Origin of the sequence: Vibrio sp. YT-16 (genome assembly GCF_033337405.1) — a bacterium.
GTDB lineage: Bacteria > Pseudomonadota > Gammaproteobacteria > Enterobacterales > Vibrionaceae > Vibrio > Vibrio alginolyticus.
Genome location: NZ_JAWOQQ010000002.1, coordinates 519,042 through 576,712 on the forward strand (window position 1 = coordinate 519,042; position 57,671 = coordinate 576,712).

Sequence of the window (57,671 nt, forward strand, 5' to 3'; positions counted from 1 at the left end):
TCCTTCCGGTAATAGTAATGGAACTCGCGTTAACTTTTGCGCAGTAATAAAATCTGTAATGCCTGCTTTTTGATTGCTTAATATCTCTGCACGATAGCGAGAGAGGTATGGCGCGACGTATCGGCAGTAAACGAGCGTCATTTTCCCGCTTAAGGTTTGTTCTAATTTTGAGCCTCGCGAGACGATGGCTTTATCTACTATCGACTTTTCATCCCCTCGATGAAGTGGGTCGATTGCACAAAGCATGTTGGCGTGAGAAGGCCATGAACGCTCACTCAGTAGCAACAAGTCGCAATCTTGTTGTGCTAGTTCTGTGAGCATCGTTTGAATCTCGTGTTTGTTAAAGTGTCCCACGAGCAGTAAGTCAGTGTGGTCAACAAGTCGTTTCGCAACTTGCTCAACCCAATGGCTCCCTTTGAAATGCTCGTAAGAGAGCGTTGGTGTTTCAAGCTCTTCTTCTTCACAAAGTTCGACAATTAATGCGTTGAACTTTAAGGTCCAAGCTTCAAACTCAGCTTGTCTTTTTTCTATATGGTCAGAGTTGAAACTGAGAAAATGAGCGAATGCGTGATCTTCACTTCGGCGATGGTCTTCCACTAAAACTACAATAGGCTGAGCCAGCGCTGTCGAAAATTGAATCACTTTACGAAGCACCTTACGACTTGGTAAGGCGGCCTGCTGAGTCAGAAAAAATACAGGTGCCATTGATTACTCCATTGTCAAACAAGGCGAATGAGCCTGACACACATTCAAGTCTATACCATGAACTGATGCAGAGGCGTTTTGTTTCTGCGAGCGAAATATAAATTCCGCAATTAAGTCAACTATCGCCTAGAATTTTAACATCAAGAATTCATGCCTTCGGATAGCACATATCGTCAATACGGCGAATGTGGTAGTGAAAGCTATAGGTAAAAGTAATGATAGATTCCAACCAATTGCAAATTAACCGCAAAGTGCCACATTTGCTTGCTGAGATCATTAAAGCGATAGAATCGACCGAAGACTTGAGCTTTTTGAAAGACTATCAAGAAGCACAGATTGCGAACATTTTGGAATCGGTCAACATTGCTTACCGTAAGCGTGTCATAGAAGCAGTGCCGCCTGAGAAGTATTGGACGGTATTAAATTTGCTCCGATACGACACCGCCAAGCACATTCATCAATCACTCAATAAAGACTTACAACATGAACGCTTGGCGTACATAACGGATTCAGAACTGATCATCTTTGCGGACTTTCTACCGACCGAATTTGTAGATGAATACCTTATTGATCAAAGTGAAGAGTCTGTCGCGCATATCCAACAAGCATTGTCGTATGAAGACAACAAAGTTGGACGTTATGCCGAGCCTCACTTTCTGGTCGCAAACCCTAAAAACAGCGTAGGAGGCATCAAAACCGAGCTGCTAAAACGCGGGCAAAGTCCAGTGCGGTTGATTATTGTGCGTGATGCAAGTGGTGTGATTGGTACGATAGAGCCGCAAACCCTGTTGCTGCACGAGAATCATATCAAACTTACCGACTTGACCGTAGTTACGCCAATCCTAGAAGATATTCAAACGATTCAAAGTGTCAGCAAACAAGTCTCGATTGATGGTGGAGCACATTGGTTTCCTATCATGGCTGGTGGCAAAATTATGGGCGTCTTGTCGATGGCGACCATCGCGATTACGTTGCGCGAACTCAGCCTACAAGCTGTAGTGGCAGAAAACGTACGAAGCGAAGAAGATTTGTTCACACCATTAAGCGTGGCGACAAGGCTAAGAGCACTTTGGCTGGTGATTAACTTGCTGACCGCTTTTGTTGCCTCTGCCATCATTGGTATTTTTGATAATGTGGTCGAGCAAGTCGTTGCGCTTGCGATCTTAATGCCTGTCGTGGCGAGCATGGGCGGCATCGCGGGTAGCCAAACCTTAGCGGTGGCCATTCGAGGTATCGCACTAAACCACTTGCACCAAAGTAACTTGAAGCTATTGGTGAATAAGGAATTAAAAATCGCCACCATTAATGGTTTAATTATGGGATTGGTGATCGCGGGTGTCGTTTACATGGTGTTTGACTCTTGGCCATTGGCACTTATTATTTGCTGTGCCATTTTCCTCAATAGTTTGGCGGCCGCGGCATCGGGTACGTTGATACCATTCACGTTGAAGAAGTTTAACATTGACCCCGCCGTGGCTGGCTCGGTAGTATTGACGACCGTTACCGATGTCGTCGGTTTCTTTGCGTTCTTAGGCTTAGGTGCCATTTTCTTGATATAGATATTCAATTGACGCGTTAACCATCAGAACCAATCGCACCACTTCCCAACCCATTATTTTGGGCGAGCTTGCTTCGCTCAGCATTCCTCCGTTTTCCATAACCGATGAACACGTCGTTTCGGTTCTTACTTTGTAAATCTCTTCACTGCTCAGTTCTATTCCCCAAATTTCCCACTACCGATCTCGCTTAACGTTAGCATGCCAAATTCCAATTTCAAACGCCAAATGATGCCAATTTTCTTGGCTGTACACGCATTACTTCACTCAAACAAAAAATAAGGAAAAGATTTTGAACAAACTCATCGTATTCACTGGTGGTCCTGGTGCAGGGAAAACTTCGGTAATCGAACAGCTAAAAACACAAGGCTTTATCTGCGCGCCAGAAACCGGCCGTCAAATAATACAAACGCAGGTTGCCAATCACGGTTCAGCATTACCTTGGAATGACAAACAAGCTTTTCGAGACGAAATGATGAAGGTAGAAGTGAGCAATTACCGAGCTTTCAATGTCCACCAAGGGAATGTGTTTTTTGATCGCAGTATTGTGGACGTATATGGCTACAGTAAGTTGGAACAACTGCCAATCTCGCATGAGCTCATCACGCATTGCCAGACGCTTCGTTATCATTCTCAAGTATTCATTTTTCCACCGTGGACGTCGATATTCAGCAACGACGAAGAGCGAAAGCAAGATTTTTCTGAAGCGGTGGCTACGTATCAACAGATGGTCAACGCTTATCACAAATTTGGTTATCAATTGATCGAAGTGCCCAAAATGTCAGTCGAAGACAGAGTAGCGTTTATTCGCGGCTCAATCATCGAATAAGGCTGAAAGATGATTGATGCAAACAAATGCGTAAGGCGATTGTGACCACGACGACAATATGCGTAAAGGGAGTTATTTATACTGGATAAAATTCAATAACTTAATTGAGTGTTATGTCTTTTAAATATCTTACCTTATTGCTCGCAACGACGAGCATGAGCAGCTTTGCTGATGTAGGCCTGCCTTCGGGGGATGATTGGTTAAACCATGTGACGAATGGCCTAGCCCCATATTGGATGATGGAAAGCGCGCATGGACAACCTGCGGGGAATTTTCCGACTTTTCGTTGTGATAACGGTGTCATTCTCGACCCACAAAAGCCGTGTGAAGAATTAAACAAAGAGTGGATTATCCCGCACTTCGATCGCGAATACACCCGCATGAAATCGCGCCAAACTTACGCTTATGGCGTGCTTTTTCATCTTACGGGTGACAAGCAAGCATTAGAGCTGGCAAAGAAAGGGGCTTATTACCTGATTGATCACCTACAAGATGAGAAAAACGGCGGCTTTGTGAGCTTTACGCGTAGTGGGAAACCGGGGATGGAGTGGCAACAACGAACTTCTCAAGACCAAGCTTACGCCTTGGTGGGTTTGGCGATGTACTACTACTTGACTCAAGATCCAAAGGTCGAACAAGCGCTCATCGACCAGCAAGCGTTTATATTTAAACAATACCGACGAAGCGATGATCGCGGTCTGGCTTGGGTTTTGAAAGACGGTGATGGGGAAAGTGCGAAGCAGCAAGAGCTAGTCGCTCAACTTGACCAGATCAATGGCTATCTGTTGTTAACGGCGCCACTTTTACCACCGCCAGCGCAAGCCAAGTGGAAGCAAGATCTGCAATGGCTGACGCAAGTGATGATAGATAACTACCATTCCGTCAAAGAGCAGCGCTTTTATGGCGCGATACACCACAAAGCGGTAATGATGCCAGATGCGAAACACAATGATTTTGGACACACCATCAAGGCGTATTGGATGACGTATCTGACAGGTCAGTTGTTGGAAAATTCAAAGTGGACAGAGTTTGGTTTCAAAGGAATGAAACACACGCTTAAGCAAGCGCAATACCAGCAAAACTTTGAGCAAGTCAAAGCGCTTTTCTCACCAGAATGGCAGAGTAAATGGACGCAAGAGAGCATTCCTGCTTGGCAATCAAGACCATACAAGCACTATAGCTCGTCTTGGGAATGGGCAGAGCTCGATCAAGCGGCAATGACAGTTTCCCTTATTGATGGTTCGATGAAAGAAACGCTTCAATACACGTTACCCACTTTTATGGATGTATGGGTGGATCATCAATATGGAGGGGTCGGTCTAAGCCCTAAATCAACCAAAGCGTTCCATTGGGGAAATGGTTACCACCAGTTTGAACATGCGTTGGTCGGGTATTTGTACGCGCAACAAATGGCAAAACAGCCCGCCAAGCTTTACTACGCGCGACCAGCAGAGAATAAAATGCCACTTAATCCGTATTACTTTAGCGCAGACGTAAAATCGTTGTCGTCACAAAGTGATGGAGTCACCACCGCGACATTCACCAATATTCGACCTTAGGTTGGTCGATGGTGATGTGTTAGTTAAAGTCCGCGTAAAAGCCAAAGCAAAATTGTAGCAGTAATATCAATAAAGGCTAACCAACTGGTTAGCCTTTATTTTTAATAATCTTACATGTAATGGTGACAACACATATAGTTAACGAATGTTTATTTGTAATGACCGCTGAGTGTTTCTAACAAATATCTAACTATAAATTAACTTTCATTGATTAGGGTATATCTCACAACTAGGACAACTTAGAGCTTGGAACTTTATGCAATCCTGTTCATAATAATGGTTTTGAGAGAATCATTATGTACATTTCTATACTAACGCACGAGAGAGATACGCCGTTATCAATCAACTACATTAATTACATGTATCCAGCTGACAAACTATTTAGCTCTTGTGTCGAACTAAGAAGCAAATTAGATAATGAGAAAATTCCCGTTAATACCATAAAAGATACTTCTCTTGCGGGACCATTACGTAAGCTTCCAAATGATATTACAGGTGAGAAAAGGTTACAAAAGCTTAAGGAACAGATAGATCGCAACATGGCGGTTAAGTCTGGTATGTTAACAGATCGAATGCACTGGAAAAATAAAGCTGTTATTCCTTCACGTAAATTTTCGTCTCTAGCTCCAATACAGTCGTCAACTCTAGCTTCTACTGCAATGAAAGCAAATAGTGGAAGGGCCATGGCCTTAGGGATGGTATTACAGAAAGGCAGAGCTATGCTTCTCTTTGATATTATCCGACAAAACGTTAGAGTACTAGCTAATCGAGTACACAATGCAAATCTAGAATCATCTGGCTGCATTTTGATTGTTAATGTGAAGTATTTGAAAGTCGAAAGGGAATATGGGAAAGCTCCTCAACTATCTAGAGTTTCATTAGCAAGTATAATTTCTCAAGAAGACAAGTATAACTTTGATTCGAGTGCTTATGTTCGTGGTCAAATTGCCAATATGTGTGAAGCTAGTGCTAAAGCTCCGATCAATACAAAGTTTCAAATTGTAAGCGGTCAGTATGACGATTCATACTCGACAGCAGTCTTGTTTATCAAATGTACATGGGAATAACATGAGAATTGTTAACGTTTTATTCGTAGTGCTCCTTGTTACGGCATGTAACGATACTACGTCAAAGTTTGAGGCAACTAAAACGACAGAAAGCCTCCTAACTAAGAACCGAGAAGCTCCAGAGCAGTTGTACAGCGAAGCAAATAAATTTTATGAACAAGGTGATGTGCAAGGAGCAAAGTCTTTATTGATCAAAGCTATCGAAGTGGATGATGTTCATAGTAAAGAGCTTTTAGGGGTAATCCTTCTGAAAGAGCCAAAAGTCATGGATGTTAAGCGGGGCTTTTCTTTAATCTCAGAGGCTGCTGATGATGGGTTGGCTAGTGCACAATTTTATTTAGGATCATGTTTGTATGATGATGGCTGTGGTTTACCTGAAAATAAGGTGCTTTCAGCCTATTACTTGACGCAAGCGTTAAATAATGGTGAAGGTGGTGCACAAATGCTACTTGGATTTCTAGATGAAGAAATAGGTGACACTGCGATTGATCAAAAAACATATGCGGTAGAGCTGAATCGCTATATAGAACAACTCAATTAATATTGCGGCTTAATGTTTTATAGGGTTTTAATCGAACCTCAAACAGAGAGTGCTGGACTTCTACAAAGCAGTAGAAGCCACAGCGAAGCTGCAACAATAATCGAGTGTGTAATAGAAAATAAAAAGCCGTCAGAACCAACTGGTTTTGACGGCTTTTTATTCTATGACAGGTAGAGGATTCAATTTTCAGCGCGATAGGTCCATGAAAACTTAAGTGAGATTCCAATCACGTCGCATGATCTCACTAGTGTCATTGGAAATAAATGAATTGTTTCTAATACATAGAACGTATTAACATGGTTGCACTTGGCCCATATGAGTAAATTCATTGAACATACAATTTGAGAGAGGGTTTAGTTGTAAAAATAATAGTTAGTTGGAATCTAGGTTAAATGAAAATAAAACTATTTAAAAAGCTACAAGTTGTATTTCTTGTGGTGTCAGCATCTTTAATGGTGGGGTGTTCGTCTATAGATGCGCATGCTGGTGGCGGATACGGAAAGCCGTTTTCAGGCACCGCGTTATCAGTCGCACGACAACCTTGCTATTTAAGAGCTGATATTACTTCTATCGCGTTATACCCACTATCATTGATTGACATTCCTTTGTCGTTAGCAACGGACGTTGTGTTTCTTCCTGTTGATTTAGTCATGGTAGTTACGCCAACAACGAGTTATGGCGGTGTTGTTTCTCTAGGTTGTCCAAGCGGAAGCATGATCTAAAACGCTTATTTTATTCAAATAAATGGAAGGAAATGAAAGTGGAATTAAAAAATAACTATTCAGAATCAGAAATAAACCAGCCACCATCGGTACTTCTTGTTACGTCTCTGTTGTGTCTGGCGTCCGTTTGTTGGGCTGCATTGCTGTTGGCCATTGAATATATTGTTGGGATAGAAATGAGTGGTACAGGCTTTCTTAGCACGTTAATCCCAGCCATGAGTGTTGGTTATTACTTCGGCTACAAGACTGGAGATGTAATGCCAACAAAAACAAGATGGTATGCTGTTTTACTGTGGACTTTAGCAAGTTTGGTAGTGTTCTCTCTTATCTTAATGTCGTTAGATATTTCTCCGTTTTATTTATTATCTGAGCTCGGTGGGGTAAGTATTTTTATTGCTATCATAATGCTAATAACGATTGGCATCGCCTACTTAATTTTAAAAAGTGGTGAGAAAATGGCGATTAGAGTATTACTCAAAGCCAAGGAAAGTCAGTAGATAAAATACAACAAACGATTCAATTAGGATCATGACAAGACGCCAGCCATAATGTGCTGGCGTTTTAGTTTCCTGTTTGTAGGATTTTTTGTCTAAAAGGCAAACCCATTTATTGTGTTGTCGTTTGAGTTAATGGTTTATGCCTTGTGCGCAAGATAGCTTAGCAGGTTTATGTATCGAGAAACGTGTGTATAATTCGCCACGAATTACGATTTATAGATATGAAAGGTAAGTATGGCAGTCCTCGAAATTCTCTCAATTCCTGATCCAAGGCTTAAAGTAAAAGCAGAAAAAGTCACTGATGTATCGACAATACAAACGTTGATCGACGATATGCTAGAAACACTTTACGCAACGGGCAATGGTATCGGTTTAGCTTCAACCCAAGTAGGCAGAAAAGAGGCGGTTGTTGTCATCGATATCTCTGACGAACGCAATGATCCTTTAATCTTAGTCAACCCAGAAGTGGTGAGCGGAGAAAACAAAGCACTTGGTCAAGAGGGATGCCTCTCTGTTCCTGAGTACTACGCAGATGTAGAGCGTTACACGTCAGTTGTTGTTTCTGCACTAGACCGTGATGGCAACCCGATTACAATCGAGAGTGATGAGTTCTTAGCGATTGTGATGCAGCACGAAATTGATCACCTATCTGGTAACTTGTTCATTGATTACCTTTCACCGTTAAAGCAAAAAATGGCGATGAAAAAAGTGAAGAAGTACGTAAAATCGCAAGCTAAGTAATATGAAAGGAAGTAACTCACAACCGCGAGTTACTTCCTTGTAAATCAAGAATAGGAAGGTAGTGAGAGCGGTTTATCTCTGTTTTTGGGGGACATAACGCTTTACGACCTTCATAAGCTTCTGAAATGAAGAACAGTCCATATGTGACTCATGAGGGCAGGAGGCAACATGGTTTAGGCTGTCTCGCACCGCTTTCAAACGTTTTATTTGCTCATCAATCTCAAGTGCCTTTTTCGTTAGTAAGTCACGATCGATATATGGCTTTGAAACTTCTGATTGATTCAACATTTCTGCCATTTCGTTAAGCGATATTCCAGCGATACGCCCCAAACTAATTAAATTGAGTGTATTGAGTACCTCTGGTGAATATTGGCGTCTCAATCCATTCCTTCCTATCGAGCGAATTAACCCCAGCTGTTCGTAATACCTGAGCGTTGAAGTCGGCAATCCTGATTTTCTAACCACTTCTGCAATATCCATATTATTCCCCATTGACTTCAAGTTGGCTTTAAGTTGTAGCATGCAACTAAGACCTTAACAAATCAAAAACTTGAGGAGAGAAAAATGCTGCTTTTAATGGGATTGCAAGCGGTGCTAATAGGGATTGGTGCCACTTTGATAATGGATTTATGGGCATGGTTACAAAGGAGAGTGTTTGGTATTCCTTCATTAAACTATGCGTTGGTTGCGCGCTGGGTTTTGTACATGCCCCAAGGAAAGTTTATGCATGCGCCAATTATGGCGTCAGAGGCGATGCCGGGAGAAAAGTCACTTGGCTGGTTTTTGCATTATGCCATCGGCGTTACTTTCGCTTTGGCTCACGTTACTGTTTTTGGTCATCATTGGTTGGTAGAGCCCAGTCTAATGCCCAGCTTAATTACAGGCGTGGTAACGTTGATCTTCCCATTTTTGGTCATTCAACCTTGTCTAGGATTTGGTTTTGCTGCGAGTAAAACCCCAACACCTTGGAAAGCCCGTTTTCTTAGCACATTGGCGCATTTGGGTTATGGTTTGGGTTTATTCATAGCCGGGTTTGCAATCAAAGTTACGAGCCAGTATTTTGCATAGAGAACATGAGCATCATGCAAACGAGTGGTTTTTATCTATGATGCTCAACTCTTGGTTGTTTTTTGCGCTTTGATCATAGTTGACCGATATGTCTAAAGTCTGTTGAATTTATACAAGACGTAAAGTCGGCGGACATTTAACATTGCCTTAACGTCAGAATGGCAAACGGTTTACCAAGAAAAACTAAAATTATCTGATTTGACATAAAGAATATTAAGGGTTTCAGATGGCTTCAAAAGTGGCAGGGATATCAATACTGAGTTTATTGGCAGCGCCAGTTGCGATGGGAGAAACAGCCAGTGCTTATGATTTATGTTTGCTAGACAAAATAAAGCAAAGCAAAGTTGAGGAAACCATAAAGAGCATTCGCGCGCAGTGTGAGCTTGACACAGTAACCAGCACAGTGCCCGCAGATCCAGAAATTGAAGAGCCTGAAGAGCTTCAGGAAAGTTTGGTCGACAAGCGTTTGGAATCAGAACGAGAAAACGCGTTCGAACCGTTTAGTCTGGTCGCGCATCGCGTTAACTATATTCTTCCGTTTACATACAGTGATCGTGTAAATAAACGCGCGTATGCCGACACCAAATACGGCGATGAACTGCGTAAGGAAGAGGCGGAGTTCCAAATCAGTTTTAAAGTACCAATGAACTATGATGACTTGTTGTTTGATGGCGATGGTCTGTTTTTTGGAATGACTCTTAAATCATTTTGGCAGGTATACACGGGTGCAGCATCTCGTCCATTCCGTGAAACCAATTATCGTCCAGAGCTTTTTTACTACACCCCAACAGACTGGAAACCACTTGATGGTTCGACTTGGTTAGGTTTTGGTATTGAACATGAGTCTAACGGTCAGAGACAGGAGCTATCGCGCAGTTGGAACCGTGTCTATGCCAACGTAACCTTTGCAAAAGACAATTTTGCGGTTTCTATCCAGCCTTGGTGGCGTATACCTGAAGATGAAAAGACATCGCCTAATGATCCCAAAGGTGATGATAACCCGGATATCGAAGACTATATGGGACACTTTGAGCTATCGAGTGCTTACAAGTGGAATGGTTACGAGTTTACCTTTTTAGGTCGCCAGAACTTTCAAACACATAAGGGTTTTGCAGAACTGGGTGTGTCATTTCCGATTTGGGGCAAAGTTCAGGGGTACGCACAATACTCAGCTGGTTATGGTAAGAGCTTGATCGACTATGATCATAATCAGCAGCGGATTGGTGTTGGTATTGCAATCAACGGTGTTTTGTAGTTTTTCGTAGATGGATAGAAATTAACACTGGCAATTGAAATTTCAATATTTAGAATGCGAGGCTGAAATTGATTTCTAACCTAGAGTGATTTTATGCTTCGTGATTACACCTTCGATTGTCTTGTAACTATGCCTCGCCATGAGCTGGAAGAGTTTAGTGCTCGTATGATCAGTAAAATGGTGCCAGAAGACGTGATGAATGAGCTGTTCACTTTTGATCAAGAAGAAGTGGATAGTGAAGACCGCATGTTGTCTGCACGTCTTGATGCAATGCTACGCATGACAGCAATCGCACTGAGTGAAATTCAACAAGCGTTTGATGACTCAGACAACGCAAAGCAAAATAGCGAGAGAATGACGAGATTGGTGCTTTGGCATTTCTACGCGCTCTCATTCCGTTTGGAAGAGGCCATCACGCTAGAAACACACTGTGCTCTAGTGGAAAAACTAATCGAAAATGCACCTTCGGATGTTTTTGCGTGGGTAAAAACATTGACGGAGCTGCTACACACTTACGCTGAAATCAACGCGAAAGAGAATCCTCAAGACTAAACACCTGTCGTTTATCGTTCAGTAAATTAGAAACAAGGCGAGCCATTTGGATCGCCTTGTTTTTTCGCGTCAGGTAAACCTTCGGGTTTGAAATACCAAACAAGCCTAGACTCAGATTTGTTCGTTCACTAGCGAACGGCGTGATTCCTTCTTACACTAAATCAAGGTGTTTGTTGCTAAACAAGCAAATGCATGACTAAGTCGTGTATTGTTTTCCACTTAAATGCGGATAATTTATGTCGAAGAACCTTCTGGTTTTTAAATTGGAACCGACTATTGAGCGTGTACGCTTTCCAGCTGAGCTTCATCTATCTAAAGGAAGTGAACGATGGATCCGTTAACGCAAGGTTTATTGGGTGCAGCTTTGCCACTGGCCGTGAGCAACAAGCGAAACCTTGCAGTTGTTGGCGTGTTGGGCGTGGTCTCTGGGATGGCTCCGGATTTAGATGTGCTCATCCGTTCTTCAACTGATCCTTTGCTGTATTTGGAATACCATCGCCAATTTACTCACTCGCTCTTGTTTATCCCGTTTGGTAGTTTCATTTGTGCTTTGGTGTTGTATCCATTGTTCGCAAAAAAGCGAGGACTAAGCTTCCGGCAGAGTTGGTTTTACTGCGCGCTTGGTTATAGTACCCATGCGTTATTAGACGCATGCACCAGTTATGGAACACAGCTTCTATGGCCGATAAGCAACACGCGTTATGCTTGGAACACTATTTCGGTAATCGACCCCGCGTTCACACTCCCTATTTTAATATTGCTTTTGTTTGTTGCACTGAAGCGAAGCCCAAACTATGCCCGCATTGCATTTTTATGGTGCCTGGCTTACCTAAGTCTTGGAACGATACAACGAGATAGAGCAGAAGTAGCTGGTTGGGAAATCGTCAAAGAGCGACAACACAACGCTATACAATTAAAAGCCAAACCAAGTTTCAGCAATCTTTTGGTTTGGAAACTAATTTATGAAACGGAAGAGAGCTACTATGTAGATGCCGTAAGGGTGGGGCGTTCAATAAAAATTTACCCTGGCGAATCAACTCCAAAGTTAAATATAAAAGAGCAATTTCCGTGGCTAAACCCGCAATCGCAACAAGCAAGAGACATCGAACGTTTCCGTTGGTTTTCAAACGGTTTTGTAGCGACGGATCCGAATAATGAAATGCGAATTGTTGATATGCGTTATTCCATCGTACCAAACCAAATTAATGCGTTATGGGGCATCAATCTATCCCCAAAAGCCAGCGCAGACGCGCACGTTGAATACACTGCTCATCGAGGAAGTACTGCAGAAGATCGCCAAGTTTTTTTCAACATGCTTACGGATTTTGAGTGATGGTTTTACTTTGGATGTCGATGCGGTTTCGTAATAACTATTACGCAGACTGAAAGTCCTTTACTAGGGTCGGCTTGCTAGCGAAGAAAATCTTGCCAAACAGGGACTTGTACTTCCAGCCAAGAGACAAAAGCCGTTTAGCTAAGTTCTTGTTTTCAATGATTGCAACCTCAACACCTTGGTAGTGGTAAGGATTGCTTTTGATGTAGTCGATAAATGCAGTAAGCACGCCTTGCCCGCGAACGGAGGGTGCAAAGTTGACTGCTACAATAGAAAAGCGTTGGCTACCTGCTGGGCAACGGACTAAACAGTGCCCAAGAGGATGAGTAATAGTCTCAGAAAATTCAGGAAAAGGACGAGACTCAAGCTCTTGAGAAAGCGCATCGTATCGCTGACATAGATAAGAAAATAGTTGTTTCGCTTCGCTGTTCATATCGGTGCCGCTTTTGTGTTGCTTGGTTTGAAGGCATTGATGTCTCAAGCATTGTAACCATAGATAGCAACACAAAACGCGGTAAACTTTTTCAGTAATGATTTCCTATTTTTGAAACCTTAATTGTTACAAATGAAGTTGATTGGGTTTTATATGGTAGTTGTGAACGAGTGTTTCTAGTTGAAGGGAGAATACGCTCGTTACTGGATTCTTACTGGAATTCCTTTGTTAAAAGGCGAGCTGCTTGGTTTAATGCCGCTCGTTTAACTGCGAGTGGCATCTTTTGTATTTCGTCACCTTGTACAGCGACGATGGGACATGATGTGGGATCTTCTATCCTAGCTCTTCATGGTCTAAATTATCTCATTAACCACTCAGCGCACTGCTATCAGATCCCTAGTCTCGCCAGGGTTCACAGGACTGATACAAAAAAACATCGTTAAGCTATTGTTATTAAATTACTTTGTTCGCCTTTACTTACTTTTGAACGCTTAACTAGGCGTTACTCCAAGTGCTTAAATTGCAATGCCACAAGTCGCTGATACAACTCACAGCTTTGCATTAATGATTGGTGGTTACCAACATCGACTAACTCGCCGTTGTCAAGCACCGCAATTTTATCCGCATGTTGGATAGTCGAAAGACGATGAGCAATGATCAGCGTTGTGCGTCCTTTCATTAGAGCTTCAAGTGCTTGCTGAACGTGATGTTCACTTTCACTATCAAGGGCGCTGGTAGCTTCGTCTAGCAGTAAGATTTTTGGATCTTTTAGAATCGCGCGAGCAATCGCAATACGCTGCTTTTGTCCGCCCGATAGCCTAACGCCGCGCTCGCCTAAAAAGCTGTGATAGCCTTCGGGATGCTTCTCAATAAACTCATGGGCATGGGCTTTTTTCGCGGCTTCGATAACTTGTTCATCCGTCGCTTCAGGATTACCGTAGCGAATATTATGAAAAACATCATGGCTAAACAGCGCTGGTTGTTGTGGTACGAGCGCCATTTGGCGTCGAAGCTCGTTTGGGTTGAACTGTCGAATATCTTCACCACCAAACAACACTTGCCCTTGCTGTGGGTCATAAAATCGTTGCAGCAGTTCGAATAGTGTTGTTTTACCTGCACCAGAAGGGCCGACTAACGCCAGTACTTTTCCTTGTTCAGCGGTTAGATTTAATTCTTTGATTGCTGGTTGATTTGGGCGAGAAGGGTAGTTGAAACTCACCGAATTAAAGTTAACCTCAGCAGGCATGTCGGAACGGACAGGCAAATAGTTGTTCGGCGCTTTAATATCGCTGTCTACTTGAAGGATCTCAATCAGCCGTTCGGTAGCACCTGCGGCTCTTTGCAATTCACCCATGACTTCGGAAATGGTTGCAGTCGATGAGGCAACCATAATGGCATAAAACACAAATGCGGCTAGGTCACCCGCAGACATTTTTCCGTGAATCACATCGCTGCCGCCTACCCAAAGCATGCCTGAAATCGCGCTGAACACAATCACAATAACGCCTGATATCAGGATCGCGCGCTGTTTTACTCTCTGTCTGCCTATTTCATAAGCTTTTTCCACCTCGACAGCGAAAGCCGCTCGTTCATGCGACTCTGAGCTAAAACTTTGCACGGTTTTAATATGTTCTACCGCTTCTCCAGCGTAGCTTCCGACATCGGCCATTGAGTCCTGACTTTGGCGAGAGAGAGCACGCACGCGTCGTCCATAAAACAAAATTGGCACCAAAACCAAAGGCACAGAAGCAAGCACAATCAGCGTGAGCTTAACGTTGGTAGCGAATAACATAATGATGGCACCAAAACACATCAAAGCGCTACGCATCGCCATCGAGAACGATGAACCAATAATGCTTTGCAGCAATGTGGTATCGGTAGTCAGGCGCGACATTATGTCGCCACTACTGTTAGTCTCAAAATAGCTCGGATGCAGCGTAATCACATGGTTAAACACCGCAAGGCGAATATCCGCACTAACGCGCTCACCTACGGCAGAGACAAGGTAAAAGCGAAAGAAAGTCCCAATGGCAATACACAATGTGACACCGACAATAAACTGAATCGCATTGGTGAGCTCTTGCAATGATTGCTGAGCAAAGCCTTGGTCGATAAGAATGCGCACTCCATAGCCAACGGATAACGTCAAACTTGCTGTCGCGACAAGGGCAACCAAGGCTGCCGCAACCCGCCATTTATAAGGTGCAATAAAGGTGTTGAGTTTAAGAAGAATGCTGAGATTTTTGTTATTTTTTCTGCTCATGAGTGACTCACAAAGCGTTTTAGGTACCTGGCATAGTAAGCCAGTTTGGTTGGTGAGACCAGCGAACTGCCGCTTTCGGATTAGGAAATTAACTGGGATAACCAATATCGCATGTATATCGAAAATCACTTAAACGTCTAAGAGACTAGAATCAGCTTTTAGTTCGGAGGGGGTTACGCACGGCTTTTGGCGAGTAGCAGGTCGACTTTTCCTTTGGCTGTTTTACTGACCGTTTGCATCAACTGAAAACTTGGTTTTTCGACGCCTGAGTTTTCTATCCCTTCGACCATTAAGAGCCAAAGCTTGGCTGTCATTTGCGCATCGGCTAGTGCTCGGTGGAAAACACCGTCGTTGTCGATATTTTTATAGCGAACAAGTTCACCTAGCTTATGTGATGGGGCTTCTTGAATGAGCCGTCTTGCCACTAGTAAGGAGCAAGCAAACTCACCCGAATAACCACAGTTGATTCGTTCAAGCTCCGCATCTAAAAATCGTTTATCGAAGGACGCGTTGTGAGCGATAAGGTTTTCGCCTGCAATGAACTCACTAAATGACGCCATTACCTCTTCGCAGCTTGGTGCCGATCGCAACATATTGTTGGTAATGCCGGTGTAGTTCTCAATGAAAGAACTCACTCTGAAACCGGGATTCATGAGTTGCTGAAAACTATCGACAACCTCGCCATTGACTAACTTTACTGCACCAATTTCTATTGCGCGATCACCTAAAGTAGGAGAGAGACCTGTGGTTTCAAAGTCGAGTACGACCACAGAGTTTGCTTGAGGCATAAAATTTTCCAGCTGAGTAATATTGCGCAAGAGTATTATCGAAAGCGACAGAAAAAGAAAGGCGAACACAATGGTGAATATCTGTCTATCTTTACTCCACAAAGTCAGTGTTCGTCGTCCACTGTTTATGGACAGGTACGTTCTGGCTTACCCATCGCGGCTTGTGCGGTAGCCTTATATTTCAAATGTTTTTCGGCTTTTCGATTCATTTCAATTAAGCATTAACTTTCGATACAACATACTGATTATAAATTGATTTTATAAATCAACTTCGGCATCATTCACTGCTTGATTTTGAGAATGAACATCTTCACGGCGAAAAATTATAACAACTATAATACGAGGCTAGGGTACCAATGAAAAATCACTATTTAGATATACCTGAAGAAAGAAAATTGCGTATTTTTCGTGAAGAAGATGAAGATTTCTACAGCTTCTGGGAAAGAATGCTTGATGAAAAACAATCTTTTTATAAGCAACCTCTTAAAAGAATGAAAGGCGATGCTTGGGATTCGCTTGAGGCATTTTTTACTGCTTCAAAATATGGACAACATCAGGCCTCGCCAGCTTATATAAAAAGGGCGCTTGAGTTACTGAATAACGTCTACTTGCTGGCCAATCATTCAGACCAAGTGGTTGAATTCTCCGTTGGGCACCGACATTTTTCGGAAGTAGGTAACCGTTCTGTTGCAGGGGGAACGATGGATGCTTGGTTGGATGAAATCTGTTTAACGATGGCCGCGAGAGATTGGCGCTGCGTAGAGCTGATGACCATCATGGATGAGTCGTTAGTGCGTTTAAAAGATCCATTCGATGTTGCGCTAGTCGAGTTCGTTAACGGTGTATTTAGCAATTCATCAGCGTTACCTGAGTTATTGCAAACTGTGATGGAGAAATCTTCTCCGCAATACTTAGAATCAACCAGAGTGCCATATGTACACTCTTTGTTTATTCCATTTGTGAATGTGTTTGTTGCCATTATCGATGGCGATGAGGCACATTATCAAGAGGCACTGAGGGATGCGTTAGAGGCGCATTACCAGTTCTACATGAATGAAGATGTTCGCTATTCGCCAAAAGGAAATGTTTCTTTGAAACTGATTGGTCTTGCTGCATTGGCATACGATAAGTATGGCTGGACAATTCCAGAAACCGCATATTTGCCAAAGTGGCTCGTTTACGGTGAGCATGATCTCTGTTCTAAATAAATCATTAATGGAACACCTTATGTAGTGTCTGCGGCAATGCCGTTCGATGAAAGGTTGGCGCAGCTGCCGGCTCTGTTTGAGCGAACAAAACAGATCTACAAGATCATTGATGAGTTCCCATCTTTGGCGGTAAGACCAACCCAACCGAAAGCAAACATGTTGCACCTTATCCTACCTTTCAGCTGTGAAAAGTTGAAAGAACTCCAACACACGTTTGCCATGGAAAAGGGCATTTGATTTGGTAACCCGCAAGTCACGGCACATCCAAATCAATCGATTGTTGAATGGTATATTGGTGACTACCTGCTCAATCTTGGTGATGACGAATTAAGGTCGTTTTTCAATCAGTTACTCGGTAAGAAGGCATAAACTTATCAATATGCGAGCTTACTAACACGCCATACGCGACACTTCATGTATTCTTAATTGAAGCGAAGAAGAGGATTTATCAATGTCAAAAAGCTCCAAACTTCACAATGAAGACAAACTGGTTAAGAAGGCACTAGAGATTGGTGGGAAGATGGCGAAGCTACAAGGCTTTGACCTTCCTCAGTCACCACAACCTCTAAGAGTAAAAGCGATTTACCTATTCTTGGTTGATGCCAAACAGATCACCCCATTACCGGAAAGCAAGCTAGACGGCGCAAGCATCAAACACCGACTGGCAGTCTGGATACACAGTGCATTGCCAGACAACGACCCTCTAAAGTAGAAAACCTCATAAGTCATATAGGTCATTAATTAACTAGGCGAGCCAAATGGTTCGCCTTGTTTGATATTGGCGAGTGCACCGAGGTCTTTTGGCGTGGCGGTATCATTGATTTACAAAACAGAATCAAAATGACTAAAGATAAATCCCGAGAAGCGCTACAATGCAGGCGTTGCGAGAGTGCAACCAAGATTACTCATTTACAGAAGCCTTGAAGTAACCATACATGTCTAAAGATTTCGAATTCACTACAGAATACACACTCGACAAACCTTTCTTTGCTGAATGTTATGATCAAACTAGCCAGCCAACGAAGTTCCCACAAGCGTACCTAAAAGGGATGCTGTTTCTTATCTTTGGTGTGGTTTTATTGGAGTTTGAACTGCTACCAAACGGTTATGTCGGTTGGTTCTTTATCGTATTGAGTGTGATTGAAGCGTGCAGCGTTTACTTCAAAAGAACTTGGTGGCTGTGGCGTCAAACCATCAGCTCAAGTCGCGGCAGTAAAGTGGTGTTTGAAGTGAATGCAGATGGCGTACGCTACAAAAGCGGTAAAGTTGACCGCAGCCTCGCTTGGAATGATATCGACCAACTCGAACAAACTGATTTGGGCTTTATCCTTCACCTTGGTAAACAACGCCAATACATCAGCAAATCTTGCTTAAACGAAGAAGTGATCGCGTTTATGGTAGAGCAGCACGCGGCATCAAAAGCGAGCTAACCAACTCACATCAAGCTGGAATGAGCGATCGAAAAAGTAGGTGATATATGATCGAACATTGTAACAAGTATATGGTCGATTCTGAATCAATGGGGTTTGATGTAGAAAGCTAATAAGGTTTAGAGGTTTCTCTTTCGGACATACTGCTTCGGTGTCATGCGCGCAATCTGCTTACACTCTCTAGTCATGTGTGCTTGATCGGAAAAACCTTGCTCCAGCGCCAACTCCGATAAAGTAAGATCGGGTTGCGCTCGGAGTTGCTCTAAAGTGTGCTTCACTCGTTTAATGCGTTGGTAATGTTTAGGAGTAATCCCCAACCATTTCTGAAAATTGCGCTCTCTCTGGCGCTGACTGATGGTCCCTGTAGGTTGGTCAATAATGTGGCCGACATACTGCGGTTCATATTCCTCAATCAGTGTTTGAACCCAGCGATATAACGTAGAAATCCTTGCATATGGCGAACGCGCTGTTTGCAGAGACTCAAATGTTGCTAGCGCAGAAGAAGCCAAAGGGTGGTCGTCTTGAATCCGCAATAGCTGTTCTAGACGTTTACCAAATAGTTGATAACCAACAGCAGGATGAAAGCGTACGCCAGTCATCACCGCGCCTGGCGGTAGGCAGACCTGATGTGCGAGAATGCTTATAGGCAGTAGGACAACCCCCGGCGTTTGCCACTCACCATCCATTTGTACTTCATTCTGTAAAATGAATACCACACCTGTACCAGCATCACTGAGTAATTGTTTACGTACGGTTTGCGTCGTATCAGGTTTGACGGATGCTGACCAAATGGCTTGAACATAGCCAGCTAAAGCCTTTTGAGGTTTTAAAATATCAAATTCTAAGTTCAAATGAATCATCCTATTTAACCTCAACTTAAATGAGAAAGTGATACACATGTACTTTTCATCATATAAAGTTGAGGCATAAGCAGTGGCTTACAAGTAAGAACCGTCAAATAGAATTATCGAGGTTTATAGACTCCAACCTTTGGCTTAAATGCCTTAACTATTCGGTTCCAACTGTTGATCGCGTTGATCGCAATTGTTAGGTTGACCATAGCTTCTTCTCCAAAGGTATTCAAGGTCAGCTGATAGGTATCATCATCTACTGGTAGGCCAGCAGTTAGTAATTCAGCCCAGCCAAGCGCAACGTGTTCTGCATCGCTGTAGAATGGCATATCTTTCCATGCACTAAGCCCCCATATGCGTTCCGGCTTTTCACCTAACTTAAGCGCATCTTTACTATGCATGTCGATACAAAATGCACATTGATTGATTTGCGATATGCGTAACTTAACCAGTTCCCATATGATCATGTTCATAGTTTCTGATTGGCTAAATTGTTCATGGAAGTAAGCTTCCTGAGCGTATAGGATTTCTATTGCTTTTGGCGCTACTTCAATATAGTTGAGTCGTTTTTTCATGGTCATTCTCCTCTGTTTTTTACATAGTAAAAAACGCTCTTAGCAAAAGATTGAAGATTTTCGACATGCACTCAATAAAGTTAGATAAAAGAGTGAACGACGAAAGCGAAAAAATGTACCTATTGGAAACCAAGAAAACTTATGCCAATTAACAAAGTATTGCGCTAAATATTGCGACTTAAGGTTGGCGTCTATTTTTACTCCACCACCTTCCGTAAACGAGCAAAAGGTGCTGAGTTACCTATATACACACCAGCCGCAACGATAAAGACGCCTAAAACATTTTCCCATTGAGTCTGCTCACCAGAAATGAACGAAATCAGTAGAGTGAATACCGGCATAATATTAAATAATGGAGACATCTTATCTGGACCAAGAACGATAGCGCCTTTCATCCAAAAGTAATAAGCAATCAAAGTTCCAAACAGGCTCATGTAAGCTATTAATGCTAGGTCTTTAAATGTTATGGCATTTAAGCTAAGGCTAAAGTCGCCGTGGTACATCGCTATAGCGACCATTTGAATGGCACCAATACTTAACACCCAACGTAACTGCTGAGTTACTGGGATATGAGATGTTAAACGCTTAGCTAGAATTGTGTATAAACACCCACTAATTAAAGCAAATAACATGTATAGATCACCAATATTACTATTGCTGCTAATAGAATGAATATTTCCCCCTGTAATGACGATTACCACTCCACAAAAACTGATTAGTGCACCTAAAATAGTTTTAACCGAAATGGAAGTTTTGAGAATAAAGCCCGACAACAAGATAGTGACAAGTGGTAGATTTGCCTGAACAACCGCTGCGTTAACTGGGGTAGTAAAGCTCATTGCAGAGAAAATAGAGAAGTTTTGGATAGTTACACCCACGGTTGCTATAACAAACAACGACAACATACTTTTTCGTGTGAGTTTGGCTCCATATGGAGAGCGTTTAGTACCTCTTATCATTAAGAGTATTAAAGCTGCAACGGAAAATCGTAACGTCGCTGAATCCAAAGGAGAGACATCGCTATTAATAGCCTTTATTACGTTAAAGTTACTAGACCAAAAAAAGATAGCGACAACAACACCGCACCAAATTGATAAATGCTTAGACATAGATCTTCCTGATAAAAATTAACTTGACGCGATAATGCTATATATTTCATATTTGATTTTTAATAGCCAAATTTAAGAGGGTTAATCCCAAATATGGAACGTCACTCTTTGGATGACCTTTTGTTATTCGTTTCTGTTGCTCGCTATCAAAGCCTAACACAAGCATCTGAGCGTCTTAATGTCCCGTTAGCCACGCTAAGCCGGAAGTTAAAAAGGCTGGAAATAAACTTAAATTGCAGACTATTTAACCGCAGTGCACACCACTTTGCGTTAACAACTGATGGCGAAAAATATTATCAACTCTGTGAGCCGTTACTTCTTAGCTTAAATAATGTGACATCGAGAATTGCGACTGAGCGTCAGTCTTTAAGCGGAACGATCAAAATATCAGCGCCAATTAACATGACACAGATGTGGTTAAAGCGGTGCGTTTATGAATTTGCAGAGCAACATCCGAAGATATGTATCGATTTAGATGTACAGAATGAAAAAATCAATCTTGTATCTAACCGTGTCGATGTTAGTTTTCGTCTTGGTGATCTTATTGAACAAGACTGGATTGCTCAGAAATTATGGTCGATTCCATTTGCGCTTTGTGCATCACGAAGCTATTTAGAACAACACCAACCGATTACCCATCCAGAACAACTTGTTCATCATCGCCTAATTACGGTAAACAACGACAGCCAATGGAAATTAGTTAATCAAATCACCAATGAAACATTTGATCATCCGCTAAAGTTTCAATTCACTTCAAATGATGTACTGCTAGTTAGAGACGCCGTCATCCATGGTTTAGGAATTGCGTGGATTCCAACCTATTACTTTCATGAGCTAAATCATGATCAACATAACCTGCTGCCTTTGTTGCCAGAATGGCAATGCTCGGGTAAAGAAGTATTCATTATGTATCGAGACCGCGATAAAAGGCCTGCAAGAGTTGATGCATTTATTGAACATGTCTTAAATTGGAAAAATCGCATTCAAATGTTTGCTTGAAAGAGGTTTATCACATTGTGCTGTGCCGGTAACCTCAATTGAAGCTTCATGACTCTGCTTCAATTGAGTTCATTTATTTAACCTCTAAAAGAATCATGAATACATAGGCAGTTAATGGGATTCGAGTTTACAAGTGATTCGGTCAGCTAAAACTAAAGCTAAGTAGAAAGTATTTGCAGTTGTATTTGCGTCTGAAAATCGTTTAGAGCTTTCTCATCCGCGAGGTTCTATAAGAAATTATTAAGGATATATTTGTGTGTGATTTCGTGAAAAAAATTGTTGTAGGTTTACTTTTAAGTGCTTCGTCTTTTGCTTCTTTAAGTCAATATGTTCCAGCAATGAATGATAAGAACGGTTATGTAGAACCATTTCAAATGTTTGATAATGTCTATTATGTAGGAGACAAGTGGGTCTCATCATATGCCATTGCTACAGACGACGGACTGGTTATCATTGATACGCTTGATTTCCCTTACTCTGAGTGGATACCTATCAACCTAGAAAAGCTAGGGCTAAAAGATAAGCCAATAACGCACATATTGGTAACTCATGGGCATTCTGACCATGTTGGAGGCGCCCAGTTACTTCAAGAGAAGTATGGTTCCAAAGTTGTGATGACCAAAAGCGCTCATGAACTATCTATACAGCAATCAAACAAAAGCGAAGGTGAGAACAAGTTCCTTCCTCCAAATTTAGACATAGAGATAAAAAGCGATAGCTCTATGGCTATTGGTGGACATGAGTTTAAGTTCTATCTCACACCTGGCCACACGGAAGGTGATTATTCCTTAGACTTCACTGTTGAAGATAATGGCGAACAATATCGTGCTTTTATCGTTGGTGGGCATAGCGTAAGTAGCAATGATCCAGAAGTTATTGGCCAGTTCCTGACTAGCATGGAGAAAATTAGAAAAATTTCACTACAGGCACCTATTGTGAACGTTAACCTTTCGAACCATCCACATAAAAATTTCCTTTTTGAAAATAGGAAGAAGCTCGGCACAAGCGGTAACCCGTTTATCAGTGAGGCAAACTTCTTCATGTTCCTTAAGCAACAAGAAGATTTAGCTAAGGGAAAACTAGAAGAACTATAATACCGTGGTATACGAGCAGCCTTCGTTATTAGGTTAGAGATTTGCTCTTGAGTTATAGCTAAGGCTTTGATGAGTTGCTCAATCAAGATTCGACACTTGTGGTAGCTATATTGTTTGTAGGTTCTAGTGGCAAAGGCGCTGTGCGTAAACATTCGTATTGTGTGCCTTAAACATTTGCAAGGCGTTACGTGCTTTCTAGAAAAGTCTCAAAATAGCGTACAATTAGCGTTTTGACACAGCGGAAATCATCATGGCCAAAACTGTTCAGCAGCAAATCGGAAACATTGCTCTAGTCGTTGAAAATTACGACGATGCTATCGAATTCTATACTCGAAAACTTCAATTCACTCTGGTTGAAGATACCAACCTAGGTGGTGGTAAACGCTGGGTTCAAGTTTCTCCTCCAAACTCCAATGGTACAAACCTACTTTTAGCTCAAGCGAGTACACCGGAGCAAACGCATGCAGTAGGAAATCAAACAGGTGGCCGTGTTTTCCTGTTTCTGCAAACTAATGATTTTTGGCGTGACTACGAGTTGATGAAGAAAAATGGTGTTGTATTTAATGAAGAGCCTCGTGTGGAAGAATACGGGACAGTGGTGGTGTTCCAAGATCTCTATGGTAATAAATGGGACTTACTGCAACTGAACTAGAAACTACATAGCACCTGCATAACATAGTGTTCATGAGGAGTTTCCAACAAGCTTTTAAGGCTCTGAGATATTAGTGCTAATTCAAAGGTTCTCAGAAGTCACTGTATTTCTAAATCACTTTTGTGCAAACAATAACTAGCCATCATTCCTTCTCGATGTATCAACAAATGTTAGGGCGGCACACCAAAAACAAAGGCGAACCAAACGGTTCGCCTTTGTCGATTTAGAGACTACAAAAATTAATCTTCGTAGTTATCGATGCTTGGGCATGAACAGATTAGGTTACGGTCGCCGTATACGTTATCTACGCGGTTTACCGTTGGCCAGTACTTCCAAGATTTGGTCGCTTTAGACGGGAAGCAGCCAATCTCGCGAGAGTAAGGGCGGTCCCAATCTTCAGCTGAAAGATCAACTTGAGTGTGTGGCGCGTTAACAAGTGGGTTGTTATCCAGTGGCCATTCACCGTTTTTCACTTTCTCCATTTCTTCGCGGATAGCGATCATCGCATCACAGAAGCGGTCCAGCTCTTCTAGATCTTCCGATTCCGTTGGCTCAACCATTAGCGTGCCCGCTACAGGGAACGACATAGTTGGTGCGTGGAAACCGTAGTCCATTAGACGCTTCGCGATGTCTTCTTCGCTGATACCTGTTTCTTCTTTCAGCGGACGAATGTCGATAATACATTCGTGCGCTACGCGGCCATTTTTGCCACGGTAAAGAACAGGGTAGTGTTGGCGAAGTGTTTCCATCACGTAGTTTGCGTTCAGAATAGCTACTTTTGTAGCATCTGTTAGGCCAGCTTCGCCCATCATTGCGATGTAAGCCCAAGAGATAGGTAGGATAGAAGCGCTACCCATATCTGCTGCTGATACTGCGAAATCTGCGCCTTCTACACCGTCTTCAATATGCCCTGGTAGGAAAGGAGCTAGGTGAGATTTCACACCGATAGGACCCATACCCGGACCGCCACCACCGTGCGGGATGCAGAAGGTTTTGTGTAGGTTTAGGTGAGAAACGTCTGAACCGATGAAGCCTGGTGATGTTAGACCAACCTGCGCGTTCATGTTAGCGCCGTCTAGGTAAACCTGACCACCAGCGGCATGAACCATTTCACACACTTCTTTCACTTTCTCTTCGTAAACGCCGTGCGTAGAAGGGTAAGTGATCATAATGCTTGATAGGTTGTCTTTGTGTTTCTCGATTTTTGCTGCTAGGTCGTCGATGTCGATGTTGCCTTCTTCATCACACTTAACCACAACCACTTTCATTGACACCATAGATGCTGTCGCAGGGTTAGTACCGTGCGCAGAGCTTGGGATCAAACATACGTTGCGGTGACCTTCGCCACGGCTTTCGTGGTAGCGTTGAATCGCGATAAGACCTGCGTACTCACCCGATGCACCAGAGTTTGGTTGTAGTGAGAATGCGTCATAGCCAGTGATTTCACATAGCTTTTCTTTAAGATCTTTTGCGAGTGCTGCGTAACCAGCTGCTTGTTCTGCTGGTGCGAACGGGTGGATCGAACCAAACTCAGGCCAAGTAACTGGGATCATCTCTGCTGCTGCGTTCAGCTTCATCGTACAGCTGCCCAGTGGGATCATGCCGTGCGTGAGTGAGAAGTCTTTGTTCTCTAGCTGTTTTAGGTAACGCATCATCTGTGTTTCGCTGTGGTGCGTGTTAAACACAGGGTGTGTTAGATATTCTGTTGTGCGGCGCAATGCTTCTGGAATGGCTGCAAACTCGTTGCCTGCGATTTCAGTTGATAGTGCTGCGACTTCTTCTTTCACACCGAATACTGCGAATAGGGCTTCTACATCTGCCACGGTTGTGGTTTCGTCGAAGCTCACACCTAGCTGAGTACCCAACTTACGTAGGTTGATGTCTGCGGCTAGTGCTTTCGCGTATAGGTCTTCAGTTTGTGCACCTGTGTTGATAGTGATGGTGTCGAAGAAGCTGTTGTGAGCAAGCTCGAAGCCGCCTTTAGTTAGGCCAGCGGCTAGGATGGCTGTCATGTGGTGCGTACGACGAGCAATCGTGCGTAGACCTTCTGCGCCGTGGTAAACCGCGTAGAAAGACGCCATGTTCGCTAGCAGTGCTTGAGCAGTACAGATGTTTGATGTCGCTTTTTCACGACGGATGTGCTGTTCACGCGTTTGCATTGCCATGCGCAGTGCTTGGTTGCCGTTAGTATCGATAGAAACACCGATAACACGACCTGGCATAGTACGCTTGTGCTTGTCACGTGTTGCCATGAAGGCAGCGTGTGGACCGCCGTAACCCATCGGCACGCCAAAACGTTGTGCTGAACCGATTGCTACGTCTGCGCCCATTTCACCAGCAGGTTTAAGTAGGGTAGAAGCAAGAAGGTCCGTTGCTACAGTCACTAGTGTTTTGTTTGCTTGCGCTTTAGCGATGATGTCCGTTAGGTCACGAACTTCACCTGTTGTACTTGGGTATTGAACTAGTGCGCCGAACACGTCTTGCTCTGGTAGTGATTCTAAAGAACCAACCAAGACTTCAAAGCCGATGAATTTCGCACGAGTTTTTACTACTTCGATGGTTTGTGGGTGAACGTCGTCAGCAACGAAGAATACGTTGCTCTTGCTTTTACCCGCACGCTTACAAAGTGTCATCGCTTCTGCTGCTGCCGTTGCTTCATCGAGCAATGACGCGTTCGCGATTTCCATACCAGTAAGATCCATCACCATTTGTTGGTAGTTTAGAAGTGCTTCTAAACGACCTTGTGAGATTTCTGGTTGGTAAGGGGTGTAAGCAGTGTACCAGCCCGGGTTTTCCATCACGTTGCGTAGAATCACGTTCGGCGTGAAGGTGTTGTAGTAACCCTGACCAATGAATGTACGTTTAACTTGGTTCTGATCGGCGAACTTACGCATTGCTGCCAGCATGTCTGCTTCGCTTTTCGCTTCTGCCAAGCTCATTGGTTGCTCTAGGCGAATTTGTGCTGGTACGGTTTCGTCGATAAGCGAATCTAGGCTAACTGCGTTGATCGCTTCCAACATTTTCTGTTGGTCAGATTTGTTTGGTCCATTGTGGCGAGCAACGAACTCGTTTTGTGTGCTGAGGCTTTGAAGTAATTCAGTCATTGTCCTTTACCTACTCCTTGGTTCGGGTAACGGATTTGCGTTACTGATAAATTAAATTATACGTCCGAACCTAGAAAAAAAGCTGTTCTCTAAACAGGCTAGGGAACAGCTTTCGTCACATCCTAATTACTCTTCTTCGATAGAGTTTAGGTATTCGTCTGCGTCTTTCAGGTTATCTAGTTCAGATACATCAGACATCTTCACTTTTACGATCCAGCCACCTTCGTACGGCTCTTCGTTAATTAGCTCTGGGCTGTCTTCTAGTTCTTCATTGATTTCTACGATTTCACCAGTGATTGGTGCGTAGATGTCTGACGCTGCTTTTACAGATTCAACGAGAGAGAAGCTTTCACCTGCTTCAACTTCGTCTTCTACGTCTGGTAGGTCAACGAATACCACGTCACCTAGCATTTCTTGTGCATGCTCAGAAATACCAATTGTTACTGTGCCGTCACCGTTGTCACGTACCCACTCGTGGCTATCTGCAAACTTCAGTGTTTTGTCCATTGCTTAATCTCCGAATAACTTGTCAGGAATTATTATGATTTTAAAAAAATCGTTTACTGGTATAGAGGAAAGCGACTGCAAAGTTCTTTTACTTCTTTGCGAACGCGTTTTTCAACTTCTGCGTCACCTTCAGGGTTGTTCACTAAACCGTCCAGTACGTCACCAATCCAATTACCGATGAGTTTGAATTCTTCAGCGCCAAAGCCGCGGCTTGTACCCGCAGGCGTTCCTAAACGGATGCCCGATGTAATCATAGGCTTCTCTGTATCGAATGGGATGCCATTTTTGTTACATGTGATCCCAGCACGCTCTAGAGCTTCTTCTGCTTTATTGCCTTTCAACCCTTTCGGACGAAGGTCAACCAGCATTAGGTGCGTGTCTGTGCCACCAGTTACGATGTCGCAACCGCGAGTTTGCAATACTTCCGCTAGGACTTTTGCGTTATTGATCACCGAATCAATATAAGTTTTAAATTCAGGGCCAAGCGCTTCACCAAATGCGACCGCTTTGGCTGCGATAACGTGCATCAGTGGGCCACCTTGTAGGCCAGGGAATACGGCTGAGTTGATTTTCTTAATGATGTCTTCGTGGTTAGTAAGAATCATACCGCCGCGAGGGCCACGCAATGTTTTGTGTGTTGTAGTCGTAACAACGTGTGCGTGTGGCAGTGGGCTAGGGTGCGCGCCTGTTGCGATAAGACCGGCGATGTGTGCCATGTCGACCATAAGAATTGCATTTACTTCGTCTGCGATTTCACGGAATTTTGCAAAGTCGATAGTACGTGGAATAGCGCTACCACCTGCGATGATCATTTTAGGTTGGTGCTCAAGTGCTAGCTCACGAACATCTTCGTAGTTGATTTCCAGTGTTTCGCGATCAACACCGTATTGAACTGCATTAAACCATTTACCAGAAAGTGCAGGGCGTGCGCCGTGCGTCAGGTGACCACCTGCGTCTAAAGACATACCAAGAATGGTGTCACCAGGTTGAAGCAGTGCCAGCTTTACTGCACCGTTTGCTTGTGCCCCTGAGTGTGGTTGAACGTTTGCGTATTCACAATTGAAAAGTTTTTTTGCGCGTTCGATAGCAATGGCTTCCACTGTATCTACGTGCTCACAACCACCATAGTAACGGCGACCTGGGTACCCTTCAGCGTATTTGTTTGTTAGGCATGTGCCTTGAGCTTGCATTACCGCTTTAGAAACAATGTTCTCAGAAGCGATAAGTTCGATTTGTTCGTTTTGGCGAGCGGATTCCGCTTGAATTCCAGCAAAGACAGCATCATCTGTCGCAGAGAGGTTGGTAGAGAAAAAGTTTTCCAAGCTGTGGTTAGGGTAACTCTTATTCATGGTAGTTGACCTTCCAAATCTGAAAATGAACCCGCAATAGATGAGTTATGATTTGCGGTTGTGGTTCATTTGTCCTCAAAAACAGCTGAACTGCGTAGCAGAACAGAGTGAACATCCGGCCCTAAATTTGGGCAAAAACTCCGTTGGATTGCGTGTTTCTTTTACCAATCTCTTACGGAAATATGCATCTCTACATCTAACAAGTTGGTAACATAGCGCCTGTGGCGGGAACAATCAACCAAAAATTTCCTATAGGAAACAAGATTTCAAAATTTGTTAACAAGAGCACGGTTTAATTCACTTGGTGGACTTCTATCCACTATGTGCTTCATGCACAATGCGAGTAAGACAAAAAATATGGATATCTATAGAGGGATTTATGGCAGAAAGTATTTACGATGAATACCCATCGATGACGTTGGCAAAAGAGCAACATGACCAAAATATTGAGCCGTTAAAACTGGGCCAGCGTATTAAGGATATCCGCTCGAAACTCGGTATCACATTAGAAGAGGCCAGTCAGCGAACCGGGCTTGCTCGATCTACACTGAGCAAAATAGAAAATGAGCAGATCTCCCCGACGTTTCAAGCGATGCAAAAATTGGCACTAGGCTTACAAATTGACATGCCACAACTCTTTGAGCCACCTAGAAAAAAGGTAGCGACAGGGCGCAGGGATGTTACCAAGAAGAATGAAGGTAAACCACACCCAACACAAACCTATGAACATGAACTGCTCGCGACACAACTTTCCAATAAGAAAATGATGCCGTTTAAGAGCCAAATTCGAGCTCGTAGTTTTGATGAATATAAAGACTGGGTTCGTCATGACGGCGAAGAATTTTTACTTATCTTATCTGGCGAGGTTATGTTCTATTCTGAGTTTTACGAACCTGTTGTTTTAAGCGAGGGAGACAGCGTTTATTACGATGCAAATATGGGACATATGTTGACCAGTGTTAGCGAGGAAGATGCGCTCATTTTGTGGGTGACAGCCAAATAGTGATAAATACTTGTAAATTTCCTATAGTGAAAGCAAACGATTGCTGTTGGTGGTCGTTATGATGAAAAGGCGCTTTTTTGATGAGAACTTGCTCATTAAAGCGCTTTTTTTGTACGATTTGTTGTGATTAAAATGTTAAGAGTCACACTTTTGCAAGTCGATCTACGTCTTGTTCGTGCAAAATAGAATGAGCCATGTTTATTATTGGAAACACATCGAATGCCGATAGCATTCTCGGGTCTATCTAAATGGAGACGAAAATGACTCAAGAACTACTGAAAACACCACTACACGCACTTCACGTTGAAGTTGGTGCCAAAATGGTCCCGTTCGCGGGTTACGATATGCCTGTTCAGTATCCTCTAGGCGTAAAGAAGGAACACTTACATACTCGTGATGCGGCAGGTCTGTTTGATGTTTCTCACATGGGACAGCTTCGCCTAATTGGTGACGGTGCAGCTGCGTTCCTAGAAACATTAGTCCCAGTGGATATTGTGGATCTTGAGTCTGGTAAACAGCGTTACGCTTTTTTCACTAATGAAGAGGGCGGCATCATGGACGACTTGATGGTGGCTAACCTAGGCGATCATCTGTTTGTGGTTGTGAACGCAGCATGTAAAGCGCAAGATATCGCACACCTACAAGCGCATTTACCATCTGGTGTTGAGCTAGAAATTATCGAAGACCGAGCTCTACTTGCAATTCAAGGCCCTAAAGCGGCGGCTGTATTGGCGCGTTTTGCACCAGAAGTTTCTGAAATGCTGTTCATGGATATTCGTAAAGTCGATATTTTAGGCGCCGAGTGCATTGTTTCTCGTAGTGGTTATACAGGCGAAGACGGTTACGAAATTTCGGTTCCTGCTGACAAAGCGGAAGAGCTAGCACGGAAACTGACTGCGGAAGATGAAGTTGAATGGATTGGCCTTGGTGCTCGTGATTCGCTTCGTCTTGAGTGTGGCCTTTGTCTATACGGTCATGACCTAGACACAACAACAACACCTGTTGAAGCGAGCTTGCTATGGGGTATCCAAAAAGTTCGTCGTATTGGTGGTGAACGTGAAGGTGGTTTCCCTGGCGCAGACATTATTCTTAAGCAGATTGAGACTAAAGATGTGGCGCGTAAGCGTGTGGGTCTAGTAGGTCAAACCAAAGCGCCAGTGCGTGAAGGTGTTGAACTGTTTGATGCTGACGGCGTTAAAATTGGCGTTGTAACCAGTGGTACGGCGGGCCCGAATGCAGGTAAGCCAGTCTCAATGGGGTATGTTCGTGCGGATTTGGCGGCGATTGGTACTGAAGTGTTCGCTGAAGTGCGTGGCAAAATGCTACCAATGACAGTTGAAAAAATGCCGTTCGTACCACAACGCTACTACCGTGGTTAAAACGAATTGAAACAAAAATGCCGAGCTTTGTAGCTCGGCATTTTTATGTCTTCTTTTCGCTTGTTTGCTTTTAGTTTACTGCTTCATCAATAGTACAGCACATATCAATAACGATATCTTCAAGCTTTTCCGGATGAATCATCTCTTCTTTTGGGATCCCAAATTGAGAGGCCATAATGGTATTAAACAATTCCCAATGCTTGAGCAGCAGTTTTTCGCGATTATCTGCAATATCCGGCCATGTTTCTTGCATCATTGGTGCGAGACTGACAGCACCATGTGCGAAGATCAACATTTGCCACTTTGATTCCCACTGATCAAACTGTGCATTAGGGTTTTCGCTGTTGTACTGCTCGAAAATTCCGGTAAATATCGCAGCGAACTCATCTTTTGACTTTAAGAAATACTGCAGCAGAGCACCGTCATCGCCTTGTCGAATAGCATCGGCGATCATCTGTACTGGGTGAGGGTTGACAAGAGCAAATGCTAGCATGCGAACCATAAACAGATAAATTTTTCTATTCGAAGGTGTGTTCTCCGGCATTTCATTGATGAGTTCAGCCATATAGCACTGCATGAACTCGTCCATTGCATCGCTAACCGCTTGCCAGATTTTCTCTTTGCTGCCGAAGTGGTGACGGATCAAACTATGTGAAACACCAGCCTTTTCACTGATATTGCGCAGCGAGACACGCTCGTAACCAAGTTCACAAAACATATCTGCTGCCACTTTAAGGATCAGACACTTAGTTTGTTCTGCTGCTTCAGCACTTCTACGCCCCTGCTTTCTTTCATTCATAGTTCGAATTTTCCCGAATATTAATCACGCGCTTACTTTTACCAGAAACCGAACGCTTTGACTAATTAATTTGCTATCCACCTGGAAAATATGTTGATCAATTTCAAATTCTGCTTATACTGCACGGCTGTGTAATATATAAAACCTACGGAGAAAGCGGGTGCGAAAACAATATTTAAAGCGCACTTTAGTTGGCGCAGTGGTGACATTAAGTCTTTCTGGGATGCTAACTGGGTGTAATAAAGCCATTTCTGAGCCGTCTGAACCTTTAATCAAACCTGTTAAATTACTGGCGGTGAAAGACCTAGAACTTGAAGACTCGCACGCCTTTTTAGCGCGTATTGATGCAACACATCGCGCGCAGCTTTCTTTTCAGGTTGGTGGAGAGGTTGATGAATTACGTGTACGCATGGGTCAAAAAGTCCAAAAAGGTGAAGTGCTCGCAACGTTAGACCCTAAAGATCTTCAGCTTGCGTTAGATGCCGCTCAAGCGCAGTACGCGTTAGCGAAAACACAATGGGACCGCGCGAAAAACCTTTACGGAAAAAAACTCATTAGTACTGATGAGTACGATCAGAAAGAAACTCAATATAAAGCGGCATTGGCGAACTACGAACAAGCTAAAACCGATTTGAGCTATACCAAAATTCACGCACCGTTTGATGGCATTGTGTCATATACCTATGTCAACCCGTTTCAAGTAGTAGCAGAGAAGCAGGAGATCTTGAATCTCATTGATAACACGACGTTGGATGTATCTTTCACCTTGCCAGTAAGTTATGCGGAATCTGTATCACTTGAGTCACTGCAAAACTCCGATATGTGGGTGACGATGGATAGCGAGCCAGGAAAACGTATCCCTGGGCAATTTAAAGAAATTTCGACGCAGCCAAACATCGATACCAATAGTTATGAGGCGATCGTGACCATCACTCGACCAGAAGATCGCAATTTGCTGACAGGTATGACTGGGCAGGTACACATTGCTAAACAACATGTATCGGACGCGATGACGTTACCTCAGTCTGCTTGGGTCAACAAAAATGGGACGCAAGGTGAAGTTTGGGTAATGGACAGAAGCACGCAGCAGATCAATAAAGTCACAGTTTCACTTGATGCAGCAGGTGGTGTGAAAGCCGGGCTTGATAACAATGATTACGTTGTTATTGCTGGTGTTGAGAGGCTGGTTGAAGGACAAGTGGTGAAAGCTTGGGTTCGTGAGGGAGGCATTTAATGAAACGTTCTCTACTTACGATCTCTGCGATTGCACTTGCAGTTTTAACAGGGTGCAAAAATGAAAACCAAGCTATCGTCGAGCAGCCACTTTTTGTGTCGACTATCTCGGTGGATGCACCAGTACAAAGTCAACATCGCGCGTTCAAAGGCATAGTAGTGCCTGCAGAGCAAACGCCAATGGCATTTCGCCGCGCTGGGGAAGTTCAGCACGTATTGGTTAAAGCGGGTGACGTTGTTAAGCAGGGGCAAATGATCGCAAAGCTAGATGATAGCAAAGAGAAGCAAGCCGTGAATGACGCAGAAGCACAATACACACTTGCAATTCGTCAGCTTAAACGCGGTGAAGACTTGCATGCACGTCAAATGATTTCAAAAGCGGAACTTGATGAGCTAACCGCCAATAAAGAGCTAGCTGAGGCTACTTTCTATAACGCGACCAATCAATTGAATTACACCCGTTTATTCGCCCCGTTCGCCGGTAAAGTATCCGATGTTTTCAAAGAACGTTTTGAGCGTGTGGCAATTGGTGAACCCGTGTTAAACCTATACCAAAACGATTTGGTTTACGTGCGCATTGAGCTTTCTGACAATGTTTTAGCGATGGTAGACCCAAACTCAGACAGCATGAGCTACAAGCCTAGAGCAACCTTCTCCGGAATCGATGGCAGATTTGCTTTGGACTATTTAGAGCACACAAGTGAACCCAACGCTGAAACTCAAACCTACGAAATGTACTTGACGATGCCACAGCCAAAAACAGAGATATTGCCGGGAACCAGCGTAAGCGTTTTGGTCGATATGGTGAAGGCGGGCATTACCTCTATTGATGGTTACAGTGTTCCTGTCACGGCGCTTCAAGCAGGCAGTGAAGGGAATGAGTTCTTTGTGTGGAAAAAAGAAGGTGACATTGTCACACGAGTGCCTGTCATGATTTCTCAAGTGAATGGCAATGGAGCCATTGTGTCGTCAGGTGTTAGCCAGGGCGATATTCTGATTAATTCAAATCTGCGTAAATTACGCGAAGGTAAACATGTGGATGTTGTGGAGAATAACCAATAATGAACATTGCTGAGTATTCAATAAAAAACAAAGTCATCAGCTGGTTGTTCATTATTATCCTTGCTGTTGGTGGTTTAACGTCATTTTTGGAGCTTGGACGATTAGAAGACCCGGCATTTACGATCAAAGATGCCATGATCATCTCAACATACCCTGGCGCGACGTCAAAAGAAGTTGAAGAAGAGCTGACGTATCCTCTAGAAAAAGAGATTCGAAAACTCCCTTATATCGACAAAATTACCTCTACGTCTTCTAATGGTATGTCTCAAATAACGGTGAGCATGGAAATGGACTATGGTCCTGATGAACTGCCGCAAATTTGGGATGAAATGCGCCGTAAAATTAATGATTTACGACCATCATTGCCTCAAGGTGTTCAGTCTTTACAGGTCATTGATGATTTCGGTGACGTTTATGGCGTGATGTTAATGCTCACTGGTGACGATTACGACTATGTAGAGCTGAAACGTTATGCGGATTACCTGACCCGTGAAATCGAGCTTGTTGATGGTGTTGGTAAGGTAGACATCACGGGCGATCAGCAAGAAATGCTATTCGTTGAGATCTCACTTGATCGCCTTGCTGCACTGAACTTAGACATGAATGTGGTTTCGAGCTTGTTGAACCAGCAAAACAATGTGGTTTCAGCAGGTGAAGTGATGGTCAATGGCGAAAGCCTTGTTATTCGCCCAAGCGGCACCTTAAACACTGTAGAAGCACTAGAAAATCTGATCATTCATGGCCGTGACACAGGAAATCTAATTCGTCTAAAAGACGTAGCAACGATTTCTCGCGGTATTCAAGAGAAGCCAAGCAACGTCGTACTCTTTAACGGTCAAAAAGCGATTAATATCGGTATCTCGTTTGCATCGGGTGTGAACGTGGTTGAGGTTGGTGAACGTTTGGATGCGGAGCTCGCGAGCCTTGAGTCTATCAAGCCTGCTGGCATCGATATGAACTACTTTTACAACCAAGCCAATGAGGTGGATGAATCTGTTAAAGCGTTTGTAATTAGTCTAGCGGAGGCAGTGGCGATCGTAATCATTGTGTTGCTGTTTACTATGGGTTTACGCAGTGGTGTCATCATTGGAGTTGTGTTGTTATTGACGGTATTTGGTACCTTCATTTTGATGAATTACAACAACATCGAACTGCATCGTATTTCTCTTGGCGCGTTAATTATTGCCTTGGGTATGCTGGTTGATAACGCGATTGTTGTCGTGGAAGGCATATTGGTTGGCCTAAAGAAAGGGCGTACCAAAGTTCAAGCGGCTGTCGATATTGTAAAGCAAACACAATGGCCTTTGCTGGGCGCAACTGTTATTGCAATTACGGCTTTTGCACCTATCGGCTTGTCGCAAGATGCGACAGGTGAGTTCATGGGCTCTCTATTCTGGGTGCTGTGTTTCTCACTATTTTTAAGCTGGATTACCGCTATTACACTGACGCCTTTCCTTGCCGATCTTTTGTTGAAAGAGGAAAACAAAGAGCAAGGTACTAGCGAAGATGATCCTTATAAAGGCTGGTTGTTTGTCGTATTTGGGGCATCGCTGAAATTTGCATTGCGATTCCGCTGGCTTACCGTTGCTGGCATGGTGGCGCTATTAGTGGGTGCTGTCGTGGCATTTGGTAATGTAAAACAGCAGTTCTTCCCACCATCGAATACGCCGATGTTCTACGTGGATATGTGGATGCCAGAGGGTACTGACATCCGTGAAACGATCAAAAAAGCTGAAGAGGTCGAAAGCTACATTCGTCAGCAAGATGATATTGACTTTGTTTCTGCTTCGATTGGGCAGGGCCTACAGCGTTTTGCTTTAACCTATCAACCAGAAAAAAGTTACGAAGCGTACGCTCAGTTCCAAGTTCGCGCGACTGATCGTGAGAAAATGTTTGGTTTGCTGCATAAGTTAGATGCGAATCTGGCGAAAACATTTGATGCGCCTACGTTCCAGTTTAAATTGATGGAATTTGGTCCATCACCAGCGTCTAAGATCGAAGCGCGTATTACTGGCCCTGAACCACAAGTTTTACGTGACTTGGCGGTGCAAGTTGAAGACATCCTTCATACCGACCCTGGTGCTCGAAACATTCGTCACGATTGGCGAGAGCGCACCAAGGAACTTGTACCCGTTTTCAATGAGTCTAAAGCTCGTCGCTTAGGTATTTCGAAAGAAGATCTTTCAAGCACACTGCAAATGGCGTTTGGTGGTAGCACCTTAGGTTACTTGCGTGATGGTACACATACGTTGCCAATTATGACACGCCTTCCTGAAGAAGAACGCGTAGATTTTGAATCACTACAAAACGTGACCATTTGGAGTCCTTCGTTGCAAACGTATATTCCGGTTGATCAAGTGATTGATGGCGTTCAACTGGATTGGAGTGAGCCGCTAATTCAGCGTCGTGACCGTAAGCGTACGTTAACCGTTCTCGCGGACCATGATGTGTTGAGTGACGACACGGCAGCAAGCTTATTTGCTCGTGTACAGCCTAAAGTGATGGCATTGCATGTTCCAGAAGGGTACGAAATCACATGGGGTGGTGAGTACGAATCATCCAAAGATGCACAAGAAGGCCTATTCGGTTCATTGCCGATGGGTTACTTGTTGATGTTCATCATTACTATTTTACTGTTTAACTCAATCAAAAAGCCGTTGGTCATTTGGTTCACCGTTCCGTTAGCGATCATTGGCGTTGCTTTTGGTTTGCTTACCACGAACATGCCGTTCAGTTTTACAGCATTCCTTGGTTTGTTAAGCCTAAGTGGCATGATTTTGAAAAACGGTATTGTGTTGCTTGACCAAATTAACCTTGAGTTGGAGTCTGGTAAAGATCCTTACCTCGCGATTGTTGATAGTGCGATAAGCCGCGTTCGTCCGGTAAGTATGGCGGCACTAACAACTATCTTGGGGATGATTCCACTGGTCTTCGACGCCTTCTTTGGCTCGATGGCAATAACGATTATGGCAGGTCTTGGTTTTGCTACTGTACTGACACTGATAGTGGTGCCAGTGATGTTTGCAATTCTGTTTAGGGTAAAACCGACCACTGCATAGGGACTCCTGGCTATTTGCCAGCTTCCTGCCTAGCCCTGAAGGTTTTCTTCGGGGCTTTTTTGATCTTACTAATATATACCAAACCATTCATTTGCTTGATTTTAATGATTTTCTTACGATTACAATGCAAATCATGCGTATACTGATGTAACGACACATCAAAGATTGAGATTACATGAATAAGCGCATATTAAACGGACTCTTCTTCGTTGGTTCTTTCACCTTGGTTGGCTGCACCGCGACGGATAGCATGCCGACAGAAACCAAACAACCTGCCCCTAAAGTCAACAGTGTTAGTGCTGAAGTAATTTCCAGTTGGATTGATAGTAAGGTTTTAGCCCCTGAAGGGCTGTCGCTCGAGCAAGACAATCTACGTTATCTATCGGGTAGCGCCGACCTAAACAGCGACGGAAAGGCAGAACACATAGTGTTGCTTCAAGATCGCTATTTCTGTGGTAGTGGTGGCTGCTCTGCATATATGTTTGATAATGAGGGAAACGTTATTAATCGAATGTCGGTAACTCGCACGCCTATTGTACTAGCCGACAGTTACAGTAATGGTTGGCAGGACTTTATCGTTTGGAGTAATGGCTCATATCGACTCATGAGTTACAACGGTGAGTCTTATCCAAGTAACCCGTCACTAGAGCCAAAGGTGGATCGAGACGCTAACCAGCAGGCGGCAATCGCAAATGTAATGGCGACAGAGCTTTATCAGCAAGACGGCTATGACATTCTGCCCGCAGAGTCAAAAACCTTGTGGACGCCAGCTAACGTTTACCACTTTACCTTCAAGCACTACGGTGACCCGCATAGCGCTTATCAAGCAACGGTGGATATGAGCAGTGGGGAAGTAGACATTGTAGCCGTTCCGGCTGCGGAATAAAAAACACCTCCCTTAACCGGAATTAAAGGGAGGTGCTAAATGCCAAATTCGAGGGTAGCATTGTTAACCGGAGTCGCTCTAATTAAGCTGCGACTTCTTGTTTCGCTTCTGCTTTGCTTTTTAAGAATGCGTAAGTAAAGCCAGTTACCGCTGTACCTGCTGCAATAGCCACTAAATACATTAATACTGGTGAAATTGCGTTAGGAATTAGCAGCACGAATAGACCGCCGTGTGGTGCCATTAATTTCGCACCGAATAGCATCGATAGGGCACCAGTAAGTGCGCCACCTGCCATACAAGATGGAATCACGCGCATTGGATCTTTCGCAGCAAATGGAATTGCGCCTTCAGAGATGAAACAAAGGCCCAAGACAAATGATGCTTTACCTGCCTCACGTTCATTTTGTTCAAATTTGTTCTTCGCAATGAAGGTCGCTAAACCCATACCTAGCGCAGGAACCATACCTGCGGCCATGATTGCCGCCATTGGCGCGTAAGTTTGTGAAGCCAGAAGGCCAACACCAAATGCGTAAGCGGCTTTGTTTACCGGGCCTCCTAGGTCGAAACACATCATTGCGCCAAGGATAATACCCAGTAGTACTGCACTGTCAGAACCCATGTTGTTTAGGAAGTCAGTCAGGCCGTTCATGATGCCTGAAACTGGGCCGCCTACGATGTAGATCATCACAAGACCAGTGAACAATGTTGCCACAAATGGAATGATCAGAATCGGTTTAAGCGCCTCCATCGATTGTGGCAGTTTCACCTTATCTGCGAGGAGTTTCGCTGCGTAACCAGCAATGAAACCAGCCGCGATACCGCCAAGGAAACCTGCGCCAGTAGAACTTGCTAGCATACCACCAACAAGACCAGGAGCGAGACCAGGACGGTCAGCGATTGAAAACGCAATATAGCCAGCAAGTACAGGAATCATCAATGCGAATGCAGAGCCACCACCAATGTTCATCAAGGCTGCTGCTAGTGTGCCTTCTTCTTTAAATGCTTCAATACCAAACACGAACGATAGGGCGATGATCAAACCACCAGCGACAACCACAGGCAGCATGTGCGATACCCCTGTCATCAAGTGTTTGTAAGCGCCTTTCTTCTCGTCTGCTGCCGAAGCAGAATTTGCAGAACCTGAATGTTGGTAAATCGTGGCTTGCTCGAATGCTTTGTCCATCTCTTCGGCTGTTTTTTTCAGAGCTGGGCCTGTTTTCGTGCGGTACATCTTTTTGCCGTTAAAGCGATCAAGTGGCACTTCAATATCCGCAGCAATGATCACCAGATCGGCATCTGCAATTTCTTGCTCAGTCAGTTGGTTTTTAGCGCCAACTGAACCACGAGTTTCCACCTTGATTTGATGGCCACGACGCTTGCCTTCTTCTTCTAAAGCTTCTGCCGCCATAAAGGTATGCGCAACGCCAGTAGGGCATGCCGTGATTGCAACAATCTTCTTTGATGCTGATGTTGTATCTGCAGTGATAGGGGCTGCAAGTGTGGTTGCTTTTTCAAGTAAAGTGGCGTTTTCAACCGCTTGCTGGAGAAACGCAGTTGCGTCTTTTGCTACTTCGCTAATTTCCGCTTGGTAAACCTTTTTTCCTACAAAACGAGAAGTGTCGACGCTAGTATTTGCCGCAATGACAATGACTTCTGCTTGTTCAACGTCAGCTTCCGTCAATAGTGTTGGTTCAACCACACTTGATTGACATTCTATTTTGGCATTCCAGTTTAATTTTGCGGCGGCTTGTTCTAGTAATCCTGCCGCAAGGATGCTATTTGCTACACCGCTCGGACAGGCAGTAATAATGGCAATATTCATACGATAACCTTCTGTTCCTTAGTTTTGTTCTAAGTTTGTAATAGGGTAAAGCGCGCTAACTTCAGTTTGTCGCTTGATATTTTCCAGTTCTTCCTGACTGGTTAGCCCTACGCCAACTTGACTAACTGCCAAAGCAGAAAGTGCCGTAGCGAAGCGCAATAAATCGTTTTTAGGCATCAGTTGCATGTGGCCCCAACACAAGCCAGCGACCAGCGTATCGCCTGCGCCAACGGTGCTCACTACATTCATTCGAGGCGGTTTTGCACTAAGCCATTCGCCTTGGTTGAGCCACATAACACCGTCAGGTCCCATAGAAACCACGATGTTTTCTATGCCTTTGTCGCTCAGTGTTTGCGCTGCAGCTTGGCATTGTTCAGGTGTTGCTAGATGTTCGCCAACAAAATCACCAAGTTCTTCATCGTTAGGCTTAATCAACCATGGGTGAGCCTCAATACCTGACTTCAATGCGGCTTTGCTACTGTCGAACAACACCTTTTTGCCTTGTTGATGCAGTGCTTCTATCCATGCAGCGCATTGTTCGGCGGTTACGCCTCCAGGTAAGCTACCTGCAAGTACAAAGTAATCATGCGTCTCCGCTAGACGAAATAGTGTCTCCTCAAAGCGAGTAATTTCGTCGGCCGCTACTTGAACGCCAGGGAAGTTGATATCACTGACGTTGCCATTGGCCTCAACCAGCTTAACGTTGATACGAGTGGCACCCTTTACTTCCACAAATTCATTCTTAACGTTGATGTCATTGAAAAGCTGATGAAATAGCTCAGGGTTATCTTTACCGAGAAAGCCGGTAACCGTGACGTCTGCGCCTAAATCGCTCAATACTTTCGCTACGTTTACGCCTTTACCAGCCGCGTGGAGATTGCTTTGCTGTACTAAGCTCACGGAACCAACGTTTAGTTCATTTACTGAACCTGTTAAATCCAATGCCGGGTTGAGCGTAATAGTGACAACCTTATTTGTTTTGTTTGTCATATCGGGTCCTTAACCTTCACCAAGGCCAGAAGCGATTGCATTTCCGATAGACTCCAAGGCTTGCGGGGCATCAGGGCCTTCTGCTGTAAATTGAAGTTGGTGACCGTGCTTAACGCCCAGCGCGATGACTTTCATTAGGCTCTTCGCGTTTACTGCTTTTCCATCTCCGTCTAGGTTGGAAACACGTATAGTGGATTCAAACTTTTTCGCTTCTGCGACTAACATTGCCCCCGGACGAGCATGTAGGCCGTGAGAGTTTTTGATTTTAAATACAGCGGTATTGCCTTCTTCTGAAGATGCAGCTGTGACTTCTTCACCTTTGAACAAAGCAAGAATCTGTTCTACTGATGCATCTAAAAGCTTGCCGTGTTCATTGTTAAACACAATATTAGAAAGCGTTTTTAGGATAGGTTGGTGAGCATTGTTACATGCCGCGAACGCGACAAGTGCACGCACTTTTTGACCTTCATATTCGCAGTCGTTTGCCGTCGAGACAAATGACACACCTGTGCGAGTGACATGTTTGTCACTGCCAATTAACCACAGGCCGTTACCTAAGTGAGTTGGTTGTTTGGTAACGAGATCTGCAACGAATTCGTTATCAGCACATCCCGTATTTTTCAACAGACCACCAGCAACAGCACTCATCTGTAGCATGTCGCTCGCAGGGAACATCAGTTGAATTAAAGAAGCGTCAAAGTCTGCTTCAAGCTGAACATCACCGTGCAGTAGGGCGATGATTTCGTCTTCATTTTTTGCATTACGCAGACGCTCTTCTACGCCATCTGCGCCTAGCACTTTGGTGAGCTGTTTAAGAATGCCAAGGTGCTCATCAGATTTAGCTGCGATACCGATAGCGACGAACACAGTATTGCCATCACCCCAGTCGACACCTTGTGGGAAGTGGTGCACAGCAACACCCGTTGTTTTCACCATTGCACGAGTGTCGGTTGTACCGTGCGGTATGGCAATACCGTTCCCCAAAAACGTAGAGTTTTGGTTTTCACGGTTTAGCATGCCTTCAACGTAACCTTGCTCAACTAGGCCTTTATCAGTCAGGCTATGAGCAATACTCTTTATTGCTTCAAACTTATCTGTCGCTGATTGCGAGAGGGCAATGTCGTTCTTATTTAGCTTAAGCATGGTGCTTCTCCAGCCTTAAGGTATCAATTTAAAAATGTATTCTGTGTGAGAAGTTGAACGCCGCTTCTTCTGAGCGCTTATCACTCCTCAAACCTTTTATATTTCAAGCTAAATCGATTCAGCTTGTTGGTAAATTTTTTAAAAGACTCAGAAAAACTGTTTTAAAAACTGACGTTAACAAACGAGCCTTTGCCGCTGTCCTATAGCCTAGCTCACAAATTGGTTTGTTGCGTGTTCGGGTGATTTACGTCAATTTTTAAGTTTTGCTGAATCCTTTCAGCTTTTATACTGAATCGGTTCAGCTTATAATTCAACTTATCGAAAGATCGTTGATGTATTAATATGATCGCGCGCACAGAATAAGGTTTAGAATATGACACTGGATGAAATAGCCAAATTAGCGGGTGTTTCTAAGACAACTGCAAGCTATGTGATTAACGGAAAAGCGCAGAAATACCGCATCAGCGAGAAGACTCAGAAAAAGGTGATGGCCGTTGTAGAAGAGTACAATTATAAGCCAGATCATGCGGCGTCTTCCTTGCGGGCAGGTAATTCACGCTCATTTGGGCTTATCATCCCAGACTTAGAGAACACCAGTTATGCGCGTCTTGCAAAACTGATAGAGCAAAACTCCCGGAAAGCGGGGTACCAAATTTTGATTGGCTGCTCTGATGATGATCCTGATACAGAGCAAAAGGTGGCGGAAGCATTAGTCAGTCGTCGTATTGATGCGTTGTTTGTGGCAAGTGGTATGCCCACTGCAAACGAGTATTATCTTAAGTTGCAAAATTCTGGTACGCCAGTTATCGCGCTAGACCGTCCAATGGATGATGAGCACTTTTGTTGTGTCATCAGCGAAGATTTTGACGCCGCACTTGAACTCACTCAGTCAGTACTGTCCGAAGATATTAAGTCCATTGGCTTAATCGGTGCATTGCAAGATCTTCAAGTCTCAAAAGAGCGTGAGCTCGGTTTTCTATCTGCTTCTCAACAAGGTGGCAAAACGGCAACAGTGGGTTATGGACAACACTTCTCCCGGGAAGAAGGCAAGAAAGTCTTAGAGAGTTGGTTAACAGAGAACGCATTGCCAGATGCCATTGTTACAACGTCATACACACTATTAGAAGGTGTGTTGGATGTAATGCTAGAAAAACCAGAACTGATGGGAAAGGTGCGTTTAGCGACATTTGGTGATAATCGACTGCTGGACTTTTTGCCTGTGAAAATCAACTCTTTGCCTCAACAGTTTGAGTTGATCGCGGACAGCGCAATGGAGTTAGCACTCAATGCTTCCGCTAAGCGTTACAAGCCTGGCGTAGAACTTATCCCGCGTAAAATTGTGAAACGTCACTAAGTAACTAAATAGGTTGCTCAAAGCTTTACTTCAGCCGTCAGCGCCACAAATGCGTGGTCGCTGGCGTTTTTATCTCTGTCATAAATCGGGTTGATCAGATGTTGGTTAGACACCTGATAGTCAACAACCTCGGCAACCGATATATCTGATAAGGTATCAAACTCTTGTGAGAGCAAGATATAGTCGAGTACATTCCCAGTGGAAAAATGATAGTGCGTGGCTGGGCGTTCATCCTTCAGGGTGTCACTTTGCAATAACCAACCATCTTTGAGTTGTAATTCAGTGACGCTGTCACCAGTATTGGATACCAATGCGCTGTTAACGCTGATAGGAGTAATAGGTTGATTCATATCGCCCATTAACACTGTCGGCATTGGTTCTTTTCGATACCTCTTTTGCATCGCGTCTCTTAACATCGCTGCTTCCCAGCCTCTTTGCTGGGTGGATAACCAGCGCCCAATAATCGTGCTAGACGTTTCTGGTTGTTCTGAGTCGGCCGGGCGTTGAGATTTCAGGTGCGTTACGTAAACGGCGATATGACCAAGTACAGGATGTATTACTTGGGCATAGATAGGTTTGCGACTGAACTCTGGAGCAACACTTACTCCAAAAGGCTCAAGCGTTGCTAAGTCAAACTCTACCGCTTGTACTTTTTCTATTGGAAACCGAGAGGCGATTGCCACAACAGGGCTTGAGTAAATGTACTCATCCTCAACATGTGGGGTGTCAACGGTCGCAAAGTAGGGGTAGCCGATGGTTGAAAAGAATGCCTGGGTCTTCTCGATACTGAATACTTCTTGTAAGCCAATCACGTCGCCTTCCAGTTTTTCAACTTGACGTTGCGTCCACGAAAGTTTGTCTCGCCATTGCTCTAACGAGTATATGTTCTCGAAATCATAGTAGGCGTTAGGCGGTGCGACAAAATTAAACAAGTTCGCAGTGACAAAGGTAATTCTACTTGGTTGAGACAAAGTATTCGCTCTTTTCAACAATAACTTAGAGAGTATATACCTTCAGGTTGCGTAATTGCAGCTTCGTTTGAGCTACGCATCGGTATATAAGCTAACAAGCGACAAGTTAAATGGGTTAAGAGGTGCTCAAATGCCAAGGCGAATCGGTGATTGAACATCGGCAGAGGTTTCTATTTTTAAGCATTGCGTTTAAACTTCAGGGCATCAAATAGTAAGAGTAAGTAACATGACCCAAGATTACGACCACGAAGAGTATTTAGAAGGCGAAGAGATTGAGATCGAAGCGATTGGCATCGATGTTGATGCGCATCCAATCGAACTGTACAAGCTTTTTAAAATCGCAAACTTGGTCAGCGGTGGCGGCGAAGCAAAACATATCATCGAGGAAGGCTACGTCGCGGTGAATGGTGAACTAGAAACACGTAAGCGCCGCAAGATGTATGATGGTGACTTTTTTGAGTTTAACCAGGAATATTATGTTGTGGTTTGCGATGCGCCAGTAACCGAACCTGAAACGGCAGAGCAAAAAGCAGAAAAGAAAGCGAAAAAAGAAGCGCAGCCTTCTCGTAAAGATAAGTCTCGTCAAAGTAAGTCACCTAAAGCCTCTGGGCCTAAATCAACTGGCCGTAAAGCGGCACATAAAGAGCGTAAAGCGCAGAAAGAAGCGTTGTCTCAGTCTGCTAAGAAAGGCAAAAAAGAAGACAAACCGCAAGCCACTCGTGATCCGAAGAGTGGACGTAATTCTATTGACTTTTTCTAGGGAAATGAACGCTTAACTAAATAAGTGACATCTGAGTAAAACTAAAAAGCGCCGAGCATATTATATCGGCGCTTTTTTGGTTTCACTGTGCTGTAAGTGGGCAGTGTTAATGCACTGTCGTCTCGATGTTTAGGCTATCTGTCCAGTGATGAATGGCGCAAGGCTTTCCTAAGTAAAAGCCTTGGTAATAATCCAAATTAAGTTGATACATAGCTTGTAGCTGCACGTATTCTTCAACCCCTTCTATAATGACTTTTGCTCCCATATGATCCGCTAGATCAACGGCGCTATGTATGGAAAAGGTTTCTCCGGCGCAGTAGTCTAGCAAATAGGAACGATCGATTTTGATGATGTCAGGGCAGAGCTGCTGAACACGTGCGATATCAGAATGTTGGGCGCCAAAATCATCGATAGCAAAGATAAAACCATTTGCTTTCATTAACTGTACGGCTTTGATTAATAAATCCGTGTCTCCGCATGACTCTTCGACTACTTCAAAAACTACGTCTGATGGGCTCATACCAAGTTCGGAAAGGCGTTTGTAAAGCAGGCCGTTATCTTTAAAGCCCATGTCTTTGGTTAGTGTGAGTAGCGTTTGAGGCATGACGTTAAGAAACAGTTTGATCGGCGTCCCTGCGAAATAGCGTGCGAAATTTCGAATGTGCATTGCTCTAGATAAAAACTCTACACATAAGCGAAAGTAGGGATCAAGACCATTATTGGCCAGAAACACGTCAGGACGAATTAGGGAACCATCAATGCCACGAATACGCAGTAAGGCTTCCATACCAATAATACGTTGGCGTCTATCAAAAATTGGCTGATAAACACTGTGAAAAGTGAATTGATTGAGAACTACGTAATATTCACCAAGATTATCTTGTTTTATGTATCGCTCGTAGTCGGATTGATTCTTTAACTCCATGAAAAACGCCGAAAATTTAGCATCTTGCCAATGTAACAGGGTGCAATTCTGATTTGAAGAATCAAATGTGCCTAATTACATATGCGGTTGAGTTAATTTGAAATGGCTTCCGATTTTGCTTCAATATGGCGAAAAATAAGTGACAGACCAAAACAAATTAAGAAGTAAGCGAGGCCGACAATCAACCAAATTTCAAATATATACCCTGATGAATTTGCCATCTCTGTCCCAACAAACGTCATTTCTTGTATCGAAATCAGTGAAACAATAGAGGTGTCTTTCACCAAAGAGATGGTTTGACCGGCAAGTGCAGGTGTTATTGATTTAAGCACCTGTGGCGCGATAACAAATCGGTATTTCACCCACCGAGACAAGCCCAATGAGTCAGCCGCCTCCCACTGACTTTGGTCGATACTTTGTAAACCACCGCGCACAACTTCTGCAATGTAGGCAGAAGAGAGTAAGCCGACACATAACACGCCAGAGGCAAGGTTTTCCCAAAGGTTAGAAGGCCCAAATAGAAAGCGCTGTAGCGCATTTGGTTCGCCGTTGTAGTTTCGTAGAAGATCTTCCAAACCGAGTAACGGGATCAATTGGTTAGAAATGAAAAAGTAGAAAATAAAAACAAACACCAACGGAGGGATGTTTCTCACTAACTGGATAAACGCATTGGCAGGTGTGCGCAACCAAACGGAACGAGAGAAGCGTGCTAAGCCTAACAAAGTGCCAAACACTAATGCGAAGCTGATGCCCCAAATACTGAGCCTTAACGTCGAAATCAAACCTTGGAAGAAGTAGGGCAAACCACCATCTGCTCTAGGCGTGAAAAGTAATTCAAGCGCCTCTTTCCACTGCCACAAATAATGCACACCAACAGCGGACCGATGGTACAGCCAAACACCACCGATACCGCACATAACAAGTAGTACCCAGTCTAGTGTGTTTAATTGCGGTAAAAGGTAGCCTGTGCTGGATTTCGCGGGTGCTGTGCGAGTGGTAGTGTGTTCGCCCAAAAATTTGACTCCGATAAGTTATGGAAAAGTAAAATGGATGATTGGAGAGTATAGGCTCGCGGCGTCCACGAGCCATTTAGATTACTGGCCTTGTGCGACTTGATCTTGCCAATCTAATGTCGAGAACCAGTATTCATAACGTTGTTTTAACCATCCATCTTGGGTTCTTGCTTCAATCCATTTATTGAAAAAGGCCTTTTTATCTTCTTCCCCCAAGCGAACTGCAAAGGCTTCGTTACCTTGTGATAGTCGCTCAGAGAATGGAAGGAATAGTTTGTCGCTGTGTTTCACTGTCTCATGTTCTGGTTTTGGGCTAGAAGCAATGACCGCGTGGGCGTTACCATTCAGCACCTCTTGGAACGCTTGCGCGTCGTCATCAAATTGCAGGATCTTCGCTTTCGGGAAGGTTTCTCTGGCTACTTGAACGGTGAATGCGCCGCGACGAGCCGCAATTTTTACGCGTCGTGAGTCAAAATCCGAAAATTCGCTAAAACCAGAGGCGAGTTCTTTGTTTGCTGCTACTTGAACGCCTGAGTGCGAGTAGGGCTCAGTAAACAAGACGCTTTTGGAGCGTTCAGGCGTAACCGACATGCCACCGATGATCACGTCGAACTTTTTCGCCAGTAATGCGGGAATAATGCCATCCCATGCAGTCGGTACGAATTCCACTTTCAAACCTGAATCTTGTGCTAAGCGTTTGGCAACATCGATTTCAAAACCGATTAACTCACCTTGCTTGTTACGCATTGCCCAAGGTACAAATGTTGACATACCAACGCGCAAAGTGCCTCGTTCTTTGATTTGATCTACATTGGGTGTGGCAACACCTTCTTTCGCGAGAGTAGGCATAGCGATGGCTAGCCCTAATAATGCAGTCATGGTCGCTTTGAATAACTTCATGTTATCTCCTTATAATTTGCGCCAACTGGCTCCGAGTTTGTGTTCTAGCCATGCAGACAAGCCAGAAAGTGACAGAGTGAGAGCAAGATAAATTGCTGCCACGGTAAACCAAATTTCAAACGGCATCGCCGTCTCTGAGACGATGTTGCGTGCCTGTGTTGTTAGATCAAAAATCGCCATCACGCTTACAATGGAAGAGTTTTTGATCAAAGAAACCACTTCATTGGTTAATGGCGGTAATGTGCGCTGTAAAACCTGAGGCAAAATTACGTCTTTGTAGGTGTAAAACGGTGATAGTCCGAGAGTTTGTGCTGCTTCGAATTGCCCTTTAGGAATACTGTTTAAACCTGCACGGAATATTTCCGCGGTGTAGGCACCTTGGAAAAGGGATAATGCCAAAACGGCGGTGCTGAATCGGTCCAAACCAATCACGGGGCCAAACACGAAGTAGAGTAAATAGATTTGCACCAACAACGGCGTGTTACGTATTACTTCGACATAAGTGGTACCAATAACATTGCCGACTTTCGAATCGCTAAGCCTTAGTAACGCGGTAACCAACCCTAATACTAAGGTAAAAAATAGACTAATAGCCGAGATGTTAAGCGTGACCAATAGCCCATCAATAAGTTCTGCCGGCCACCATTCTCCATCTTCATAAAAAGCGATGTAATCAGGTACGCGCTCCCATTGCCATTGATAGCCCATAGCGTCGGCACCAGAGTCCAACACCCACACAATCGCTATGAAGAGGAGCGTCATTTGCAGTAAAGCTTGAAGGACAGGTTTGATTACGCGAACTATCATCAGTAACTTAAAATTTGGTTCAAAAATGCTTGGGTGCGTGGATGCTGTGGTGTCTCAAATAAGGCGACTGGAGAGTTCATTTCCACGATTTGGCCTTCATCCATAAATACCACGCGGTTCGCTACTTTTTTGGCAAATCCCATTTCATGCGTGACGCAAATCATCGTCATTCCGCTTTGAGCCAGCTCAACCATGACATCCAACACTTCGTTGATCATTTCCGGATCAAGCGCTGAAGTTGGCTCGTCAAATAGGAGTAAATCCGGTTCCATACACAAGGAGCGGGCAATCGCGACGCGTTGCTGCTGACCGCCAGAAAGCTGGATAGGATACTTACTCGCTTGCTCTTCAATATTGACTCGCTTTAGGTAATGTCTTGCGCGTTTTTCAGCTTCTTGTTTTGATAATTTGTGTGTGCGAATCGGCGCTAAGGTGAGGTTTTCCAGTACAGTCAAATGAGGAAAAAGGTGAAAGTGTTGGAACACCATGCCGATTTTACCGGGCTTGAGAGATTTTGCGTGAGAAGGCTGGTCGAACACATGAAGCTGACCTTCTTGAATCGATTCAAGATGATTGATGCAACGAATGAGCGTTGATTTTCCGGAACCTGAAGGGCCACACACCACGACGATCTCGCCAGAATGCACGGAGAAGTTGATGTCTTTTAGAGCGTGGTAATCGCCATACCACTTATTTACGTCGCTAAACTCAACGACGGGAGTATTCTCTTTCAAAGGGGCACGCTATAACGGAAAAATATCCTTTTACAATAGCAAGTTGTGCGCGTAATTTCATTAAGAATAAGCTAATGTTTAGGCGATGATTTTAAGACTCTATTCAGATCGCTTACAAGATACATCCATGTTTCTTTAATGTTGGTGCAGTCTAGAGTATGACTAACTCAGTTCAACGAGATACGGATAACGAACAACAATCGCAACAACAGACATAACCATTAATGTCTGTGCAGAATAGTAGGTCACCATGACAACTTGTCGTGAAAATATTGACCGTCCTCCAAAGCGTTCGAAAGCCAATACGATGCCAGAGATAATAAAGATAAAGCTTCCGAGCACTGCAAAAGAGGAGGATTGTGTTTTCCCACTCAAATAATACTCGATCGAAGCCCAGCACATAGTCATCAGTACCAATATATAACTGGCAACTGGCCGTTTCTCTTTACCGAGATCCGGTCGGAACAACCAGTAGACGCATATACCGAGTCCGAACAAGGCAATTGGGAGCCAAGGTGTAAAATGCCACGCTGACATGATGGCAAAACCATAACTATAGGAGAGATGGGCAGAGCAAAAGAGCACTAATCCTGTAATGAACTTGTCTCTAGGGAGCATTAATAACACGTCACCAAGCAACGAGAGCGATAAGCCAATCAAAATCCAATGCGCATATGGCATTGGGTAAGCCGGGGACTGAATTAAAATACCAAGCATACAGAGCACTGGTAATGGTTTAGAAACGTAAAAGAGCCATTTAGAGCCTTTACGGATACTGATGATATGTATGAATGCTAATACGACAACAACTAGCCACATAAAGTGTTTTCTCGAACAGACAAAATTATGTAGTACATCACTACAACAAATCAAAACTTAATTAACGAGTTAACTCGTTCTTTGATCTCAATTATTTTTATTTGTGTAAAGCTGGACAGTTGTCTCTTTACTAACCAACACGGCCGATTTTTTGTCTGGAGGGAATCGTTGTTTTTAGAAGCCTCCTCGTTTTGAACGTGATGTGGCTTACAAAATAGCATAAAAAAACGGTATTGTGACTGTTAAGTCACAATACCGTTAAACCCTAGGAAGGGCAGTGAAGAATTGTTGCAGTTATGAGACAGCTAACTCTAAGATTTCTCGGCTACGTTCAAGTGTGATCGCCTGGTTTTCACCTAAAACAGTCATGCCGTGTTTGTTTAGTTGATCAATGATGGCATCGATAGCTTGTTCACGGCTCTCACCATAGTTTTCGAGCTTAGTTGCGACATCAAGTTGATGATAAAACGCTTCGATAGATTCGATTGTGCGCTCTGCTAAATCCTCACCTGCTTCAAGACCAAATACGTTGCGACCCATTTGTTCTAACTTAGGGCGCTTAAACTGCATTTGGTTACGAAGTAACGACGGTTGGACAATTGCAAGAGAACGCGCATGATCAACGCCCCATAGAGCCGTTAATTCATGGCCGATCATATGTGTTGCCCAGTCTTGTGGAACGCCACTACCAATTAACCCATTCAATGCTTGGTTAGCAGACCACATTAAGTTTGCGCGCCACATATCGTCGTCTCGTTCCGCAAACTGTTCTCCGAGTGTTTTTAAAGTTTTCAGCAGTGTTTCTGCGTAACCATCTTGAACCATTGCACCGGTAGGAAGCGTCAAGTATTGCTCACATACGTGCACCCATGCGTCAACAATGCCGTTGATAAGCTGGCGTTCTGGCAGTGTTTTCATTACATCTGGGTCTAACACGGCAAATTTTGGCTGCACTGCTGGAGACATGAACGGAAGTTTGTCTTGAGTTTCTTTTTTAGTGATAACTGCGCCCATGTTTGACTCTGAGCCTGTTGCTGGCAATGTCAAAATTGCAGCTAGAGGCGTCGCTTCAGTGACTTGGTGCTTACCAATCATGATATCCCAACCATCACCATCATACTTTGATGCCGCTGCTACGTATTTGGAGCCATCGATGACTGAACCACCACCTACCGCTAAAATAAAGTCAACGCCATGCTCTTTTACCATTGCGACTGCTTTATCGAGTGTTTCTTTGGTTGGGTTTGGTTCAACACCTGAAAACTCTAGCCATTCATGTGCCTCAAGAGCTTCTGCTACTTGGTCGTACACGCCATTTTTTTTGATGGAGCCACCACCGTATACCACTAAAACTTTTTGGTCGGATGGGATAGCTTCTTTGATTGCAGCGATTTGTTTTTGACCAAAGAAAATCTTGGTTGGGTTTACATAAGAAAAGTTCATTATTAGCCCTCTTGCTTCCTGTGAAGGAGATTGAATACATGCATATTAGTCCTGATTAACGATCGTTAACAGGTCGATTTCTGCAAATAATTTGCCTATTTCTACAAAATTAATGCTCTTGAGCTAGAAAGTTAAAGTCGAGAGGAAGTATAGTGCTCGAAACGATAATAGAGACCAAACTCGTTGGTCATTGATGGAGCACTCTAATGCACACTCTCGCAGATATCATGCAGCAATATGTTGAAAAGCAGGGGCTGCATGACCTAGAAGGTATGAAGAAAACAGCGATAGATGGCGTATGGTTTTATCGTAGTAGCAAAGGGAATCATCGCCAGCCGTTTGTCTATCAGTCCGGCATCATCGTATTGGGTCAAGGGCATAAGAACATTCATATTGGTGATACACCAGTGCAATATGGGCCCGAAGATTACCTTGTTGTCGGGGTTCCCATGCCATTAGAGTGCGAAGCGTTTGCGACAAATAATGAGCCTTTACTTGGCATTTCGATAGATATTTCGCCAACGCTTCTTCATAAACTCGTTAAAAAATTAGAGGCTGAGAAATTCAGTAATAAGTGTCTGGATGCAACCCGTTGCGGCCTTAAGTCGGTACGTATGAATGAAGGTATGTTGGATGCGTGCAAGCGGTTAATGAAAGCAATGTGTAACGAGCTTGATGTCATCATGCTTGGCGAGCTGCTTCTTGAGGAAATTGTGTATCGTACTTTGGTGAGCAAAGAGGGGTATGTTTTATTTGACCTAGCACATCAAGAAGGTTCTTACGCGAGGGTCGCTAAAGCACTAAATCGCGTGCATCAAGCGTATCATGAACAGTTGAACGTACAAGCATTGGCTGAAGAAGCCAACATGAGTGTGTCTGCTTTCCATCAAGCATTTCGCAATGTCACGCTTGAATCTCCGTTGCAATATATTAAGAAAGTTCGACTTAACAAAGCGCGCGAATTGATCCAGTTAGAGGGGAGACGTGTTAATGATGCAGCGAGAATGGTCGGTTACACGAGCCCATCACAGTTTAGTCGCGAGTACAAGCGGCATTTTAATGAAACGCCAAGGTCAACAAAGGCTTAGTGATCTTTATTTCAAAATGGCGACTTTTTTTACCTTTTTTATTAATTTGCGAGTGACATATTTATTTGAGTTATAAAATTAGTTACTGGTGCCAAATAATAGGTACGTTGTTGCAATCATTTAGTGGATTGTTGCGAGGCGGTGTGGAAAACTCGTAAATAGATAGTGTGAAATCATCAACTTGTACTTAAGTTATTTTACGTCGAAATAAAAGTATAGATGCGCTTCGTTTAGCGCATTTAGTATTGTTTTAACAATAACTTAAGGAAGAGCGATTATGCACCTTAAAAACGGCAACGCAGTGAAAAACGTGTTCACACTAAGCACACTCACCGCTTCTTGTCTTATGGCCTTCAATAGCTACGCAGCAGTTGACTGTGCCCCTCTAGAAACTTGGCAATCATCAAAAGTTTATAACGGTGGCGACCAAGTTCAGCATGAAGGTAATGCTTATAAAGCGCGTTACTGGACGCAAAACAACAATCCAGCGCAATCTGGTGAGTGGGGCGAGTGGGAAACACTTGGCGCTTGTGATGGCACTGGACCGGTTGATCCACCTCAGAATGAAGTCCCGACGGTTACTCTGACATCGCCTTCTGCGTCGGCTTCTGTGACTGCGGGTGATGTTGTTAACCTAGCTGCAGATGCGGCAGATACTGATGGGACTGTTAGCAAAGTAGAGTTCTTTGTTGATGGTGTATTAGTTGGTCAGGCAACGTCTGCGCCGTATGCTGCATCGTGGACAGCAACTGAAGGACAGCACGAGTTCTCTACCAAGGCCTATGACGATGCAGGTGCCGTTAGTACGGCAAGTGTTGTGACGTTAACTGTGGCATCAGCGCAACCTGGTAACGAAGCGCCGACAGTGGATGTCGCGCTTTCTGCGAGCTCTATTGACCTGGGTGGTTCCGTAACACTGACTGCAAATGCTACGGATGCGGATGGTACCGTTGCTAAAGTTGATTTTTATGTTGCAGGTGTGCTTGCTGGCACTGCTACAACAGCGCCATACACGCTGGATGTAACCCCTTCACAAGCTGGCTCATTAAGTGTTTATGCGAGAGCAACCGATGATGCTGGAGCAACAGCAGATTCTGCAATTGCGACGTTAACAGTAAACGGCGGCGCAGTGACATCTAATTGTCGTCCTGATGGTCTTTATCAAACAACGGGTGTAGATGTTCCTTACTGTTCTATTTATGACGAAGAAGGCCGTGAGAAAATGGGGGCTGATCACCCACGTCGTGTAATCGGTTACTTCACCAGTTGGCGATCAGGTGACGACCCACAATCGACTTACCTTGTTAAAGACATTCCTTGGGAACAACTTACTCACATTAACTACGCGTTTGTGAGCATTGGTTCTGACGGCAAAGTAAACGTTGGCGACGTAAATGATCCTAACAACCCTGCTACAGGTAAAACTTGGCCAGGCGTTGAGGTAGATCCTGCTCTTGGTTTTAAAGGTCATTTTGGTGCACTAGCAACTTACAAGCAAAAACATGATGTTAAAACGCTAATCTCGATTGGTGGTTGGGCTGAAACGGGCGGTCACTTCGATACGAACGGCGATCGTGTAGCTGATGGTGGCTTCTACACCATGACGACGAATGCGGACGGTTCTATTAATCATGCTGGTATTGAGAAGTTCGCAACTTCTGCCGTTGAAATGATGCGTCAGTACAAGTTCGATGGTCTGGATATCGACTATGAATACCCGACGTCAATGGCTGGTGCTGGTAACCCTTACGACAAAGACTTCATGGAACCACGTCGTCAGTATTTATGGGCGTCTTACCAAGAGCTGATGAAAGTATTGCGTGAGAAACTTGATGCGGCATCCGCGCAAGATGGTATTCATTATATGCTGACTATCGCAGCACCATCTTCAGGTTACTTGCTACGTGGGATGGAAACCTTCGATGTAACTAAGTACCTAGACTACGTAAACATCATGTCTTACGACTTGCATGGGGCTTGGAATGATCACGTTGGTCATAACGCGGCTTTATTCGATACAGGTAAAGACTCTGAGCTAGCGCAGTGGAACGTATACGGCACTGCTGCATACGGTGGTATCGGTTACTTGAACACAGACTGGGCTTACCATTACTTCCGTGGTTCTATGCCAGCAGGTCGTATTAACATTGGTGTTCCTTACTACACCCGTGGTTGGCAAGGTGTTACTGGTGGTGAAAATGGCCTTTGGGGCCGAGCAGCACTACCAAACCAAGCAGAGTGCCAACCGGGCACAGGTGAAGGTGAGAAGAACAACTGTGGTCACGGCGCTATTGGTATCGACAACATGTGGCATGATACCGACCCTAAAGGAAACGAAATGGGCGCTGGTTCTAACCCAATGTGGCATGCTAAGAACCTAGAAAACGGTATATGGGGCTCTTACGCAGCTGCTTACGGTCTTGACCCAGTTAATGATCCTTCAGATAAGTTTGTTGGTACTTATACTCGTCATTACGATAGCGTTGCTGTAGCACCTTGGTTGTGGAACGCGGAGAAGAGCGTATTCCTATCTACGGAAGATAAAGCTTCTATCGAGGTGAAAGCCGATTACGTTATCGATAAAGAGATCGGCGGTATCATGTTCTGGGAACTAGCCGGTGACTACAACTGTTACGTACTGGATGCAAATGGTAATCGTACGGAAGTAGATGCAACTGAACAAGCTTGTGCGGCGGGTAATGGTGAATACCACATGGGTAACACTATGACCAAAGCTATCTACGACAAGTTTAAGTCTGCGACGCCTTACGGTAACAAAGTAGCGACTGGTCCAACACCAACTGAAGCAGTAGACATTACTGTTAGTGTTGGCGGCTTCAAAGTTGGCGACCAAAACTACCCAATTAACCCAAAAATCACGTTTACAAATAACACTGGTCAAGCGATCCCTGGCGGTACTGAATTCCAATTCGATATCCCAGTATCTGCGCCGGACAACGCGAAAGACCAATCAGGTGGTGGTTTGAAAGTGATTGCTTCTGGACATACTCGAGCAAACAACATTGGTGGCTTAGATGGCGTAATGCACCGTGTGTCGTTCTCTCTACCAGCATGGAAAGACTTGCCGGCGGGCGGCACTTACGAGCTTGATATGGTTTACTACCTACCAATCTCTGGTCCGGCTAACTACTCAGTGATTTCTGGTGGTAAAGAGTTTGCGTTTAAGTTTGAACAGCCAGATCTACCAATTGGTGATCTCAATGCGGGCACGGGTGGTGGTACCACTGAACCAGGTACGTGTGATACGACAGGTTTAGTGACATACCCAGCTCTGCCACAAACGGATTGGGCAGGTAATCCAAGCCACGCTAACCAAGGTGATAAGATCATCCACAACGGTGTGGTTTACCAAGCGAACTGGTGGACAGCGGCTGAACCGGGTACAGATGGTAGCTGGTCAACGGTATGTAACATCTAATTATTATGGATTATTTGTTATAGCCTAATGTTTACGGGCACTTAAACAAAAGCGCACGATGATTATCGTGCGCTTTTTTGTTGTGATAGTTTGTCGTTTAATCAAATTGGTAACTTTCGGGTATGACGACAATACCTTTGTCTGAGATTTTAAATCGCTTCGCATCTTCAAGTTTGTTGATGCCAATTTGAGTATGTGGCGGAATACGAACATGTTTATCAACTATGCAGTTGACCAACTGACTTCCTTCACCGACTTCTACGTCATCAAAAATGATGGAATCGACTACCGTTGCACTATCTTGAATGCGTACATTAGAGGAAATAATGGAGTGCTGTACCGAGCCTCCGGAATTGATGACACCGGTAGCAATGATGGAGTTAATAAAAATGCCTTCATTACCCGTGGCCGACGATACAGTACGAGCTGGTGGAAACTGCGGCTCGTAAGTACGAATCGCCCAATTAGACTGATAAAGGTTCATTGGCGGCACAGGTTCTAGTAGATCCATATTCGCTTCATAGAAGGAATCAATGGTACCCACGTCGCGCCAATAGCAATCTTTATCGACGCGCCCTTTACTGCCACAGAATTGATAAGCGTAAACGGATTCGGTATCAATTAGCTTAGGTATGATGTCTTTTCCGAAGTCATGGCTTGATGAATCGAGTTTTGAGTCTTCTTCAAGCGCTTCTTTCAAAACATCCATATCAAAGATATATATTCCCATAGAAACAAGGCTTCTGGTCGCGCTTCCAGGAAGAGTAGGTGGGGTTTCAGGTTTCTCTATAAACGAAGTAACGAGCCCGTTTTCTGTAGTGCCCATTACACCGAATGCTGAAGCATCCTCTACGGGAACATCCATACAGGCAACGGTGAGCTTAGCACCTTTCTCTTTATGCTCTTCAAGCATTGCGGCGTAGTCCATTCGATAGATATGATCGCCGGATAACACAACCACATACTTTGCATCATTTCGCGATAGCAACCACATGTTGTGATAAATCGCATCGGCGGTTCCTTCATACCATGCACCACCTTTGCGCATTTGTGGTGGAACAGCAGTAATGTACTCGCCTAGCTCTGGATTGAATATCGACCAGCCGTCTCGTAAGTGTTTTTGAAGTGAATGAGATTTATATTGGGTTAAAACAAGGATCTTGCGTAAACCCGAATGTAAACAATTGGTTAGTGTGAAATCTATAATTCTATATTTTCCGCCAAAAGGTACGGCTGGCTTGGTTCTGTCATCGGT

52 protein-coding genes and 1 pseudogene (2 of these 53 cut by a window edge) are annotated in these 57,671 nt (G+C 44.0%); 29 read left to right on the forward strand and 24 right to left on the reverse strand.

Going from position 1 to position 57,671, the window contains the following annotated elements:
* Window positions 1-705, reverse strand: the 5' portion of a protein-coding gene (locus R7F07_RS05550) for a universal stress protein (RefSeq protein ID WP_005376485.1). 171 nt of this gene lie to the left of the window's left edge; the window shows 705 of its 876 coding nt (coding positions 1-705); the start codon lies at window positions 703-705; the stop codon falls past the left edge of the window.
* A 215-nt stretch (window positions 706-920) separates the two neighbouring features.
* Here R7F07_RS05550 and R7F07_RS05555 point away from each other — a divergent pair, with 215 nt between their 5' ends.
* The 8 genes from R7F07_RS05555 to def all read left to right on the forward strand — a co-directional run bounded on the left by R7F07_RS05555 (window position 921) and on the right by def (window position 8,217).
* A complete protein-coding gene (locus R7F07_RS05555) occupies window positions 921-2,264 on the forward strand; it encodes a magnesium transporter (RefSeq protein ID WP_171342916.1) in 1,344 nt (447 codons plus the stop codon).
* Window positions 2,265-2,553: 289 nt separating this feature from the next.
* Window positions 2,554-3,090, forward strand: a complete 537-nt coding sequence (locus tag R7F07_RS05560; RefSeq protein WP_171342917.1) for an AAA family ATPase — start codon at window positions 2,554-2,556, stop codon at window positions 3,088-3,090.
* A gap of 113 nt (window positions 3,091-3,203) precedes the next feature.
* Entirely contained in the window at window positions 3,204-4,649 is a 1,446-nt protein-coding gene (locus R7F07_RS05565; protein WP_171342918.1) for an AGE family epimerase/isomerase, read from the forward strand.
* Window positions 4,650-4,945: 296 nt separating this feature from the next.
* Complete coding sequence (locus R7F07_RS05570) at window positions 4,946-5,716, forward strand: hypothetical protein (RefSeq protein ID WP_154204326.1); 771 nt, start codon at window positions 4,946-4,948, stop codon at window positions 5,714-5,716.
* Between the two features lies 1 nt (window position 5,717).
* A complete protein-coding gene (locus R7F07_RS05575; RefSeq protein WP_064354738.1) occupies window positions 5,718-6,257 on the forward strand; it encodes a tetratricopeptide repeat protein in 540 nt (179 codons plus the stop codon).
* Between the two features lie 392 nt (window positions 6,258-6,649).
* Complete coding sequence (locus R7F07_RS05580) at window positions 6,650-6,979, forward strand: YceK/YidQ family lipoprotein (protein WP_017820979.1); 330 nt, start codon at window positions 6,650-6,652, stop codon at window positions 6,977-6,979.
* Window positions 6,980-7,011: 32 nt separating this feature from the next.
* Window positions 7,012-7,476 carry an ABZJ_00895 family protein gene (locus R7F07_RS05585; protein ID WP_171342919.1) on the forward strand — a complete coding sequence of 155 codons (465 nt, stop codon included), beginning with the start codon at window positions 7,012-7,014 and terminating at the stop codon, window positions 7,474-7,476.
* 234 nt (window positions 7,477-7,710) lie between these two features.
* Window positions 7,711-8,217, forward strand: coding sequence for a peptide deformylase (def, locus tag R7F07_RS05590; protein WP_042520757.1), 507 nt, complete (start codon window positions 7,711-7,713; stop codon window positions 8,215-8,217).
* A 72-nt stretch (window positions 8,218-8,289) separates the two neighbouring features.
* Here def and R7F07_RS05595 read toward each other — a convergent pair whose 3' ends face one another.
* A complete protein-coding gene (locus R7F07_RS05595; protein ID WP_044129544.1) occupies window positions 8,290-8,697 on the reverse strand; it encodes a helix-turn-helix domain-containing protein in 408 nt (135 codons plus the stop codon).
* Between the two features lie 84 nt (window positions 8,698-8,781).
* Here R7F07_RS05595 and R7F07_RS05600 point away from each other — a divergent pair, with 84 nt between their 5' ends.
* From R7F07_RS05600 to R7F07_RS05615, 4 genes are all read left to right on the forward strand, one after another.
* Window positions 8,782-9,285 (forward strand): DUF2938 domain-containing protein, encoded by a 504-nt coding sequence (locus tag R7F07_RS05600; protein ID WP_025767821.1) that lies wholly within the window; start codon window positions 8,782-8,784, stop codon window positions 9,283-9,285.
* Window positions 9,286-9,511: 226 nt separating this feature from the next.
* Window positions 9,512-10,540: a phospholipase A gene (locus R7F07_RS05605; RefSeq protein ID WP_025767820.1), complete on the forward strand. Its 1,029-nt coding sequence runs from the start codon at window positions 9,512-9,514 to the stop codon at window positions 10,538-10,540.
* A 93-nt stretch (window positions 10,541-10,633) separates the two neighbouring features.
* On the forward strand, window positions 10,634-11,092 hold the full coding sequence (locus tag R7F07_RS05610) for a hypothetical protein (RefSeq protein ID WP_042520759.1): 459 nt from the start codon (window positions 10,634-10,636) through the stop codon (window positions 11,090-11,092).
* Window positions 11,093-11,420: 328 nt separating this feature from the next.
* Window positions 11,421-12,425: a metal-dependent hydrolase gene (locus tag R7F07_RS05615; RefSeq protein WP_005388760.1), complete on the forward strand. Its 1,005-nt coding sequence runs from the start codon at window positions 11,421-11,423 to the stop codon at window positions 12,423-12,425.
* Window positions 12,426-12,465: 40 nt separating this feature from the next.
* On the opposite strand, the gene R7F07_RS05620 is transcribed toward R7F07_RS05615, so the two are convergent.
* From R7F07_RS05620 to R7F07_RS05630, 3 genes are all read right to left on the reverse strand, one after another.
* Window positions 12,466-12,858, reverse strand: coding sequence for a hypothetical protein (locus R7F07_RS05620; RefSeq protein ID WP_005376463.1), 393 nt, complete (start codon window positions 12,856-12,858; stop codon window positions 12,466-12,468).
* Window positions 12,859-13,360: 502 nt separating this feature from the next.
* Window positions 13,361-15,121 (reverse strand): ABC transporter ATP-binding protein/permease, encoded by a 1,761-nt coding sequence (locus R7F07_RS05625; protein ID WP_171342920.1) that lies wholly within the window; start codon window positions 15,119-15,121, stop codon window positions 13,361-13,363.
* A 173-nt stretch (window positions 15,122-15,294) separates the two neighbouring features.
* Window positions 15,295-15,909: a PolC-type DNA polymerase III gene (locus R7F07_RS05630; RefSeq protein ID WP_005376459.1), complete on the reverse strand. Its 615-nt coding sequence runs from the start codon at window positions 15,907-15,909 to the stop codon at window positions 15,295-15,297.
* A gap of 356 nt (window positions 15,910-16,265) precedes the next feature.
* Here R7F07_RS05630 and R7F07_RS05635 point away from each other — a divergent pair, with 356 nt between their 5' ends.
* The 4 genes and pseudogenes from R7F07_RS05635 (at window position 16,266) to R7F07_RS05650 (ending at window position 18,547) form a co-directional block, all read left to right on the forward strand.
* The gene (locus R7F07_RS05635; protein ID WP_318110459.1) at window positions 16,266-17,117 is read left to right on the forward strand and encodes an immunity 49 family protein; all 852 of its coding nucleotides are present in this window, start codon (window positions 16,266-16,268) and stop codon (window positions 17,115-17,117) included.
* Window positions 17,118-17,129: 12 nt separating this feature from the next.
* A pseudogene (locus R7F07_RS05640) lies at window positions 17,130-17,486 on the forward strand (threonine aldolase); the annotation flags it as partial.
* 82 nt (window positions 17,487-17,568) lie between these two features.
* Entirely contained in the window at window positions 17,569-17,829 is a 261-nt protein-coding gene (locus R7F07_RS05645; protein WP_005376453.1) for a DUF5062 family protein, read from the forward strand.
* A 223-nt stretch (window positions 17,830-18,052) separates the two neighbouring features.
* Window positions 18,053-18,547 (forward strand): YcxB family protein, encoded by a 495-nt coding sequence (locus tag R7F07_RS05650; protein WP_064369273.1) that lies wholly within the window; start codon window positions 18,053-18,055, stop codon window positions 18,545-18,547.
* 119 nt (window positions 18,548-18,666) lie between these two features.
* Here the strand turns inward: R7F07_RS05650 and R7F07_RS05655 are convergent, their stop codons facing one another.
* From R7F07_RS05655 to R7F07_RS05665, 3 genes are all read right to left on the reverse strand, one after another.
* On the reverse strand, window positions 18,667-19,407 hold the full coding sequence (locus R7F07_RS05655) for a helix-turn-helix domain-containing protein (RefSeq protein WP_170960428.1): 741 nt from the start codon (window positions 19,405-19,407) through the stop codon (window positions 18,667-18,669).
* Between the two features lie 104 nt (window positions 19,408-19,511).
* A complete protein-coding gene (locus R7F07_RS05660) occupies window positions 19,512-19,973 on the reverse strand; it encodes a carboxymuconolactone decarboxylase family protein (RefSeq protein ID WP_005376442.1) in 462 nt (153 codons plus the stop codon).
* A 197-nt stretch (window positions 19,974-20,170) separates the two neighbouring features.
* Window positions 20,171-21,082 (reverse strand): DMT family transporter, encoded by a 912-nt coding sequence (locus R7F07_RS05665; protein ID WP_171342922.1) that lies wholly within the window; start codon window positions 21,080-21,082, stop codon window positions 20,171-20,173.
* A gap of 93 nt (window positions 21,083-21,175) precedes the next feature.
* Between R7F07_RS05665 and R7F07_RS05670 the strand changes: the two genes are divergently transcribed.
* From R7F07_RS05670 to R7F07_RS05680, 3 genes are all read left to right on the forward strand, one after another.
* A complete protein-coding gene (locus tag R7F07_RS05670) occupies window positions 21,176-22,081 on the forward strand; it encodes a LysR family transcriptional regulator (RefSeq protein ID WP_033906526.1) in 906 nt (301 codons plus the stop codon).
* A 266-nt stretch (window positions 22,082-22,347) separates the two neighbouring features.
* Window positions 22,348-23,175 carry an MBL fold metallo-hydrolase gene (locus tag R7F07_RS05675; protein WP_025998578.1) on the forward strand — a complete coding sequence of 276 codons (828 nt, stop codon included), beginning with the start codon at window positions 22,348-22,350 and terminating at the stop codon, window positions 23,173-23,175.
* Window positions 23,176-23,425: 250 nt separating this feature from the next.
* On the forward strand, window positions 23,426-23,827 hold the full coding sequence (locus R7F07_RS05680; RefSeq protein ID WP_137282666.1) for a VOC family protein: 402 nt from the start codon (window positions 23,426-23,428) through the stop codon (window positions 23,825-23,827).
* 239 nt (window positions 23,828-24,066) lie between these two features.
* On the opposite strand, the gene gcvP is transcribed toward R7F07_RS05680, so the two are convergent.
* From gcvP to R7F07_RS05695, 3 genes are all read right to left on the reverse strand, one after another.
* Entirely contained in the window at window positions 24,067-26,931 is a 2,865-nt protein-coding gene (gene gcvP, locus R7F07_RS05685; protein ID WP_017820968.1) for an aminomethyl-transferring glycine dehydrogenase, read from the reverse strand.
* Window positions 26,932-27,057: 126 nt separating this feature from the next.
* Window positions 27,058-27,438, reverse strand: coding sequence for a glycine cleavage system protein GcvH (gene gcvH, locus R7F07_RS05690; RefSeq protein ID WP_005376432.1), 381 nt, complete (start codon window positions 27,436-27,438; stop codon window positions 27,058-27,060).
* 53 nt (window positions 27,439-27,491) lie between these two features.
* Window positions 27,492-28,787, reverse strand: coding sequence for a serine hydroxymethyltransferase (locus R7F07_RS05695; RefSeq protein WP_005376430.1), 1,296 nt, complete (start codon window positions 28,785-28,787; stop codon window positions 27,492-27,494).
* A gap of 379 nt (window positions 28,788-29,166) precedes the next feature.
* On the opposite strand from R7F07_RS05695, the gene R7F07_RS05700 reads away from it, so the two are divergent.
* On the forward strand, window positions 29,167-29,790 hold the full coding sequence (locus R7F07_RS05700; RefSeq protein ID WP_005376429.1) for a helix-turn-helix domain-containing protein: 624 nt from the start codon (window positions 29,167-29,169) through the stop codon (window positions 29,788-29,790).
* 260 nt (window positions 29,791-30,050) lie between these two features.
* On the forward strand, window positions 30,051-31,169 hold the full coding sequence (gene gcvT / locus R7F07_RS05705) for a glycine cleavage system aminomethyltransferase GcvT (RefSeq protein ID WP_017820967.1): 1,119 nt from the start codon (window positions 30,051-30,053) through the stop codon (window positions 31,167-31,169).
* A 70-nt stretch (window positions 31,170-31,239) separates the two neighbouring features.
* Here gcvT and vdeR read toward each other — a convergent pair whose 3' ends face one another.
* Entirely contained in the window at window positions 31,240-31,968 is a 729-nt protein-coding gene (vdeR, locus tag R7F07_RS05710) for an efflux transporter transcriptional repressor VdeR (RefSeq protein ID WP_172563784.1), read from the reverse strand.
* 160 nt (window positions 31,969-32,128) lie between these two features.
* On the opposite strand from vdeR, the gene R7F07_RS05715 reads away from it, so the two are divergent.
* From R7F07_RS05715 to R7F07_RS05730, 4 genes are all read left to right on the forward strand, one after another.
* Entirely contained in the window at window positions 32,129-33,202 is a 1,074-nt protein-coding gene (locus tag R7F07_RS05715; RefSeq protein ID WP_318110460.1) for an efflux RND transporter periplasmic adaptor subunit, read from the forward strand.
* The gene (locus tag R7F07_RS05720) at window positions 33,202-34,263 is read left to right on the forward strand and encodes an efflux RND transporter periplasmic adaptor subunit (protein WP_005376420.1); all 1,062 of its coding nucleotides are present in this window, start codon (window positions 33,202-33,204) and stop codon (window positions 34,261-34,263) included. The genes R7F07_RS05715 and R7F07_RS05720 overlap by 1 nt, the downstream gene beginning before the upstream one ends.
* Window positions 34,263-37,322: an efflux RND transporter permease subunit gene (locus tag R7F07_RS05725; protein ID WP_318110461.1), complete on the forward strand. Its 3,060-nt coding sequence runs from the start codon at window positions 34,263-34,265 to the stop codon at window positions 37,320-37,322. The genes R7F07_RS05720 and R7F07_RS05725 overlap by 1 nt, the downstream gene beginning before the upstream one ends.
* 175 nt (window positions 37,323-37,497) lie before the next feature.
* Entirely contained in the window at window positions 37,498-38,208 is a 711-nt protein-coding gene (locus R7F07_RS05730; RefSeq protein WP_005376411.1) for a hypothetical protein, read from the forward strand.
* A gap of 82 nt (window positions 38,209-38,290) precedes the next feature.
* Here R7F07_RS05730 and fruA read toward each other — a convergent pair whose 3' ends face one another.
* The 3 genes from fruA to fruB are packed head-to-tail and all read right to left on the reverse strand — an operon-like array spanning window position 38,291 to window position 42,163.
* Window positions 38,291-40,030, reverse strand: a complete 1,740-nt coding sequence (fruA, locus tag R7F07_RS05735; protein ID WP_318110462.1) for a PTS fructose transporter subunit IIBC — start codon at window positions 40,028-40,030, stop codon at window positions 38,291-38,293.
* A gap of 18 nt (window positions 40,031-40,048) precedes the next feature.
* Window positions 40,049-41,020: a 1-phosphofructokinase gene (gene pfkB / locus R7F07_RS05740; protein ID WP_169628828.1), complete on the reverse strand. Its 972-nt coding sequence runs from the start codon at window positions 41,018-41,020 to the stop codon at window positions 40,049-40,051.
* Between the two features lie 9 nt (window positions 41,021-41,029).
* Window positions 41,030-42,163, reverse strand: a complete 1,134-nt coding sequence (gene fruB, locus R7F07_RS05745) for a fused PTS fructose transporter subunit IIA/HPr protein (protein WP_213962479.1) — start codon at window positions 42,161-42,163, stop codon at window positions 41,030-41,032.
* 373 nt (window positions 42,164-42,536) lie between these two features.
* Between fruB and cra the strand changes: the two genes are divergently transcribed.
* A complete protein-coding gene (gene cra / locus R7F07_RS05750; RefSeq protein WP_086047419.1) occupies window positions 42,537-43,517 on the forward strand; it encodes a catabolite repressor/activator in 981 nt (326 codons plus the stop codon).
* A 17-nt stretch (window positions 43,518-43,534) separates the two neighbouring features.
* On the opposite strand, the gene R7F07_RS05755 is transcribed toward cra, so the two are convergent.
* Window positions 43,535-44,488 (reverse strand): endonuclease/exonuclease/phosphatase family protein, encoded by a 954-nt coding sequence (locus tag R7F07_RS05755; protein WP_025767799.1) that lies wholly within the window; start codon window positions 44,486-44,488, stop codon window positions 43,535-43,537.
* Between the two features lie 226 nt (window positions 44,489-44,714).
* Here R7F07_RS05755 and R7F07_RS05760 point away from each other — a divergent pair, with 226 nt between their 5' ends.
* A complete protein-coding gene (locus tag R7F07_RS05760; RefSeq protein WP_238843168.1) occupies window positions 44,715-45,248 on the forward strand; it encodes an RNA-binding S4 domain-containing protein in 534 nt (177 codons plus the stop codon).
* 106 nt (window positions 45,249-45,354) lie between these two features.
* Here the strand turns inward: R7F07_RS05760 and R7F07_RS05765 are convergent, their stop codons facing one another.
* The 7 genes from R7F07_RS05765 to R7F07_RS05795 form a co-directional block, all read right to left on the reverse strand.
* A complete protein-coding gene (locus tag R7F07_RS05765; protein WP_308387360.1) occupies window positions 45,355-46,173 on the reverse strand; it encodes an EAL domain-containing protein in 819 nt (272 codons plus the stop codon).
* Window positions 46,174-46,265: 92 nt separating this feature from the next.
* Entirely contained in the window at window positions 46,266-47,186 is a 921-nt protein-coding gene (locus tag R7F07_RS05770) for an amino acid ABC transporter permease (RefSeq protein ID WP_238843169.1), read from the reverse strand.
* 81 nt (window positions 47,187-47,267) lie between these two features.
* On the reverse strand, window positions 47,268-48,086 hold the full coding sequence (locus R7F07_RS05775) for a transporter substrate-binding domain-containing protein (RefSeq protein ID WP_213972745.1): 819 nt from the start codon (window positions 48,084-48,086) through the stop codon (window positions 47,268-47,270).
* Window positions 48,087-48,095: 9 nt separating this feature from the next.
* Window positions 48,096-48,893 (reverse strand): amino acid ABC transporter permease, encoded by a 798-nt coding sequence (locus R7F07_RS05780; protein ID WP_005376396.1) that lies wholly within the window; start codon window positions 48,891-48,893, stop codon window positions 48,096-48,098.
* Window positions 48,893-49,627, reverse strand: coding sequence for an amino acid ABC transporter ATP-binding protein (locus R7F07_RS05785; RefSeq protein WP_017820955.1), 735 nt, complete (start codon window positions 49,625-49,627; stop codon window positions 48,893-48,895). Before R7F07_RS05785 ends, R7F07_RS05780 begins: the two co-directional genes overlap by 1 nt.
* Window positions 49,628-49,789: 162 nt before the next feature.
* A complete protein-coding gene (locus R7F07_RS05790) occupies window positions 49,790-50,446 on the reverse strand; it encodes a lysoplasmalogenase (RefSeq protein WP_005376394.1) in 657 nt (218 codons plus the stop codon).
* A gap of 294 nt (window positions 50,447-50,740) precedes the next feature.
* The gene (locus tag R7F07_RS05795; protein WP_047103556.1) at window positions 50,741-51,889 is read right to left on the reverse strand and encodes an iron-containing alcohol dehydrogenase; all 1,149 of its coding nucleotides are present in this window, start codon (window positions 51,887-51,889) and stop codon (window positions 50,741-50,743) included.
* 206 nt (window positions 51,890-52,095) lie between these two features.
* On the opposite strand from R7F07_RS05795, the gene R7F07_RS05800 reads away from it, so the two are divergent.
* Window positions 52,096-52,977, forward strand: coding sequence for an AraC family transcriptional regulator (locus R7F07_RS05800; protein WP_005386077.1), 882 nt, complete (start codon window positions 52,096-52,098; stop codon window positions 52,975-52,977).
* A 277-nt stretch (window positions 52,978-53,254) separates the two neighbouring features.
* Window positions 53,255-56,416, forward strand: coding sequence for a chitinase C-terminal domain-containing protein (locus R7F07_RS05805; RefSeq protein ID WP_171342927.1), 3,162 nt, complete (start codon window positions 53,255-53,257; stop codon window positions 56,414-56,416).
* Window positions 56,417-56,513: 97 nt separating this feature from the next.
* Here the strand turns inward: R7F07_RS05805 and glgC are convergent, their stop codons facing one another.
* On the reverse strand, window positions 56,514-57,671 hold the 3' portion of the coding sequence (glgC, locus tag R7F07_RS05810; protein ID WP_025767797.1) for a glucose-1-phosphate adenylyltransferase. 60 nt of this gene lie beyond the right edge of the window; 1,158 of the gene's 1,218 nt are visible here — the last part of the coding sequence; its start codon lies off the right edge, out of view; it ends in the stop codon at window positions 56,514-56,516.

Coding starts and splice junctions, on each gene's coding strand:
- pfkB (WP_169628828.1), bottom strand. CDS start 41,020: ATGACAAACAAAACAAATAAGGTTGTCACTATTACGCTCAACCCGGCA.
- R7F07_RS05625 (WP_171342920.1), bottom strand. CDS start 15,121: ATGAGCAGAAAAAATAACAAAAATCTCAGCATTCTTCTTAAACTCAAC.
- R7F07_RS05805 (WP_171342927.1), top strand. CDS start 53,255: ATGCACCTTAAAAACGGCAACGCAGTGAAAAACGTGTTCACACTAAGC.
- gcvP (WP_017820968.1), bottom strand. CDS start 26,931: ATGACTGAATTACTTCAAAGCCTCAGCACACAAAACGAGTTCGTTGCT.
- R7F07_RS05670 (WP_033906526.1), top strand. CDS start 21,176: ATGGAACGTCACTCTTTGGATGACCTTTTGTTATTCGTTTCTGTTGCT.
- R7F07_RS05570 (WP_154204326.1), top strand. CDS start 4,946: ATGTACATTTCTATACTAACGCACGAGAGAGATACGCCGTTATCAATC.
- def (WP_042520757.1), top strand. CDS start 7,711: ATGGCAGTCCTCGAAATTCTCTCAATTCCTGATCCAAGGCTTAAAGTA.
- R7F07_RS05605 (WP_025767820.1), top strand. CDS start 9,512: ATGGCTTCAAAAGTGGCAGGGATATCAATACTGAGTTTATTGGCAGCG.
- R7F07_RS05780 (WP_005376396.1), bottom strand. CDS start 48,893: ATGATAGTTCGCGTAATCAAACCTGTCCTTCAAGCTTTACTGCAAATG.
- R7F07_RS05610 (WP_042520759.1), top strand. CDS start 10,634: ATGCTTCGTGATTACACCTTCGATTGTCTTGTAACTATGCCTCGCCAT.
- R7F07_RS05680 (WP_137282666.1), top strand. CDS start 23,426: ATGGCCAAAACTGTTCAGCAGCAAATCGGAAACATTGCTCTAGTCGTT.
- gcvT (WP_017820967.1), top strand. CDS start 30,051: ATGACTCAAGAACTACTGAAAACACCACTACACGCACTTCACGTTGAA.
- R7F07_RS05730 (WP_005376411.1), top strand. CDS start 37,498: ATGAATAAGCGCATATTAAACGGACTCTTCTTCGTTGGTTCTTTCACC.
- R7F07_RS05765 (WP_308387360.1), bottom strand. CDS start 46,173: ATGGAGTTAAAGAATCAATCCGACTACGAGCGATACATAAAACAAGAT.
- R7F07_RS05790 (WP_005376394.1), bottom strand. CDS start 50,446: ATGTGGCTAGTTGTTGTCGTATTAGCATTCATACATATCATCAGTATC.
- R7F07_RS05700 (WP_005376429.1), top strand. CDS start 29,167: ATGGCAGAAAGTATTTACGATGAATACCCATCGATGACGTTGGCAAAA.
- R7F07_RS05630 (WP_005376459.1), bottom strand. CDS start 15,909: ATGCCTCAAGCAAACTCTGTGGTCGTACTCGACTTTGAAACCACAGGT.
- R7F07_RS05650 (WP_064369273.1), top strand. CDS start 18,053: ATGTCTAAAGATTTCGAATTCACTACAGAATACACACTCGACAAACCT.
- R7F07_RS05665 (WP_171342922.1), bottom strand. CDS start 21,082: ATGTCTAAGCATTTATCAATTTGGTGCGGTGTTGTTGTCGCTATCTTT.
- fruB (WP_213962479.1), bottom strand. CDS start 42,163: ATGCTTAAGCTAAATAAGAACGACATTGCCCTCTCGCAATCAGCGACA.
- R7F07_RS05580 (WP_017820979.1), top strand. CDS start 6,650: ATGAAAATAAAACTATTTAAAAAGCTACAAGTTGTATTTCTTGTGGTG.
- R7F07_RS05595 (WP_044129544.1), bottom strand. CDS start 8,697: ATGGATATTGCAGAAGTGGTTAGAAAATCAGGATTGCCGACTTCAACG.
- R7F07_RS05660 (WP_005376442.1), bottom strand. CDS start 19,973: ATGAAAAAACGACTCAACTATATTGAAGTAGCGCCAAAAGCAATAGAA.
- R7F07_RS05720 (WP_005376420.1), top strand. CDS start 33,202: ATGAAACGTTCTCTACTTACGATCTCTGCGATTGCACTTGCAGTTTTA.
- R7F07_RS05620 (WP_005376463.1), bottom strand. CDS start 12,858: ATGAACAGCGAAGCGAAACAACTATTTTCTTATCTATGTCAGCGATAC.
- R7F07_RS05575 (WP_064354738.1), top strand. CDS start 5,718: ATGAGAATTGTTAACGTTTTATTCGTAGTGCTCCTTGTTACGGCATGT.
- R7F07_RS05760 (WP_238843168.1), top strand. CDS start 44,715: ATGACCCAAGATTACGACCACGAAGAGTATTTAGAAGGCGAAGAGATT.
- vdeR (WP_172563784.1), bottom strand. CDS start 31,968: ATGAATGAAAGAAAGCAGGGGCGTAGAAGTGCTGAAGCAGCAGAACAA.
- R7F07_RS05585 (WP_171342919.1), top strand. CDS start 7,012: ATGAAAGTGGAATTAAAAAATAACTATTCAGAATCAGAAATAAACCAG.
- R7F07_RS05615 (WP_005388760.1), top strand. CDS start 11,421: ATGGATCCGTTAACGCAAGGTTTATTGGGTGCAGCTTTGCCACTGGCC.
- R7F07_RS05565 (WP_171342918.1), top strand. CDS start 3,204: ATGTCTTTTAAATATCTTACCTTATTGCTCGCAACGACGAGCATGAGC.
- gcvH (WP_005376432.1), bottom strand. CDS start 27,438: ATGGACAAAACACTGAAGTTTGCAGATAGCCACGAGTGGGTACGTGAC.
- fruA (WP_318110462.1), bottom strand. CDS start 40,030: ATGAATATTGCCATTATTACTGCCTGTCCGAGCGGTGTAGCAAATAGC.
- R7F07_RS05655 (WP_170960428.1), bottom strand. CDS start 19,407: ATGATTCATTTGAACTTAGAATTTGATATTTTAAAACCTCAAAAGGCT.
- R7F07_RS05800 (WP_005386077.1), top strand. CDS start 52,096: ATGCACACTCTCGCAGATATCATGCAGCAATATGTTGAAAAGCAGGGG.
- R7F07_RS05725 (WP_318110461.1), top strand. CDS start 34,263: ATGAACATTGCTGAGTATTCAATAAAAAACAAAGTCATCAGCTGGTTG.
- R7F07_RS05775 (WP_213972745.1), bottom strand. CDS start 48,086: ATGAAGTTATTCAAAGCGACCATGACTGCATTATTAGGGCTAGCCATC.
- R7F07_RS05795 (WP_047103556.1), bottom strand. CDS start 51,889: ATGAACTTTTCTTATGTAAACCCAACCAAGATTTTCTTTGGTCAAAAA.
- R7F07_RS05695 (WP_005376430.1), bottom strand. CDS start 28,787: ATGAATAAGAGTTACCCTAACCACAGCTTGGAAAACTTTTTCTCTACC.
- R7F07_RS05600 (WP_025767821.1), top strand. CDS start 8,782: ATGCTGCTTTTAATGGGATTGCAAGCGGTGCTAATAGGGATTGGTGCC.
- R7F07_RS05635 (WP_318110459.1), top strand. CDS start 16,266: ATGAAAAATCACTATTTAGATATACCTGAAGAAAGAAAATTGCGTATT.
- cra (WP_086047419.1), top strand. CDS start 42,537: ATGACACTGGATGAAATAGCCAAATTAGCGGGTGTTTCTAAGACAACT.
- R7F07_RS05555 (WP_171342916.1), top strand. CDS start 921: ATGATAGATTCCAACCAATTGCAAATTAACCGCAAAGTGCCACATTTG.
- R7F07_RS05645 (WP_005376453.1), top strand. CDS start 17,569: ATGTCAAAAAGCTCCAAACTTCACAATGAAGACAAACTGGTTAAGAAG.